This is a genomic window from Corynebacterium sp. HMSC055G02 (assembly GCF_001809065.1).
Classification (GTDB): Bacteria; Actinomycetota; Actinomycetes; order Mycobacteriales; family Mycobacteriaceae; genus Corynebacterium; species Corynebacterium jeikeium_D.
On sequence record NZ_KV795653.1, the window covers coordinates 164,783 to 217,996 of the forward strand.

Sequence of the window (53,214 nt, forward strand, 5' to 3'; positions counted from 1 at the left end):
ACCGCTGAAATGCTCCGCGATGAACTGCGACCAAAGCTGCCAAAGTGGATGCTGCCGGAGTACTGGGCCTTCGTGGACTCAATCGATAAGACCTCAGTGGGCAAGTTCGACAAGAAAGACCTGCGCTCGCACTTGAGCGCAGGTCAGTACAGCATCGTGAAACTGAAGGGGCCGGGCGAAAAGTAGGTGGCAGGCTAAGCCACTGGCTCGGCACCTGGCCGCAGCGGCGGCTTAGCCGTCGACCACGACCTTAACCGGCTCACCGATTCCCAGCTCCATGACCTTGATGCCAGCCTCGCGGGCATCGTCCAAGATCTTCTCATCTACTGCAGTAGTTCCCAGAACCATACAGGTCGGGCCAGCACCCGAGAGGAATGCCGCGTAGCCGCGGTTGCGCAGGCGGTTGACCCACTCTGCGGTCACCGGCAGCACGTCGGAGCGGTACGGCTGGTGCAGGCGATCTCGCGTTCCCTCCCACAGCAGTTCCGGGTGGGACTGCAGCGCTGCGGTCATAACCGCAGTACGGGAGACATTGAAACGAGCGTCGACATGCGAAACATCGCTCGGCAGCACCTGACGGACTGCATTCGTGGAGGCGTGGAATGCCGGTACAAGTGCGGTCGCCTGAATGGACTCATGCACCGGAATGCTCACTGCTCGGTATTGAGGAGCGGTACGACCATCGACAGGCTTGTCAGTCCAGCTGACCACTGCCCCGCCGAGAACGGATGCGCCAGCGTTATCCGGGTGGCCCTCGAAGACCGAAGATTCTTGGATTACCTGGTCGTCGGTAAGCGGGAAGCCCGCCAGACCGTTAGCGGCAGCGACACCGGCGACGGCGGCGGCTGCGGAAGAGCCCAGACCGCGCGACTGCGGAATGGTGTTGTGGCAAATAACCTTCAGCCCCGGTGCCTCGACACCTGCGGCGCGAAGGCCCGCGCGAATCGCGCGCACAACCAGATTAGATTCGTTGCGCGGCAGGTCAACTTCGCCCTCGCCGTGAATCTCAACGACGACACCGGACTCGATGACCTCGACCTCGACGATGTCGTAGAGCGCAACTGCCAACCCCAGGGTGTCGAAGCCCGGGCCCAAGTTCGCTGACGAACCTGCAACCGTGACGGTGACCTTCTGACCCGGGAAAAGCTCCTGTGCCATTTAGATATCCATTCCTTCGATACGAATGACGTTGTTGACGGCCAAAACCGCGTCGTTGGCGCGCAATTCGTCAACCGTTGCTTCCAAATCCTTCTCCAGTGCCTTGTGGGTCACGATGACCAGGCGAGCGCCGTTGGCGCCCTCTTCCTGACGGACGGTGCGCAGGGAGATGTTGTGATCAGAGAAGGTACGAGCGACATCGGCAAGCACTCCGACACGATCGTCGACGTGCAGGTCGATGTGGTAGCGGGTGCGAACGTCACCGAAGTCGAGAATCGGCAGGTTAGCGTAGGTAGAATCTCCCGGTGCGCGACCACCGTGGACAATGTTGCGAGCAGCTGCAACAAGGTCACCGAGCACTGCGGAGGCGGTCGGATTACCACCAGCGCCGTTGCCGTAGAACATCAGGCGACCAGCGGCCTCGGCCTCAATGAAGACAGCGTTGAAAGACTCACGCACAGTTGCCAGCGGGTGACGACGTGGAATCAGCGCTGGGTACACGCGGGCGGAAATGGACTCCTTGCCATTTTCGTCCGTAACCCGCTCACAGGTAGCCAGCAGCTTAATGGTGCAGTCTGCGCTCTTGGCGGCTGCGATGTCGTCAGCGGTGATCTCGGTAATACCCTCGCAGTGAACATCATCAGCAGTCACGCGGGTGTGGAATGCCAGGCTGGCCAGAATAGCTGCCTTGGAAGCGGCATCGTGGCCCTCGACGTCTGCAGTCGGGTCGGCCTCGGCGTAACCCAGGCGGGTGGCCTCTGCCAGCATCTCGTCGTAGTCCGCACCAGTGGAGTCCATCGCATCAAGGATGAAGTTGGTAGTGCCGTTGACAATACCCATGACCGTATTGACAGTGTCACCGGCCAGCGAACGGCGCAGCGGGCCGACGACCGGAATAGCTGCAGCCACAGCAGCCTCAAAGAAAAGGTCGACGCCTGAGGAATCGGCAGCCTCAGAGAGCTCTTCGCCGTGAGCTGCGACAAGTGCCTTATTGGCGGTCACGACCGACTTGCCCGCACGCAGTGCCTCCAGCACAACGCGACGTGGGTAATCAATGCCACCGATGACCTCGACTACCAGGTCAACGTCATCGCGCTGGACCAGCGAAAAAGCATCGTCGGTAAGAAGATCCTGATCCACATTCGGACGCGGCTTGGTCTTGTCGCTCACAGCAATACCAACGACCTCGACCGGGCCGCCGATGCGGCGCTCGAAGTCCTCAGCCTTCTCGTTGAGCAGGCGGTAAACCTCAGTACCGACTGTGCCAAGACCTAAAATAGCGACACCAACCTTGTGGCCCTCGCCCTTTCCAGGATTATTCGTTGCGGCAGTCATCGTGGCGTTTCACACTCCAGGCTTAGTAAGTCTTGTACGGTTTCTCGTCTTAATATTTGGGTCACTTGACCATCGCATACCGACACTACTGGTGGTCGCGTCAGCATGTTGTAGCGGCTGGCCATTGCGTAACAGTATGCCCCAGTAGCAGCCAGCGCGAACAGATCACCCTCAACAATGTCGTCCGGGTAGTTCGCGTCATTAACCAGAATGTCTCCCGATTCACAGTGCTTTCCGACGACACGGGTGGGAATCCTGGAACCTGATACTTCGCGATTAACGACGCGACCATCATAGTTCGAGCCGTAAAGGGCCGGACGAATATTGTCGCTCATTCCACCATCGACCGACACATAACGACGGGTCATGCCTTCATCGATGGTCACATCCTTCAAAGTGCCCACTTCGTACACCGTGACCATGGACGGGCCAACGATGGCACGGCCTGGTTCAACAGCCACTGTCGGAGTTTCAATACCGATACGCTGCGCAAGCTTGTCCACAGCAGTGAGGATCTCGTCGGCAAGCGGAGCAACGTCGAGGGGCTGCTCGCCTGCGGTGTAGGCGATTCCGAAACCGCCACCGAGGTCGAGGGTGTTGAAGTGTTCCGAGATTTCAGTGCCGTGGCGTTCGACCAGCTTTTCCACCAGTGAGAACACGCGCTCGGCGGCGAGAATGAAACCGTCGGAATCGACAATCTGGGAGCCGATGTGGCAGTGCAGACCAACCAGGCGCAGATTGTCGTCCTCTTCTACGAGGTTGGCAGCTTCCAGCGCCGAACCGGACGCGAGGGAAAAGCCGAACTTCTGATCTTCATGCGCAGTAGCAATGAACTCGTGGGTGTGCGCTTCCACACCGGGCTTCACGCGAACGAGCACGTCCTGCACCACGCCTGCTTCAGCCGCCACCTGGGACAGGCGACGCAGCTCCGAACGGGAGTCAAGCACAATCTTGCCCACGCCAGCGGAGATAGCATCACGCAGCTCAGCGGTGGACTTGTTGTTGCCGTGGAAGGTCATGTCCTTGGCTGGGAAACCCGCCGCCAGAGCGATAGCCATCTCGTTGCCCGAGGCGACATCGAGATGCAGCCCCTCCTCCATTACCCAGCGGGCAATGGTCTTCGACAGGAAAGCCTTGGATGCGTAGTGGACATTCTCCGCGCCGCGGAAGGCCTTGGCCATCGAGCGGCAGCGAGAGCGGAAGTCCTGCTCATCGACGACAAAAACCGGAGTGCCAAATTCCTTGGCAATGTCGACCAGGCTCACGCCGCCAATTTCCACCGAGCCGGGGTTATCTTCGTCATCGCCCCGACGACGGGCGGTAGTTGGCCAGACATGCGCTGGTAGTTCATTAAATTGGGTGGAATCGGGTCGAGTGTAGCCACCCAGTTCGAAACCATTGCCGTCGATAGGCACGAAACAGCTCTCTTTCTCCGTTACCCGGGCGGAGCAACGGGGTGTAGTTTTACGGGCGCGTTCGACTACATGCGCTCAGGTGCGGTAACACCGAGCAGCTGCAGAGCATTGGCCAGCGTCTGGCGGGTAGCCTCAGCCAGGCCGAGACGAGCACGGTGTAGCTCGGATACCTCTTCGTCTGCCTTTGGCAGAATCTGGCAGGTGTCGTAGAAGCGGTGGAAGACACCGGCGAGCTGCTCAGAGTAACGGGCAATGCGGTGTGGTTCCCGCAGGTCAGCAGCAGACTTGATGATGGCCGGGAACTCACCGATAGTGCGGATGAGCTCACCTTCACGGTCCTCTACCAGCAGGGAGAAGTCAGCGCCTTCGCTGGTCACACCGGCCTCTTCGGCACGGCGGCCGATTGAGCACAGACGAGCGTGGCCGTACTGGACGTAGTAGACCGGGTTGTCGCTGGACTGCGAAGCCCACAGCCCCAGGTCGATATCCAGGCTGGAGTCGACAGAGGAACGGATTAGGGAGTAGCGAGCAGCATCGACGCCGATTGCCTCAACCAGGTCGTCCAAGGTGACCACTGTGCCCGCACGCTTCGACATCCGGACAGCCTTGCCGTCGCGAAGCAAGTTGACCATCTGACCGATGAGCACCTCGACGCCATCGGCGTTGTAGCCGAGCGCTGCAGCGGCCGCGCGCAGACGCGCGATGTAGCCGTGGTGATCGGCACCCAGCATATAGATGCACAGGTTGTGGCCGCGGTCGAACTTGTTCTTAACGTATGCGATGTCACCTGCGATGTAGGCTGCGTCGCCGTCGGACTTGATGACCACGCGGTCCTTGTCGTCACCGTAATCGGTGGACTTCAGCCACCATGCGCCGTCAGCTTCGTAGAGCTTGCCGTTTTCCTTCAGGGAATTGACAGCTGCTTCCACCTGACCGGACTCGAACAGCGAGTTTTCGTGGAAGTAAACGTCGAAATCGGTGCCGAACTCGTGCAGAGACTTCTTGATGTGCTCGAACATCATGTCCACGCCGATGGCGCGGAAGTGCTCCTGGACCTCTTCCTCAGAGCCCTCGAGTGCCTGCGGGTTCTTCTCCAGCACAGCAGCGGCGATGTCCTGGATGTACTCTCCGCCGTAGCCATCTTCCGGAGTCGGCTCGTTGCGAGCGGCTGCAACCAAGGAGTCGGAGAAGCGGTCAATCTGGCGACCGTGGTCATTGAAGTAGTACTCGCGGGTGACCTTGGCACCGGTGGCAGACAGGACACGACCGAGAGCGTCACCGACTGCTGCCCAGCGAGTACCACCCAGGTGAATCGGCCCGGTCGGATTTGCGGAGACAAACTCCAGGTTCACGTCGAGGTTGGAGTTGAAGTCGGCATGGCCCCACTTCTCCCCCGCTGCCAGGACGTCCTCGACGATCTTGCCCTGGGCATCGGAGGCCAGGCGGATGTTAATAAAGCCCGGGCCTGCGATGGTTGCTTCATCGATGCCCTCAGAAGCGCCGAGCGCTGTGGCAATTTCAGTTGCCAAGTCACGCGGCACCATGCCGACGCGCTTGCCCAGCTGCATGGCGATATTGGTTGCGTAGTCGCCGTGCTCAGGGTTACGCGGACGCTCGACGGTCGGGTTTTCCGGCACGATAGAGACATCGGCATCGTGGGCAGTCAAAACCTCGACGGTGACTTTTCGGACTAGTACAGCAAGATCAGCAGGATTCACGATTGCCTATCCTATTAGGTCAATCGCAGTCGTGGAAACATCAGCCACCAAAAGATTGATTTGAGGGGTATCTGCAGGCCACCGCCTCCGGCTGTCCTGCGCCCCTTTCACGATCCAGCCGAATTCAGGTTGAGAACAGATTTAATCCGGGGCTAGGCGTAGCATTCAGGTAGGAAATTATTGCCTTACCCCTCAACCCTTTTTGGAGCGACCGTGAAAGTAGCACTTTTCGCGACCTGCATCGGGGACATGATGTTTCCAGATGCAGTGAGTGCGACCGCCAGAGTTCTCACGCGCCTAGGATGCGATGTGGTCTTTCCACCACAACAAACCTGCTGCGGCCAAATGCACGTCAACACCGGGTACCAGAAGGAAGTCCTTCCTCAGCTGGACACCTACGCTGATGCTTTTGCAGATTCCTCGATTGATTACGTTGTCGCCCCGTCCGGTTCCTGCGCCGGCGCCGTTCGCCACCAGCATCCGATGATTGCGGGCCGCTACGGTACCCGTGCCCAAGTCCACGCGGCACAGGCCTGCGCGAACAAGACGCTGGATCTCTCCGAGTTCATCACCGATGTCGCTGGTGTGACTGACGTCGGTGCTTACTTCCCCCACTCAGTGACCTACCACTCCACCTGCCACAGCTTGCGGGTACTCAAGGTGGGCGACCGTCCGTGGCGGCTGCTCAGTGCAGTCGATGGAATCGATCTGCGCGAGCTGCCCGGCGCGGCGGAGTGCTGCGGTTTCGGCGGCACCTTCGCGGTGAAAAATGCGGAGACTTCCGCTGCAATGGTTGCCGACAAGACAGCCAATATCCGCGCTACGGAAGCGGAGTTCGTCACCGCTGGCGATGCTTCCTGCTTGCTCAATATCGGTGGCGCGCTGCGTCGCCAGGACTCTGGCGTGCACGCCATCCATATGGCCGAGATTCTGGCCTCCACCAAGGAGACCCCGTTTGATGTGCACAACCGCCAAGAAGCTTCCCTGCGAGGTGAACAGTAATGGTCGCAGTTAACGTCGGCATGCCAGCCCTTCCTCCCCGCGCGCCGCACAACGTCGGGCATCTGCGCGGTACGCGCGGGTTCACGGCCGCAGCGCACGAGGAGCTCAAGAACACTCGCATGCGCGAAAATGTCGGTCATGCCACGCGTTCGATTCGTCAGAAGCGCGCGCATGTCGTAGCCGAGAAGAATGACTGGGAGCAGCTGCGGCTCGCGGGCAGCCACATCAAGCGCGATGTTATGGCGCGTCTGCCGGAACTGCTGGAGCAGTTTGAAGAGTCAGTTACGAACGCCGGCGGTCACGTCCACTGGGCGCGCGATGCCGCCGAGGCAAACCGCATCATCACGGACTTGGTGAAAGAGACCGGCGAAGAAAAGGTCGTCAAGATTAAGTCGATGGCCACACAGGAAATCGGCTTGAACGAAGCGCTTGCCGACGCCGGCATCACCGCCCGCGAAACCGACCTGGCGGAACTCATCGTTCAGCTTGCCGACGACATGCCGAGCCACATCCTGGTTCCTGCTATCCACCGCAATCGCGAAGATATCCGCGAGATCTTCCTCAATGGAATCCCCGGAGTCGACCCGGACCTGAAAGCCAATCCGGCCGATCTCGCCGAGGCATCCCGCAAGTTCCTGCGCGAGCAGTTTATGGAGGCCAAGGTTGCGATTTCCGGCGCCAACTTCGGTGTGGCCGAAACCGGTACTGTGGCCGTCGTCGAGTCAGAGGGCAACGGCCGTATGTGTCTCACGCTGCCGGAAACACTGATTTCGGTGATGGGTATTGAGAAGCTGCTTCCCACCTTCCAGGATCTGGAAGTCTTCTTGCAGCTACTGCCACGGTCGTCGACAGGCGAGCGTATGAATCCCTACACCTCTCTGTGGACGGGAACGACCGACGGCGACGGCCCGAAGAATTTCCACATTGTGTTGCTGGACAATGGGCGCTCGGCCACTCTTGCAGATCCGATTGGGCGTGAAGCGCTGAAGTGCATTCGCTGCTCGGCATGCCTGAATATCTGCCCTGTTTATGAGCACGTGGGCGGGCACGCTTACGGTTCGGTCTACCCGGGCCCGATTGGTGCGATTTTGTCCCCGCAGCTCACTGGCATGGATTCCTACGATGATCCGAATGCTTCGCTGCCCTATGCGTCTTCGCTGTGCGGGGCTTGCTTTGAGGTCTGCCCGGTGCGAATTGACATCCCTGCGGCACTGCTGGAGCTGCGCCACCGTAAGGTCACGGAACACCGCCCGCCGGTGGAGGGCAAGCTGTTTGCCACGCTCGGGTTCATCATGGGCAATCAGAAGCTCTGGAATATGAGCGCAAAGATGGCCTCCCTCGCCCGCGTACTCGGTTTGAAGGACGGCGAGATTCACGCCCTGCCGCTCTTCCTCAGCGGGTGGTCGGATGCGCGTGATACCCCGGTTCCGCCGAAGAAGCCGTTCCGCTCACTGTGGGGTTCGAAGGATTTCTCGGCGCAGCTGACCCGCGAATCGGCCAATCAGGTTCCGACGAAGATTAATGGGCTATCGGGTTCTGATCAATCTGACTCGTCCGACACATCCGGCAAGCCTGACGCGACCAACAAGGAGGCCTAGCGATGTCCCACTCCTCAGCATCCGCAAACATTGCCAAGAGCGAAATCCTCGAGCGTATCCGCAATGCTCAGAAAATCGCCTTCGAAGGCCGTGACTTGGCCTCTGACGTGGGCATCATCCCTGGCGAGCCCGGCGCGCATTTCGACATCCCCCGCGACTACGAGCGCTCCTCCGACCTGACGGCCAAAGAGATCATTTCGCTTGCCGACGAACGCATCGCCGATTACAAAGCCGACGTGCGCCGCTGTGGCAGCTCGGCAACCGACATCAATGAGGCTGTGAAGAAGGCAATTGCTGATGTCGGGGCCTCGTTGATTGGTATTCCCGAAGGTCTAGACCGCGAGTGGGTTGCGGGGTTGGAGTCTGGTGGAGGTAAGGCCACCACCGAGATTCGCGTCGATACCGGTTTCACCGCCGAAGAGCTGGACGAGCTCGATGCGATTGTCACCAGCTCTGCTGTCACCTGCGCCGAGACCGGCACCATTTTCCTGGACGGTTCGGCCACTTCTGGCCGCCGCGCGCTGACCTTGGTGCCGGATATTCACATCTGCGTTGTGCCCGCTTCCACGGTCGTCTACGGCATTCCGGAGGCATTTTCCCGTCTACGCGAGAGTGATCCCACCGCTCCGATCACTATGATTTCGGGGCCTTCTGCAACCTCGGACATCGAGCTCACCCGAGTCGAAGGTGTCCATGGTCCTCGCACGCTGATTGTGATTATTGCTGAGTAGAGACAGTCGGGTCGGTTCTTGGCTAGCATTTTGATTGACACGCCAACATTTTGTTGTGGATGATGAATTTAGCTAGCTAAAGGAGCCTTCCATGAGCGCAATCATTCAAAAGTTCTCAGTAGCCGACAACCCACAGCTCCCCGGCATGGATCCCTTCCTGTTCGCGGTCCACCATTACGACCTATACCCGCAGGCCAAGGGCACAACCATGACACCAGATGCCTCGCTGCTCGGCCGTAATATCGGCATGGACTTTTCCGGCAAGGACGGCTGGTCCATGTACCACGGCACAACCGTCCCCGGCTTCCCCTCCCACCCACACCGCGGCTTTGAAACTATCTCGATTGTCGAGGAAGGTTACGTCGACCACACCGACTCCGAAGGTGCACAGGCTCGTTACGGCGACGGCGACACTCAGTGGCTGACCACCGGCGCAGGCACTGCGCATGCTGAAATGTTCCCGCTTCTGCATAACGACGGCCCCAATCCTCACCACATGTTTCAGATTTGGCTGAACCTGCCGCCCGAAGGCAAGGAGGCAAAGCCGCACTTCCAGATGTTCTGGGCAGAAGACACTCCGCATGTCACCGGCACTGATGACAATGGCCACGGCTACGACATAAAGGTCATCGCGGGCGCATTCGGCGATACTCAGCCGCTTGCTCCACCACCGGAATCCTGGGCCGCTGCACCAGATTCCGATGTAGCCGTGTGGGTGCTGCGTTTGCAGCCGAACGCACAGCTAACGTTGCCACCAACCAAACATGCCGAGACAATTCGGACTCTCTACTCTCTACGCGGCAGCCTCACTATCGAGGGCGAAACGCTGGTGCAAGAGGGCGCAGTGCTGCGCTCAACCGAGGCACTGGACATTTCTGCAGGTGACGAGGGGGCCTTCGCGCTCATGCTCCAAGGCCGACCAATTGGCGCTCCCGTGTATCAGCATGGCCCGTTTGTCGCGAATAGCCGCGAAGAGCTCGTTGAGGCATTCGATGCCTACCAGCGTGGCGAGTTCGGCGCATGGCGGTTTGATTCCAACGATCCGGTTGCACCCTTTGAAGAGGGGCGCTTTGCCCGCTATCCGGACGGTACGGTTCGTCGCCCGGTCAATTAACCGGGATCCCCCGACGGGCTGCACATGTGAAACTGTGTGAGTTTATGACACTTTCAGGCCATTTTTTTGGGTCATTTTTGTCATAAACGCAGTCAGTAACTCGGATTGGGCCGCTTCCGCCAGGTACACCCGAAACAAAAATCCCTCAAGCAACCAGGCGAATCTAATCGAACCTAACCGCTTAAGGGATAAGACGTGCCCCCGAGAGGAGTCGAACCTCCGACCTTCGGTACCGGAAACCGGCGCTCTATCCACTGAGCTACGGGGGCGTGTGGCACAAGTACAACAAGTACAACAAGTGCAACGAGAAGATATGTTACCACTTGGCTGGGGCGATTAGCGAAATGCCCCGCACCCCAGCCAAATCCGCACTATGCGGCCTCAGAAACCTGGTCTTCCTCAATAGGACACACCACAGGAACGCCTCCATCATTAAGCACGCGGGCTCGAATTCCATAGACGCGGGCCAAAAGATCCGGTGTGAGAACGTCAGCAGGACTCCCCTGGGCAACCACGTGGCCGTCGTGAAGCATGACAAGCTCATCGCAGTAGCGGGCTGCGAGATTGAGATCGTGGATTGCCACGAGCGCCAAGGAGCTCCGTGAGGCGACTTCCGCGCGGACGAGCTGTAGGAGTTCCACCTGGTGGCGCAGGTCGAGGGCGGAGGTGGGTTCGTCGAGAAGCATGACCTCGGGATCGCGGACAAACATCTGCGCGACGGCGACGAGCTGACGCTGACCGCCGGAGAGCTCGCCGACGAAGCGGTCGGCAAGGTGCTCAATACCAACCTTCCGGAGAACCGCCGCAGTGTGCTCAATCTCGGAGCCGCGCACGCGCAGACGCCCGGCGCGCCGGCCAGAGACCAGTACCGATTCGAATGCGGTCAGCGAGGCACTTGCTGGCAAATCCTGGGGCACGTAGCCGACGACATCGCGCAGTTCGGAGCCGACGACCCGCTCATTGTCACGGGTCAGTGCAATCTCCCCGGCCATTGGCTTTCGAATCCCCGCCAGGGTGGTCATCAGTGTGGACTTACCCGCAGCGTTTGGCCCGAGCAAACCCGTCACCGTACCCGGCTTCAGCCTGCGCATTGACGCCCCGCGCAGCACCTTCCGCTTGCCATAGCCTGCAGCTACGTCATTGACATCGAGAAACACGCCCATTAGTTCCACACCGTCCTCTTACGCAGGAAAACCAAACCGACAAAGAATGGGACACCGACGATTGCGGTAATGATGCCAATCGGCACTGCCACACCCGGCACCACCGTGATGGATACCGCATGAGCTGCCGCAAGCAGCGCCGCGCCTGCCGCCATCGATGCCGGGGCAAAGAAGCGCTGTTCTTCACCGACCAGCATGCGCGCAATGTGTGGACCGACCAGTCCGATGAAGCCGATGATGCCGGCAAAGGCCACTGCGGTTGCCGCCAGCAGCGAGGCTACAATCAGCGTCGCAATGCGCAGCCTATCCACATTGATGCCCACGGCTTTTGCGCGGGCATCGCCAAGCCGCAACACCGTCAGCGCCCACGCATAGCGAATGGTGAACGGAATGGCGATCAGCAGCGCCGCCGCAATAATGCCGTTGGCCACCCAGTTCGCGCGCTGTAGCGAGCCCATCGTCCAGAACACAATCTGCTGGAGCGCCTCGGTAGTCGCGCGGTATTGCAACAGCGCCAACAGCGCTTGGAATAGAAACACCAGACCAATACCCAGCAGAATCATCGATTCCTTACCCGAGCCGCGCCATACCGACGCCGCCGCCACAATCGCCACCGCGATGACGGATGATACCCAGGCCACGGCCGCCAGGTTGAACTGCGCATGCGGAATAATCACCCAGCCCAGCACAATCGATGCCGCCCCACCGAACGCCGCTGCAGCCGAAATACCGAGGGTAAACGGCTCCGCCAGTGGGTTGTCGAGGATTGTCTGCATCTGTGCACCGGCAAGCGACAGCGCTGCACCAATCAGCACTGCCATCACTGATGCAGGAAGGCGCAGCTTCCACAGCACCGTACGAGTGGTTTCATCAACGTCATTCGGGCTCACGATACCCCGCACGACATCCCCCACACTCAGTGACATCGGCCCCACGATCGTCGCTACTACAAACGCGCACACGGCCAGCCCCACCAGCACCGCAATAACGGCAATCTTCCGGGCGGAGCGTCGTCGGTACTGTCGCGCAGAGTCGTAGGTCGTGCTTGACGACGGACACTCGTGCTGTTCGGTGGCGGGCTGCGACTCTTGACCGCCACTGTCGTTGGTGGAGGTGGGCTCGCGGGGTTCGTCGTCAAGCCCTGACGCGGGAGCGTGCAGATTGGTGTAAGTCATCGGATTCCTTCTTCGATGGTGGAAGATGGGTTACTTGGTCGGCTCCAGCGCGGCGAAGAAGGTGCCGCTGAGTTCGAAGGGTAGGTAGTCCTTGTGGAACTTGGCGAAGTCAGCGACTGGGTCGAGGTCAGCGAACTCTTCGGGGTGAATCCACTTGGCGAATTGCTCGAGGGCGAAGACGTTGTACGGCGAGTCGTAGAACTGGTGGAAGGCGGCGTACAGGTCCCCCTTCTTCGGCGCGGTCAGGGTGTCAAAACCCGGAGTCTTCAGCAGGCCTTCCAGAGTGCGCTGTGCGGTCTCTGGAGTGGCGGTGTAACCGAGTTCGACGTGTGGCAGGACTTCCGGCTTCTTCGGGTCGAGTGCCCAGGAACCGCCTGTGGCGATAATCTTCTCCGGCTGGACGGACAGGACCTTCTCTGCGGTCACGTTGCCCGATTCGGTGTCGATGAGGCTGTCTCCGAGGTTCTCACCGCCGGCTGCTGTGACGAGGTCACCGAGGTTGGACTTGTTGACGGTCGAGCAGCAATCCTTGAGGCCGGCTGCTCGCCAGACCAGGGTCTTTGGCTTGTCTTCGAGCTTGGCGGCGCGTTCGGTGATCTCGTTGACGCGCTTAGTGTAGAAGTCGGTGAACTTCTTGGCATTGTCCTGCTCGTCGACGATCTGGCCGAGGAGCTCGACGGACTTGGCGGTGTTTTCCAGGGGCTTCTGACGGAAGTCGGTGAATACGTACTTCAGACCTGCCTGATCGAGCTTGGTGAGGAAGCCGGACTCCTCCGCGGCCTTCTTGTGGTCAAGGGTCATGACGACCACATCTGGGTCGTGGGAGATGAGGTTTTCAACTGTGACATCGCCCTTGGCAATATTGCCGATGGTCGGCATGTCCTTCAGCTCTGGATTCGTCTCGAAAAGCTTGGCTTCAAACGATGGTGCGCCCGAATGCAGATCGCTGCCCATGGCGACAACATGGTCACCCGGGTTTTCTTGGTCAAGCATCGCGGTGACAAACATGGCGCGACCTTCACCGAGCACGACTCGTTCTGGCTGCTTGTCGAAGGTCACAGTGCGACCTGCGACATCAGTGACAGTGAGTTCTCCCTTGTTGTCGGCAGCCGTGTTCGACTCTGCGTCCGCACCGCATGCTGTAGCGACGAAGCTCAGCGCTGCACACCCGATTGCGGCCAGAGTTTTGGTCTTTGGCGCGGTTTTAGCCTTGGCGAAAATATTGACTCTCATGCGTTCTTGTTTCTGCCTTATTTATCTCTGCGTAGTTTTTTGGTGTTTAGGGCGCACAAAGAGAAGTGAATACTCATCCCTTTGCATTAGGCACGCCTTACCTTACAGATTGAAGCGGAGAGAAAAAAGCGCCCTGCTAGTGGTGGTTTTACTAGCAGGGCGTAGGAGGCTTATTTCCTTTCGAGAACCGACTGGAAGCACCTCAGCATCACTTCGCGGTCTTCATCAGCAAGTGGTGAAATAACTCCCTGGCGAACAGTGTCTACATAATCCGGCGCCGCCTCGGCAAACACGTGCCGACCAACGCCTGTTAAGACGACGACATAATCCGAGTCCGGGTCTTCGCCGTGGTCTTCGGTGTGAATAAATCCGCGCTTTTCCAACCTGTTGGTATGCAGCAGCGCGCGGGGATGGTTCCACTTCAGTCGATCACAAATCTTGTCAACGTGCAGAATCCCATCCTCTACCTCATGCAGAGCGATGAGCAGGGTAAAGTCCGCGAACGTCAGCCCGGTTCGAGTGCGTAGGCTTCGCTCGATATTGCGCTCTACCTCGCGAAAAGCAGCTACCATCGACTGCCAAAAGAGCTGTTCATCATCACTCAGCCATTCAAATGAGTTCATACTGCTCTAGGCTAATGGTGAGAGCCTCGTAGCGGAGACAAATGAGAAAACACTCACAAAAAACTTCTGGCTACTCTGCTTTTCCATCGACTGAATCGGTAACCGTAGCATTGGCGGTCTCTGCAATCTTATCGAGCACAGCGGAAATCCCCTGATAGTCGATATTTTCACCGAGCACATCAAACAAAACATGGCGCACAAGCTTCACATGGTTCGGCGCCGCCTTCTCAATCACGGTTCGACCGTGTTCAGTAAGCGTGACATCAATACCACGGTTATCGCAGGCGCAGCGTTCCTTAGTTACTAGCCCGCGTCGCTCCATGCGAGTAATTTGATGCGACATTCGGCTGCGGTCCCATTCCAGGGATTCGCACAGGGTGCGCATGCGCACTACATTGTCTTCAGCCTCGGAGAGAACAACCAGAACCGAAAAATCTGCAGTGGAAATATCGAGAGAATCTTGCAGCTGAAGGTCGATTGACCTGTCAACGGCCCGTTTAGCGTTCAGAATTGAGCGCCATAACCGCTGCTCTTCATCACTTAACCACGGAACATCTTGCATATGTACAGAGCCTACTATCTTGAAACCAAATCCTGAATTTTCATAAACTCCGCTCCCGTCACACGATCAAACCGGGCTTCATCGCACGTCAGGACTAATACCTGCATATCGCGCCCCGCTTTGGCAAGAGCATTATTCATCCGCCGCAAACGGTGTTCGTCTGAATAACCTAATGCATCATCAATAATCACCGGAGCGCCTTGCCCGCCCTCCATGACACCGGCAACGGCCAAGCGCAGCAGAATGTCCAGCTGCTCCTGCGCTCCACCAGATAGCTCATCGACATCGAACTTGCCATCGGCATTGGACCGTGACTCAATCCGCAAGTCCTCATTCATCGTGAACTGAGTTCCCGCACCGAACACACCGCCACCGTACTCTTCGAGCTTGCGGAGCAAGGGGTCAGCCAACGCATTCCGCGATGCCGCGCGTGCCTGTGTCATTACCTCCATGAGAGTCTTGGCGGCAGCTGCACGTCGACGCATTGAATTCCGATCTCGCTGTGTTCGCTCCACTACTCCCTCAGCAGCTGCCAGCTTCTCATTCGCACTGTCGAAATAGTCCAAGTGCACCCGAATCTCTTGCCGACGCTTTTCCAGCTCAGCCAGGCGATTCTCAACTGCATCCCGTCGCTGCTTAGCGCCCGCGAGCGATGCTTCCACGTCGTCGGCATCCCGCTGCGCCAGTTCCTTCTGAGCCGCAGCCAGTTGCTCTTCTGCCGCCTCATAGTCCTTGCCTCGGTTTTCCACCGCAGCAAAGATCTCGGCATCCGAGGCTTTTTCTCGCGTCGCCGTGAGCGAATCTTCGCGGACCTTCAGGACGGACCAAGCCCCTTCAAGCTCGCTGCTGGCCTTCGTATAGTTGGCGTGTGCAGGACGCTTCTCCAGCTTCGACAAGCGCATATCAGCACTGTCGCGCTCCGACTCGGCATCCCTACGCCCCACTGCAGCTTCTTCCAGCCGGGACTTTGCCGATACCAAGTCAATCTCCGTCGGCGCTTCCTCGCCCGCAAGTTCCCGATACCGCTCGCCGTGTACTCGTGCTTCTTCCTTCGCATCATCCAACTCTGCGGTCAACTGGTGATACTCCACACCGTCGGACACCGCAGTTATGGATGTCTCCACCTGGAATTTTGCTTTTTCCGCTTCACGACGTCGTGCGTATGCCTTTTGTGCTTCCGCGACAGAATCAGCGCCTGCCGCCTCAAGCTGTTCCTTGAGCGATATCTCTGCTTTTTCTAGCTTGCGCTGCTGCGAATCTGAGCCGTCTCCGGGCTGGATAGCAACCGTGACGTCGCCAACTTCGATGGCCAACGGCTTAGTAACCGCACGTTGAACTGTCTCAGCCTCCGGAGCTAGCCCCACTTTCTCGCCGTCGACTGTGACCTCCTGCGCACTACTAGCCGAGAGCTGCACACTCGGGCTCGACGCCTCCAGCACAGCGGTGGCTGTTGCAACTTCGCGTTCGCAGGTCAACAGTTTTTCCATTACCTCCTCGGTAACGGAATTCCGAGCAATTACCTCCTTTTGCTCTGCCAATTGCGCGCGGAGCGCATCGAGCTTCTCCACTCGATTCGACAAGGCTTCAACCAAGCCGCGCTTCTCCCCCAATGCGACTTCAGCTGCAGCCAGCTCTTCTGCTTTTCGAACTTCGCGGTACGCGGTCACAACCGCATCGCGATCTTCCTGTGCCTTCTTTAAAGCTGCGACCTCCTTATCGAACGCTTCCTTAAGTTCAGCAACTTTCTTCTCTGTGGCGGAATGCTGATCCCTGGCATCTTGTGCCTGCTGAATGAAGGTTTCGCGCTCTTGCTGAGCCTGTTTAGCTAAGTCGAGCTGCTGCTTCGCCGCTGCAGAGACCTCCTGTGCCTGGGACACGGCAACCCTGAACTTTTCGAGTTCTTCGAGCGCCTGCGCCCAATGCTCGACTTCGTTTTTGGCTTCTGGCAACGATGCCCGCTGCGTGTGTTGGCTTTCTTCATTACGAGCAGCTTCCTCATTGAGCGCTTCGAATTCCCGGACCTTTTTCGCCGCTTCGTCGCGCACCCGCTGGGCTTCCGCCAGCTCCTTGTCTACGTCGGTAAGCTGCTTGCGCTCTTTGCCATTTTTTTGGAAATAGTTGCCGTATTCAGCTTCAACGGCTTCAAACAGACCTACCTCTTCTGCGGTTTCCGCGCGCTGCCCCGATGCCGACTGCAGTGCGCTTGTGACCTGCGCATACCCGCCCAAGGAGAGTGTCTTTTGCGCTTGTCCCTGTTCAGCAACGAAAACCTGCCACAGGTTCTTGGTGTCCGCATTGTGCATTCGGGCGGCCAGCCACTCTTCCGCCTGGTCATCTTTAAGAACCTCGGCTGTCGGAGAGTGGACGGTGACGATTGTGCCGGTGTCCTTGGTGCTACCAAAGACCTTGTCCAGCGTAAATTCGTAGCCGTCAAGCTCCAGCCGGAGCTTAACCTGCGGCTTTTCCTGGCTGGAGTGACTGTTCAGACTAAGCGCTTCGCTTGACCTGGACTTCCATTTTGTCGTCAGCGCAACGTGAATAGCTTTGGCAATTGTCGTCTTACCTGACTCGTTTTCACCGGAAATCACTACCACGCCACGCTCGGCGAGCCCTGTGATTGAGAGTGAATCAATCGCACGTACATTGTGTAATTCGATGTCGTGAAAACGCATGATTTATTCCTTCTCTCCGGCCAGGCGCGCCAGCAAGCGAAGCGCATCGGCTGCTGCGGTGGTTTCAGATTCTGATAGGGGGCTGCCGCTCTCGGTTCGCCCTTTGCTCAAGACCGTTAGTTTTTCTGCAGCTATGAGCGGATAACCGGTGAGATTGAGATTAGAGATATCCCCCTCGGACGGAACCACCGTCAAATCGGAGCCACTTTCCCGGCGATAAAGTGCAGCGAAAAGCTGTTGGTACTGCTCAAGTCGGTTTTCAAAGGTCGTCGACTCTGACAGTGTCACGGTTCCTCGCAATGAATACTTCACCGCTGTGTCTGTCTTCGTCTCTATACCGTCCAGTTCAGCAAAGAACTCATCGAGGTCTTCCGCGCCAGTGATATCCATGTCGATGGCATGAAAAGCCCACCGCCCCACTCGGTGGGAGGCTACGGTAACTGAGCCCTTTTCGGAGTCGTCCTCTGCGATGTCGACGACTAGCGCATTGCCGGAATCCCGTTCTTTGTCGTCATACGCTGTGGTTTCGTGTGCGCCGGAGAAATAAACTCTGCCAGCATGGTCAAGTTGGCTCGTGGAGTGGGAATCCCCCAGCGCCACATAGTGCAACGCCCCACGGTCAATAGCCTGTTCCAAGCTGGTCAAATCAATGGTGGCTCCCGCATCAGCACCAAAGCCTTCTACTTGGCCATGTGCGACCATCACTCGGATTCCATCGGCCGGCTCAAGCTCCGTGGCTATTTCCGCCACGATGTCGTCTGCCGAATACTTGCCGCGTACTGGCACACCGATGAGTTCCACCCCGTCACGGATGGAAATGGGCTGGCTGTCGCGAATTACGTAAACTCCTCGGTCTTCCAAAGATTCGAAAGCACTACGTCGATAAATGGAAGAAGCATCAAGCGCATCATGGTTGCCGGGCAGGAGATACACCGGCACGGGTAGCTTGGCTATTCGCTCAAGAGCCCGCAAGAACACCTTGTCCGGCAATGTGTTGGAATCGAACACGTCTCCAGCGACGACGATGAACTCAGCGCCTTCGCTAGTCGCCAACTCACCGATGCGGTCGATGGCGTTGAGGCGACTTTCGTGGAACCTAGCTTGGGCTTCACCGCCATCGAGCTCTAGGAACCACCGAGTCATTCCCAGTTGCCAATCTGAGGTGTGAATGAATTTCATGACTAGCGCTCCTTTTGTCCCAGGCTCAGCGATTCCTGCAGATGTTGCCAACAATCTTCCAAATCGGCGACTGCACGAATGGTCTCTCTCGAAATTACGCAGGTTGGCTGCAATGCTTCATGCAGCAAACTACGGTCGGTAACTGTTAGTGGGGCAATAACCTCGAGCGAAGGAACACTGACTCGTTCCAAATCATTGCCCCAGTAGTCGGCTTCGACCGCGAAAAGCTCGGCAACCTTTTTCTGCTCGTTGTCACCGCCATCATTTCCACCAGCGCCATCCGCCTTCTGGGCGATTTTATTGGGATCCTCCCGAACCGCGCCGCCAAGCCCGAGGCGCTTTGGCGCAGTCCGGTTTCGCAGCTGTGTTAGTTCCTGAAGTCGGCGTTGCAATTCGCGCTGCGGATAATCGCGCAGCTGCATTAGCGACAGCGGATCACGGTCAATATCAGCGACAAGTTGAGCGGCGACTGCAACGGTGTGCTTACACACAGGTGCCGGGTCCGGGCAGGTGCATTCGCTATAAATGTGCTCTTCACCATCGCACAACAGCATTTCCATCTGCTCATACGGCAACTCGCCGTGCTCAAACTCTGTGAAGGCCGACGGATTGTTCACCAACCACCGCAGTACGTCGTCAGTTTGTTTCTGCTCCCGCCGTGGGAACCGAATAAAGACTGAGAATGGTTCCGGCTGGCTACCCTGCACTTCCCCGATGATGTAACCATCCGCGATTCGAAGCCCGAGCACATTGCCGTCGAACCTGTACTTCTCGCCTCTGTGAATACGACCCGAATCGGCACCACGGATGATGAACTCCCACACCCACCGGGCAAAAGTAGTACGTGGCTCGACCGCCACACGCGCTGAGGTTCCACGTCGCTGCTGCCCGGTAAATGCACCAGCCCAGTCCTGGGTGGCCAGGAGCTTTTCAATCGTCGAGCTGGTTGCTGGTGCGCTTCGCGCCGTAGTCCTTTTACGACCGCGCTTTCCAGAGGGGCCCTTGCCAAACTCGGCAAAGATGACATTGTCGCCCCATGTCACGTCTCCGTCACCGGCCATTAGTACCACCTCTTCTGGACTCTAAACGGTGTCACATTGTTGGGAATCGAATCGTCATCCGAGGTTGCGGAATCCAATGCCGTGGCCTCCGGGGTCACCCCATCGGTCACCGTCCCACCGGACTTTGACTCCGCTGCGTCCATCGATTCACGCAGTGACTGAATCTTGTCCTTGTCCAATTGCCACAGAGACCGCAAACGGTGAAAGTCCATCTCCGTCAGCTTGGTTTCACCAGCGCGCACAACCGCATCCGCCAATTCTGCCTTCTCGAAAATCAGCTCGTCGATACGCTCTTCAAGCGTTCCCACACTGACCAGCTTGTGCACGTGTACGTCTTTACGCTGACCGATGCGGTAAGAGCGGTCCGTGGCCTGGTTTTCAACTGCTGGATTCCACCACCTGTCAATGTGAATGACGTGGTTGGCGGCAACCAGGTTGATGCCAACACCTGCCGCGAGAGTAGACAGCAAAATGATTGGTGGGCCGTCCGGGGCATTAAACTCTGCCACTACTTTCTCGCGCTGTGCCGGAGTCATTGCCCCTTGGATAAACGGAATGTCCACGCCCAGGCGCTTGCTGAAATGAGGGGCGAGCATCTTGCCGAACTCCACGAACTGCGTGAACACAAGCGCGCGTTCACCGTTTTGGACAATCTCATCGACGAGCTCTTCCAGCCGTGCAACCTTGCCCGAGCGATGCTGCCCATGATTAAGCAGCCCTGAGCCGTCGTGCTGGTAGTGCGCTGGGTGGTTGCAAATCTGCTTCAACTTCATGATGCCGCCGAGGATGATGCTCTTTCGCCCGAAGTTGCCAGAGCGATTCCGCTTCGAGCGCTTGAGCTTGTCCTCGATGTCCTTCACAGCTTCCTGATACAAGAAAGCCTGCTCCGTCGTGAGAGGAACCATCTCCACCTGCTCATTCTTCTTGGGCAGGTCCGGCGCAATAGCTGGATCCGACTTGAGTCGGCGCAGAATAAAAGGTGCTGTAATCGACTGCAATTGCAGTAGCATTTCCGCATTCCCATCACGCTCGATGGGAATCGCAAACTTGTTGCGAAATGCATTCGCCGACCCCAGCATGCCTGGATTACAGAAATCCATGATGGTGCGCAGCTCGCCCAAGTCGTTTTCCACCGGAGTACCAGTCATGGCGATGTTGTGCCGCGAGCCCAGGCTCCGCAGCGCTCTGGATACCTGGGCGTTGGGGTTCTTAATTGCCTGTGCTTCGTCAGCAATCACATGATCCCACTGCACTTGGGCGAGTTCGTTCACATCGCGGGTAGCAACACCATAGGTCGTCACAACAACATCGTGTTTTCCGATAAATTCTTGTAGTTCCCCACCATGAGGGCGGTTTGAACCATGCAGCAGCCCAACCTTAAGCTCTGGAGTGAACTTTGCCGCTTCTGCTGCCCAGTTGCGCAACACACCTGTCGGAACCACCAGCAGCGAAGTCTTGTGCCCTTGAGCCGTAGCATCTGCTTTCCGACGGCAGCGCTCATACTCCAACAGCGCCAGAATTTGCACAGTCTTACCGAGCCCCATGTCATCCGCGAGAATGACACCAAAGCCGCGGTTGGACATATCCGCCAGCCACTCCACACCGCGCTGTTGATACTCCCGCAGCTCACCGACAAAACTCGGTGGCACCTCGACCGACTCTGCGAGGGCCGTGGAACCGTCTGAGTACTTCGACACCAACGCCTTGAGCCAAGAGGGGTCCCTGGGGGCGACTGGCACTGCTGCTGGAGCTTGCGACTCTAAGCCACCGTCGAAGACCAGCTCTTTCAGGGTGGCTTGCCCCTTACCGGTTTCCTCCCCGGCCTTGGTCTGCTCCACCAAAAACTTCAGGGCTTCCCTAGCTACCTCTGGGTTCGCGTGCACCCAATGGTCTCGCAGATGCACTAGCCCCGTACTCGATGCAGCGAGCTCACGCATTTCCGCTTCCGTCAGTACGGCATCCCCCACGGCCAGCTTCCACTCGTAATCAACCAGTTGGTCAAATCCGAGTTTCGGTTCCGAACGGCGCCCAGCAGGCCCCGTCGGATCTAACTGGACGACTTCAGTGTGCAACTGCAGGGTGGTCTCCACTGACTTCCAGTTCGGCGGCAGCATCACATCGATATCAACCTTTGCCAGCTGCGAGATGCCATCAGTCATAAGCTCTATCAGCTGCTCTGAGGTCAGCAGCAGATCCAAGCCCGGGTGTCCCGCTGCTTTCGCATATTTGAGCGTTGGGAATGCCTCCTGTGCCGCCAATAGCTGCGGGCGAAGCAGCGACAGCACGGACCGGCGACACATTTCTGGATTCAGGCGCTCCGGAGCTGCGACGCCGATGCGGTAGTACATCCGCAATGGCCATAGAGTCTCATGTTCCACCGCAGCTGAACGAGGATTGAAGCGAGTTACTGAGCCGCCTTCTTCATCCGCTCGATTCCGCAACTCCAACAGCTGCGGAAGATCCACATCCGGCAAGTCTTCCAGCTGGCCTTCAAAACCAACAGGTTCCTGCACCATTAGCTGCAGACGAACATCCTCACCATCGGCCGACAGCCTCCACTTTGCCAGTGACTGCGCCACCCCCGGCGTCGCACGCCCCAGGGACTGAGACTGCAACAACGACCGCACGAAACTCTGCCGCTGTTCTGCCGGTTCATCCAGATCGGCCAGAAGCGCGTTGGTGACCCAATGAAACATCCGATTGATGAAATCCTCAGCCACCGTGGCGCCTCCGTTATCAATCAATACCGGTGGTGTACGAGAAATGACCTGACTCTGCCAAGCAATCTCACTCAGCCCCTCCGACATCCGCCACGTCGGCCACCACTCATTGTCTTCCCACGTCAGCGCCACCAATGCCCGCCCAGAGCGTGCGAAAGCATCCAATCCCTGTACAACATCCACAAAGAACCGAAGATCCGGTGCCATCGCCGCCGAGGAAACTTCCTCCTGCAATTGCACCAGTGCCGTCACCGCAGCCCATGGCGGGAACACCCATGTGGGTACCGCTTTCTCTACTGCCCGCCCCTTCGGTGTGCGCAGTTTTAGCGTCAGTTGCGCTCGACTCCCCTGGTCCAGCACTGCAAAAAGCCGACGCTGATGCGCCGGGACTTCCAGCAAATCCACGTCCGCAATAATCCGGTGCCCCTCTGGCCGCTCCACCCATAGGTGAAGACCCGAATCATCTTTCCAGACCGCGTGCAGCAGCAACGGCACCGCTGACTTAGCAACTTGGTCCATTACTTCCTCCCCACTGCTTGCTCAGTCATCACCGTCTAATCACCCGGCGACTTCGCCACCAGATATTTGTTCAATGAAGATTCTGCCACGCACCCCGGATCAGCTTTTCCACCACACCACAACATTAGCACGCATGTTCGAATTATGTATCTTGCAAAAATTACTCCTCCTCTACCCAAATACCCCTTTTCCCAGGTAATTTGTCGCACTTAACCGATTTTTAAAAGCTTTTTCAACGCTTCTTATCTTGCAATGCAGCGCATCACATGAAAACGTCGTATAGGCCACAAGAATTAAAAATGTGTGACTCGTGCAATAGTTCTGCCATGGTTCGCATGTGCCAGTAGGCTCCGCTGACTGTCGAAGATAGTCCGGAAGCTGAAGCTGTGCTGAATCGCGAACCGCAGGTTCCACCGTGGACGTCGGCCACTTTTTGGCTCGATGCTGCCGCGGCGCTGTGAACGTCGTCAAGCAGACTTGATTAAGCGAAACTGAGTTGTGCGCCGAAAATGCTTTTTGGTGCGCTAGGTAGTGCGCGAGTCCGACTGTACGACTAATAAATAATGAGGAGTTGCCCTGTGGACCAACACACATGGTTCATCATCGCACTAGTCATTTATCTGCTGTTGATGGTCTACATCGGTTGGACCGGATGGAAAAAGACTGCAGAGTATGACGAATACATGATTGGCGGCCGCGGCCTACATCCGTTCGTCGCGGCACTGTCAGCGGGTGCATCGGACATGTCCGGCTGGCTGCTGATGGGTCTGCCCGGCGCGATTTACCTTTCGGGTCTGAACCAGACCTGGATTGCAATCGGCCTGGTCGCAGGCGCATGGCTGAACTGGAAGTTCACCGCACCACGCCTGCGTAGTTACACCAAGATTGCTCGTAACTCGATTACCGTGCCGTCGTTCCTGGAGAATCGTCTGCACGATACGTCGAAGGTGCTGCGCGTTGCCGCAGGCCTGATTATTTTGCTGTTCTTCACCTTCTACGTCTCCTCGGGCATGGTGGCAGGTGGCCGTTACTGGGAGTCGACGTTCGGTGGCAACTACCTCGTCGGCATGCTGTTGGTAGCGGCTATCACTGTCGCGTACACCCTGTTCGGTGGCTTCCTGGCGGTGTCTTACACAGACACGGTGCAGGGCATCATTATGTTCATCGCACTGCTGGCGGTTCCGACTGTCGGCATCATCTACCTAATCAACAATGGCAACTCCGCCTCGGACATCTTCAGCTTTGCTGCTAACAACCCCTACCCGGGCAGCGAGGGACAGCCGGTTGAGGCCTTCTTCGATCCGTTCGCTGGCATTCCGCTAATCACGATTATCGGTCTGCTCGGCTGGGGTCTGGGCTACTTCGGCCAGCCGCACATTATCGTTCGCTTCATGGCTCTGCGTAGTGCAAAGGACGCAACCGAGGGCCGCCGCTGGGGCGTTGGCTGGCAGGCACTGTGCATGCTCGGCTCCGTCCTCGTGGCGCTGACCGCAACTGTTTTCTTCGCTACGAACCCAGATGCTTCGGTCACTGATGCGTCTTCCTACGAGACCATCTTCCTGGACATGACCCGCATCCTGTTCCACCCGCTGATTGCAGGCCTGATTCTGACTGCAGTACTGGCAGCAATCATGTCCACCATTTCCTCGCAGCTGCTGGTGTCTTCCTCCGCGCTAATCGAGGACCTGTTCAAGGCAACGGTCAACAAGTCCCTGCGTCCGAAGACCTACATGGCTCTCTCCCGCGTCGCCGTCGCGCTGATCGCCATCATCGCCGCAATCATCGCTGCTAACCCGAACAGCTCCATTCTGGATCTGGTTGGCTTCGCGTGGGCTGGCTTCGGCTCGGCATTCGGCCCGGTGCTGCTGGCCGCCCTCTACTGGTCGCGCCTGAACACGCCAGGTGCTGCTGCCGGCATGATCACCGGTGCGGTTGTCTCCTTCGCATGGGGCATGAGCTCGCTCAGCGACACTCTCTACGAGATCGTCCCGGGCTTCGCCGCTGCAACTGTCGTGATGATCATTGTCACGCTGCTTACCAAGGAGCCGAACGAGAAAATCAAGGAAGAGTTCGACCACGCAGCAAAGCAGGCTCTGGTCTAACGCTTTGATCTAGGCTTGGCCTCCGCTAGCCCCGCAGGCTAGCCCCGGCGCATACCTACAAGGGAACCGAAAAAGTATTTTTCGCGCCCAACTAGGTATGCGCCCTTTTTTATTTGCCATCCTGGCCGCCTCCCTGACTGCCGCCTTTGTCTCATCCTTTGCGCTTACGCGAGTTCTCGTCACCTCCTCCCCCGCGGGCTCGGAGACGGAAGCCGTCGTCAAGCAACTGCGCACCGTACGCGTCGTCGCCGACCGCCCCACCGTCACCGGATACAAGCGCGAGCGCTTCGACGTCTGGGCAGGTTCTGCCGATTGCAATACACGCCATAAAGTGTTGGCGGCGTGGTTCGGGGGCTCTGCGTGTTCGCTTGACGACGGCTCCCCGCGCGAAATCCCTGACCCTTACACGGGTGACCCGGTTGGTGCGCATGAGGTCGATATCGACCACATTTATCCGTTGGCAGCGGCGTGGGATTTCGGAGCCTACGCCTGGGATCCCGAGAGGCGTCGGCAATTTGCCAACGATATCGAGACCAACCTCGTGCCCACGCGAAGCGCGGTCAACCGGGATAAAGGAGATGCCAGCCCGGCGGAATGGCTTCCCGAGGATGCGAAGGCGTGTGACTACTCGCATCGTTACTTAGCGGTGGCCATTAAATGGGACCTGCCCGTATCGTCGGCAGACTGGAAGGCGATGGCCACTGCGTGTGGAATCCGCGCGAGGAAAGGCACGAAATAGAGAAAATAGTGCGAGCACGTTAAGTTAAGGACTGGTCTTAATAAAGAAATATCCAGGCCACTCCTCGCTTGAACGCGAGGCCTACATTCAGTCGTGGAAAGGTAATACGTGCAAAACGTAGTTCTTATGGTTCACGTCCTGGCGGCAATTCTGCTGCTTGGACCGGTGACTGTCGCAATTTCGATGTTCCCGAAGCTCGCGCTTGCAGCCCGCGGCGGAGAGGCTGGAACGGTCGGCGCCGCGCGCACCATGCACGCCATTTCGCGCACCTACGGCATGTGGTCGCTGCTCGTGCCGCTGCTCGGCTTCGGTGTCATGTTCACCGATGTGTCGACCTACATGAAGTCCGGGGCAATGCACGCCGCAATTCTGCTGGCTATCATCGCCTGGGCACTGTTGTTCTTCCTGGTCATTCCGCGTCAGCGTCTGATGATGGCCGGCCTCGGCATCGCTGACGAAGACGAGGATGCTGACGATCCGGAGTTCATCGAGCGTCGCAAGAAGGCTGAAGAGCTCGACTGGGACAAGCAGAAGGGCCAGCTGGCTATGTTCTCCGGCATCTTCTCCCTGCTGTGGGTTGTCGCCGGCATCCTGATGTTCTTCATCTAGAGCTCACGCTCAGACACAATAAAACTGCCGGTGCGCCTGTACGTTTCGGCCCGACTTTTAGGGCTTGGAAGTACATGCGCACCGGCAGTTTTTTTATTTTCTAGGTCAGCGCCAAGGGCGGTCGTCGGTTGTCGCCTGACGACGCTCCCCCCCCCCAGCTCACCTCACCTAGCAGGTTTAGCGGCGTCCGCCTCGGTAACCACCGCGACGGTCATCACGGCCACCACGGTAGCCACCGCGACCGCGACCGCCACCACGACGGTCATCGCGACCGCGACCACGGCCACCGAAATCGTCACCGTCATCGAAGTTTCCACGGTAGCCACCACGGCCACGGCCACCACCACGACGGTCATCGCGACCGCGACCACCACGGTATCCTCCGCGACCGCGGCCGCCATCACGACGATCGCCACGGTAGCCACCACGGCCACCGCGGTAGTCATCGCTGTCGTCGACCGAGGTGCCGTCGTCAAGCTTCAGCCCAATGAGCTGGCCGGAGATGCGAGTATCGGAGAGGTTGTTGATGACTTCTTGCGGCAGGTTGGCCGGCAGTTCGACCAGTGTGTGGTCGCCACGGATGTCGATGTGTCCGAAGTCCTTGGAGGACAGGCCACCCTCGTTGGCGATGGCGCCGACGATGGCACCCGGGCGGACGTGCTGGCGACGACCGACGCTGATGCGGTAGGTTGCGGTGCCCTCGCGGTCGAATTCGACCATGTCAGCGCGCTTGCCCTGACCGCGCTCACCGCGGGAGCGACCATCGCGGCCACGGTTGCGGTCGCGGTCGAAACGATCACGGTCACGGTCGTTACGACGGCCACGCGGCGGTTCCTTCATTAGGAAGTCGCCCGACTGTGCCTGCGCAGCGATAGCGGCGGCGATATCAACCAGTGGGGTGTCGTGCTCTTCTGCGTACTCCTCGATGAGCTCACGGAAGACCGGAACCTGCGAATCAGCAAGCGCCTCGGTCAAGTCATCAGCGAACTTCTGCTTGCGAGAGTCGTTGACCTCATCGACGGTCGGCAGCTTCATCTCGTGCAGCTGCGACTTGGTTGCACGCTCAATCGAGCGCAGCAGGCGTCCCTCACGCGGGGTGACAAAGAGCAGCGCCTCGCCGGAGCGGCCAGCGCGGCCGGTACGACCGATGCGGTGGACGTAGGACTCGGTGTCGTGCGGAATGTCGTAGTTGACCACGTGGGAAATGCGGTCAACGTCCAGGCCACGAGCAGCCACATCGGTTGCCACCAGGATGTCCAGGCGGCCGTCCTTGAGCTGATCAATCGTGCGCTCACGGAGAGTCTGCGGGATGTCGCCGTTGATGGCAGCAGCGGAGAATCCGCGGGCACGCAGCTTCTCGGCGAGCTCCTCGGTCTCGTGCTTGGTGCGCACGAACATGATCATCGCTTCGAATTCCTCGACTTCGAGGATGCGGGTCAGCGCGTCCAGCTTGTTGCGGTGGCTGACCATCAGGAAGCGCTGGCGAATGTTGTCCGCAGTGCGAGTCTGGGACTTGACGGTAATCTCTTCCGGCTCCGTCAGGTACTGCTTGGACAGGCGACGAATCGCAGCCGGCATGGTAGCCGAGAACAGCGCGACCTGCTTGTCATCCGGGGTGTCGGCAAGAATGCGCTCGACATCCTCCTGGAAGCCCATCTGCAGCATCTCATCGGCCTCGTCCAGCACCAGGAAACGCAGGTCGGAAATGTCCAGCGAGCCCTTCTCCAGGTGGTCGATGACACGACCAGGCGTGCCGACGATAATCTGCGCACCTCGGCGCAGACCCGACAGCTGCACTCCATAGGACTGACCACCGTAGATTGGCAGGACCTGAATCTTGCCCAGGTGATCAGCAAACGACTGGAAGGAGTCCGCAACCTGCAGCGCCAGCTCACGGGTCGGAGCAAGCACCAGAGCCTGAGGTGCGCGGACGGAGCGATCAATGCGAGCCAGAATCGGCAGCGCAAACGCCGCGGTCTTACCGGTACCAGTCTGAGCCAGGCCGACGACGTCGCGGCCGCTCATCAGAGTCGGGATAGTAGCAGCCTGAATTGGGGACGGAGTCTCAAACCCAACCTTGCGAACTGCATTGACAATGTCATCCGGCAGCTCAAGCTCATCGAAGCCGACGGTGTCGTCGTTGTCGTCTTTGTTCTTTTCGGCCTTCTTCTCGGCCTTTTCCTTGACCTCAGCCTTTTCGGTCTTTTCCTCAGCGGCCTTCTCTTCGACCACCGGTGCTTCCTCGGCCACTACATCCTCGGCCTTCACAATTGCGTCCTCGCGGTTTTCGCGCTGATCCTCGCGGTTTTCCTCGACGCTGCCATTCATTTCATTATTAGCCATTTGGGGCTCTTCCTGGGCCTTTTCGCCCGCACACTCAATATTCAACAGTTGATTACTCACAGTTGGGTCGCACATACATGACCCGCCCAATTTACGTTCTTGTTTTTCAGTGCTCTCACGTCGGAATTGCGATGACATCGCTTCTCTTGCACATACTTCGAAAAATTGCGCCCAAACCCAATTCAGCTTTTACTTCCGAGGAGGGGCGCCCATCATGCACTATGCACTTTCAAGCGTTTCACCAGCGAATTTATACCGCTGCCAGATTCTCTGCGACATTGTCGTCAGGATTTCACACCGACTGCCCAGACTACGCCACCGTCGGTCAAAAAACCATTTCCTGTCCGCAAGGTCACAACACTAGGCGGTCGATTTCTTGGATGAGGCCCCGGCGCTGGGGCCGTCGTTAAGCGAGCGCATTTCACCCACTTCGGGGTGCCTATTTTGTAATTTCCTGGGGTGAGGTGGCTAACATTTTCCCTACAAGTTTGTACACATATCAGCTATTTTCCGCCGTGGAACACCCACCGTTCGGCGGACTTTTGCAACTACACAACGTATAAACCCAAGGTCGCTCGAAAATGCCCAGCAATAGTAATTCATCTGAACCGCAGCCGTCATCGCCCCGGCAGTCCCCGCTAAAACCACATTATCCCGAGGAGATTTCTGGGAATGGCGGGCAGCCGGATACACAGCCGTCGAAGCTCTCGGCAATGATTGAAGTTCTCGGGTTTCCGGGCTTTATTTTGGCGGGTTCGGCGCTGGCATTCTTCTTCCCCGCCCCGTTTACTCCGCTGACGGATTACATCACGTACTTCCTGATGATCATCATGTTCGCGATGGGCCTCACCCTGACCATCCCAGACTTTAAGCAGGTCGCTAAGCGCCCGTTGGCGATTCTCTTCGGTGTCATTGCGCAGTTTGTCATCATGCCGCTGCTAGCGATTGCCGTGGCGAAAGCCCTCGGGCTCAACCCGGCACTCGCCGTCGGCCTGCTGATGCTGGGATCCGTCCCCGGCGGCACCTCGTCGAACGTCATCGCTTACCTGGCACGCGGTGACGTCGCGCTGTCCGTCGCTATGACCAGCGTGTCGACGCTAGTTTCGCCAATCATGACGCCATTTCTCATGCTCGTGCTTGCCGACGCGCACACGCAGGTCGACGGCCTCGGGATGGCGTGGAGCCTCTGCCAGACAGTCCTCCTGCCTGTGGTTGGTGGCCTGGTTATTCGCGTTGTGGCCGACTCGTTTATTAATAAGATCCTGCCGATTCTGCCGTGGATTTCCATTCTCGGTATCGGTGGCGTGGTCTTCGGTGCCGTGGCCAAGAACGCTGAGAGCCTGGCGAACATTGGCCTGATTGTGTTTGTGGCTGTGATCATCCACAACGTCCTGGGCTACGTGCTCGGCTTCTTTGCAGGCCAGCTGGTGGGGATGCCGACTGCGGGCAAGCGCACGGTGGCCGTGGAGGTCGGTACACAGTCCGCTGGCCTGTCCTCCGGTATGGCAGCGAAGTTCTTTACCCCGGAGGCAGCGCTTCCAGGCGCGGTGGCCGCTGTGGTGCATAACATTACTGGCGCTATCTACGTGGCTATTTGCCGAAAGCTCGATGAAGGCAAGGAAACTAGCAAATCCGCTTCTGCTTAAGCTGTTTTCGCTTCGGCTTCTTTGGCTCCGCTGTTCGACGAGTGGGCTGGTAGAGTCTCGCGCCCGAAGATCCAGCCCACCATTGCGACCAGCGAAATGACACCGCAAACAAAGAAACCGGCCTTGAACCCTGCGGCATCCACGATTGCGCCGACAATCAGCGGGCCGGAAATCGCTCCGAAGTCCTGAGCCATCTGGAAATTGGCCAGCACCTTTCCACCTTGGCGGTTGGCACCGATGACGTCGGCAAGCACAGCCTGCTGCGATGGATTGATCATGCCAGCGCCGAAACCCGCGAGGACGGAGAGAATCAGTAGCGGAATGGCGCCGCTGCTAAATCCGATAGCGCCAGTGAATACGCCGTTGATAAACAGCCCTGTGATGAGCAGTGGGCGACGGCCAATGCGGTCGGAGAGACGGCCGGAAAACTGCAGTGCCGTGACATTGCCGAGCGCGAAGGCCGTCAGCGCGAAACCAGCTGTGGCAGTGGCGGCTACTGCCCCATCGCTGCCCGGTTCTGGGGCGCCAACATGGGAAAACGTTGCCGCGGCGAACAGCGGGACAATCGCGACACGCACGCCGAAGTTCGACCAACCGTTGGCGAAGGCTCCGACTAGTGCGCTTCGATATGCCGAGTCGCGGATTGCCTCGGAGAACCTCAGCACCGGGGTTGTGCGCTTGGGCACTACGTGGCGAAGATGCTCCGCACTAAGCGACATGCCGACCACAATCGTTGCCACAATCAGCGCGCCACCGTAGATGAAGAACGGTACTCGCATGCCCCATGCGCCCATCGCAGCACCAATGATTGGGCCAAAGACATTTCCCAACAGGAAGGCTGTGCCGTAGGCGGCCGAGCTCTTACCGCGGATCTCCGGCGGTGATATCCGCACAATCAGCCCCATTGCCGAGACCGTAAACATCGTCGAACCGATGCCTCCGAGCGCACGAAACGCCAGCAGTTGCCAATATGTCTGCGCAACACCGACAAGCAAAGTGGAGAATGCGACGATACTAATGCCGGTTAGGTACGTGCGTCGATATCCGAGCTTCTCTACCAGTGAACCCGATGCCGGCGCGAAGATCAGCCGGAAAATAGAGAACGAACTGACCACGAAGCTGGCCGCGAACACCCCCACATCGAAGCTTCGCGCGTACTGCGGCAAGATCGGTGCAATCAGACCGAAGCCCAGCGCAATGATGAACGCAGCGCTGACCAGAATCCAAATCTCTCGCGGAATCGGCTGTTTAGTCCCGTCTAATTCACCCTGCCAAGAATCCCGACCTTGTGGTTTGCTTCCCACCTCCGATGCGATATCCGGCTGAGATTCGCACTTTGCTTTACGACGAAGCAGGTCGCGCGAACGGGAAGCTGACAAGGTAACGGTCCTTTCTAAAACCTCTAGTCAGAGTCGCCCATTTCACTTTCAATTCGCCGGGCCAACTCTTTGCCAATCAAATGAGGAATTCCAACTACTAGTGCATTACCCATGCAAAAGGCACGATGGCCGTCGGTCATTCCTGTGTCCGTCCATCCCTTAGGGAATCCTTGCAGAGCATCCAGTTCATCTGGAACTAGACGACGCAGTCTTCCATCCACCTTAACCACATGCTTGAAACGGGAGGCCGATTTTCCGCCTTCACCAGTCAAAATCGTTCGGGAGGGCTTTTCCGTCGAGTCCGGGAAGGACATACTCCCCTCACTGTACAAATACGTAAAACCAGTCTTTTTATTGACTCGTTCTTCGCGCTTTGAACCCTTCAGATACTCCCACTTATGAACTTCATCCGCGTGAATAACGAAAGAATCTGGAACAGCAGACTCATCAACAAGGACATCCCCAAGAACTTGTCGAGGCCCATCATAGGACTCAACCACAGAAAATGTCAGCGCCTTGAAGTTCTGCATTATGCCTCCAGTTTCGAATGGAGACTTCTTGGCACCTAGTGAAAACGTCTTTGTTGCTTCATATGGATCCTCTGGAATCACAACTTCTGTGAAATGCAGAGGTTCCTCAATTGGTAAAGCCGCGGCCATGATGCCATCCTTAGCGCGCTGCTCTAATTCCCAGGTGCCGGGATTCTTAACTGCATAGATGTAGACCCGCTTACGTCGCTGCGGAAAACCATACTCAGCACTATTAATCACCCTCCACTCGACGGAGTAGCCGAGGTCACCGAAGCACGACAACATAATTGCAAAGTCGCGACCTCGCTGAGTAGCAGGGCTCTTCAGCAATCGATCAACGTTTTCCAACAAGACATACTTGGGGCTCTTTAGCTTAAGGAACCTGTAGATATCCCACCAGAGGACACCTTTTTTCCCTTCAATCCCACCTGCTTGCGATAGCGGTTTGGCAACTGAGTAGTCCTGGCACGGAAACCCTCCCACAACCATGTCTACATCGGGAATTTCGAACAGCCCGGCTTCCGCATTGTCGAGAACAACGTTGATGTCTTCATTCACACAGCTGTTCTCCCCGAACCTGTTTACATAACAGCGCCATGCAAACTGGCGAGCTGGAGTTCCTGGTGGTTCCCACTGGTTAGCCCACACGGTCTCAAATGGTCCTGCCGCCGGAAGAGATGCTATACCGTCGCTTTGATCCTGATAGCCGTCTAAGCCGAGGCGAAAGCCACCTACTCCCGCGAACAATTCGGCTACGCGAATGGTTTTATCAGACACGTTTCTCCAATCGCTACTGTGTTCTGATACGTCAGAGTGATTCTAACCATGACACAGAGGCCGGATCAAACTGGCCGATAGTTAACCAAAACCGCCGCCTTATTCGAACACTATTTCTAAATCTCTAGGAATTTAGAACCCGACTGATCTCATCACCCACGTACCCCGCGTTCAACCAAAAGGACTTTTTGACCACAGTTTCACCTCGCGGAGTAACAGCTGTATCTGCCTTGTTTCGAGCCTTCGGCCGAACGTGACAGCAACGGTTCTCCGTACTCTTAACCGACTCGCTAGCGCGCCCGTCGATTACACGCTCCCGCATCAGGTCGTAACATGCACGTGCCTCTACCAAGTCAGAGTCAGGCATCTGCCAAAACAGTACGTCCGCTAGTCGAAACTCTCCAAGATTCGACTCATCTTCGCAGAAGACAACAAAAAGGTACTTCTGCGCCAACTGCTCACTGAACTCGCTTTGCTCGAAATCTTGCTCCACCAAATCACGGTAGGAAAACCTTGGAAAAGATAGGGATTCCTTGGGCTTTCCATTTCTCTTCAAACGGATAACCTTAGGGACGATCCCAGCTTTTACAAACTCAGCAATTTCAGATTCCTTGTCCACACCGAGAATACTCTTAACAATAAGACTGCCAATATGCTTAGGAAGGCGGGTGTTACTGTAACCCAAGCCTTCAGCCAAGCTAGTAAGGGTACGATTCATATACGGCGCGAATCGCTTCTTTACCAGCCCAAGCAAATCCATATCTGCTTCTGATTGCTTTCGTTCAATCTCTTGAGCATTAAGCATGCCGTTGAGAATGACATCAATATAACTCCGCTTAAAGGCCCATGCCCGAGGCTTCGCCGGCTCATCCGAGAATGGCTGCTTCCGCGTAATCGTGCTATTCGCTGCCTTAGTACAGGCTTCCAGGTACATCGTGTCACCAGATGAAATGGTGTGCGCTTGTCCTCGTCGGACCTTCTCCTGAATCAATTCCCAGTCACTGCGAAGCTGGACAATGTCATCCTGCGACAGTTCCCAAAGCTTCGCGAGAAGAACCTGGTAATCGACAGGATTCTTATCCTTTTCAAAAAGGTATGCCACTAATAGCATGCGGCTAATCTTGGCCAGCAGATGCGACTCAACCCACTGTTCCTCAGGGAGTGAAAAGTAGTCAATCATCGAAAGGACAAGACGTTCCTTTGCGGAATAATCACCTTTTTTAGTCAATTTCATCGGCGTACTTTTTAGTTCGACGCCTATTTTTGTAAAGTCTGCTTCTGCATTACTGTTAGCCGGAATCTTGAAATAGAGTGTCTCTAACGCGGAACCGAATGCCCCTCGCTTTACCCTCGGATCATCCAAATCCTCGACACCAAGTGCCTCTCGAAGAGATTTTCCGACTATCTTTTCGGCGTAGTTTACAACTGACTCCACATCAGAATCGTCATAGCCTAGCTCAGTCGAAAAGCTCTTCATAGCAAAAAATGTCCCATCACTCGATTCCTGCATATCTCTTTTCGTATGCTGGTGCGTTTAGCTTATATAATTTTGCGACCAAAATACGAAAGCCAAACCCCTACCCCGCCACTGTGGCGGAATAGGGGGTTGAACGGAGCGTCGTAAAGCGAACGCCCTATCTACGAGACTGCGGTGACCTGATTAGAACAGGCTCGGCAGGTTCGCCTGCGAGGAAATGTTGCTGACAGACTGCGTTGCCTGAGCGGTCGCACCCGACAGCTCCGGAATCGGCAGCTCCGGGAGAGACGGGCTCTCCGAGATGATGTCGGCAATCTCCGGCGGGACCTCGACGCCCTCTGGGAGCAGCTCGCCAATCGGGCCCAGCTCCGGCTCTTCCTGTGGGACGTGCTGCTTGGTGTACTGGGAGTCCTCGTCAATCGTGCGGAACTCGGACTGCGGTTCAGTGGAGGTCTCTACCTTGAAGCGCTCGTTGACCTGGCCGTCCGGGATGTCGTACTGCTCTTCAAGAGCAACGTCAATCGGCTGGAAGCGACTCAGCGGGCCGATGCCCATGGAGTTAACGCCAATGGCCTCGCGAGTCTCCGGGTTGAAAGCGTTTCCGCCCGAATCGCCGTGGTCAATCGGAGCGATAGCCCAGACACCATTGCGGACTCGGAAGACCTGGAAGCCGCAGCCACGGCCGGTACGGGAACCGTCGGTGCACACGGGCTCACCGAGGTTGTCGAAGGAAATCTCCATCGGCTCGAGAGTGCGCTTGTCCTCGATACCGACGATCTGAACCGGCTCGCCGTGGACGTTGCCGAACTCATCAACAGAGTGGGACATAGAGGTGGTCTTGATGTCGTCCTGAACCTCAATGATGCCGTAGTCACCGCTATTGAAGAGGTCGTTGAAGAACTCCGGCATAGTGGTGTTTTCGTCGAAGTCACCCTCTTCCGGCATGACATCGGTGCCCATGTAGTCCTTGTTGACCAGCTTGTCGCCATCCTTGGTTGGGATGAAGAACTGGCCGGTGACCTCTTCGCCGGTTTCAGTATCCTTCGCCACAACACAGTGGCCGGCAGTCATGATGACACGATGCGAAACGCCATTCTGATCCACAACGGTGCCAGGAACTCCCAGAGAGCACATCGGGGACTGAACATGACGTCCATCGATGTTCTTGCTGCTCGGGAACGGCATTCGCAACGGCGAGCCCGGGCCGATGACAACATCCGAGTTTGCCGGTGCAGCCTCAGCTACCGCGATTCCGGGCACAAAGCCACCTGCAGCTACCGACAGTGCAGCCGTAAGTGTGGCGACCTTCTTCGAACTGACCATAGTGTGCGCTACTCCATTTCTGTACAGAAAACTTGTCCCTCTCAGTGTATTAGGGACACCTTTACAAAGCTCTCCAAAAATGGAACCTAGGGTGAAATTCTCAGTCGAGGAACCGTTCAATCGCCTTCACGGCACGCGCATTACGCATCAAAAAGTTTGTTCAACAGCAATGCAAGAGCCAGAACCATCCGCCTTGGATGATTCTGGCTCTCTTAACGGTTCGGGGGTGATTTTTGTCAGATTCTCAGACTGGTGCTAGCCCTCAAAGCTTGGAAGCTGAATTTCTGCCAACTGAGGCAGCTCAAACGGCTGTGACGATTGTGGCAATTGGGGCGATTGTGGCAGCTCAGGCAGTTGCGGCGACTGCGGCAACTGGTCCACAAGATCAGTTAACTGCGGTACAGAACCTTCCTGAGAACCCTGCGAATTCTGCGTCCGGGCGTACTCCTGATCCGCCGCCATATCCTCGTTGAGGGTGCGATAGGTGGAGTCGCGCTGAGCCGTGGAATCCGATACCTCGAAGTGGTCGTTTACTTGACCGTCGGGAATGCCGTAGGCCTCCTGGATGGCAATATCCGCGGGCATCACACGCGAGACCGGACCGAAGGTCATCGAATTCACGCCAATAACTTCATTTGTGGTCGGATCGTAGGCATTTCCGCCCGAGTCACCGTGGTCAACGCCGATACCAACCGTCCAAATGCCGTTTCGAGCCCGGAATACCTGATAGCCACAGGCACGTCCGGTACGCATGCCGTCCTTACAGATAGGTTTGCCAAAATTATCGAAGGAGACCTCGCCACGCGGCAGATCTTCATTGTCTTGAATGCCAGTCATCGCTACAGGCTCCCCGTAGCTCTGACCATTTTCATCGATGGAGTAACTTGCGCCGGTAGTTTCTACGTCTGGATCAAGGTTGATTACTCCATAGTCTGCACCATTAAAGGCCGCCGGCAACGACTCCAGTCCGGCATCTTCCTGCGGCACTTCCCAACGGTGAGCACCTGTCGTACCAATGCGCTTATCGCCTTCGGTGGTTGGCACATACACCTCACCGGTAACGATTGGCAGCCCCACATCCGGAGCATCATTCACACAGTGCCCTGCGGTCAACATGACCCGATGCTTTTCCCCATTGCGGTCCGTCACCGCTCCCGGAACACCCGCCGAACACATCGGCGAGTTGACATTTCGGTGCCCATCCCACGGGCTTCCCTCCATGGGAGTTCGAATCGGGTCACCCGGACCAACCACGACAGCATGTGCCGCGACCGGGGCTGCTAAGGACAAAAGTGCTGCGAAAGCCGATACCGCCATTCGACTTCTTGCGTGCTTCATTGAGACGAATCTTTCAAATTTTTAGTTTTCCTTTAGGACCATCCCCCACACTAATCCACCACCCCACCCCCAGAAATAGCGTTTTCTCAGACTCTTGGACTTTTACAAAAGTCGTTATCGAATCGTTTCCACAACCCCACATGTCCCTGCAATAACACCAGGCACCTAGCCAATTGACTACCCCCACTTGGGTAGCCAATTGATGCTAAACATATCTCGAACATTAGTTCTATATGTTCGAAAATGCGAGTCCGGGGTGTTCGATAACTTGTGAGCCATGAACACAGCAGACGAGTTTCCCATTCATCGCCGCCTAGCTCTTCCCCCACTATCCGCTACCTACCGTGCAGAATGTTTCGAAGACCTCGACCTCATCCGCACAATCCTCTGCCACCCCACCATCGCCCGTAGGCATTCGCCCGGCGCGCTAGATCACACCTTTTCGCTTCCCGACGGGCCTGTGGTCACCGTCCGCGCGTCGCGGATAGCGCTTCCTCGCGCACTGGTCTCTCAGCTTGCCGACGTGCACGCGGAATACTTCATCCTGAAGGATGAGCCCATGTTCATGTACTCCGTTTCCGTCAAGGTGGCATCCTCATCGGAGGTAGTCCTCCGCGGAATTGGCGGTTCGAATCGGACGCGGGAAGAAAACCGCCGACGTACTCGGGCTGTGGCTGAGGCTCTCCATCGTGCGCAGGACTGCAGCAAGATACACGAAAACGGCACTGACCTCGCACTCCCCGGGCGCCGTTATAGCTGGATTGGCACCAGGGGCGCGCGGCCACTGCCGTGTCCTAACGAGCTCTTTTCTTCTCGCCCATCAGCGGCTTAGCACTGGTCACAGTGCTGCCACAGTACGGCTACTCGCTGTCGTCGCCTTCTTCGTCGTCCTCGTCGTCATAGTCGCCATCGTCATAGAGGTCATCATCGTCGTCATCCCCGTCCAAGGAGGCAACGTGATCAGAGTAGATATACTCCGCGTACCCGTCATCGACGGGTGCCAGCTGATCTTCCCATTCCTCTGCGCGGTCTACCACGAGCGCAAGGACATCCATCAGCTTGTCAAAGTCCTTGAAGGTGCCCAGCGTCAGAACCTCATTGCGCAAGGTCTGGATGTCAGAGTAGAGGTCAGCGAACATCTTGCGACGGTCATCATCGGTGAGAACCGTTTCGGTGTCCGAGTCCCAGAACTCTGCGATGGCCTGGTCGACAATGTCGTCCAAGTTCGCGTCCTGGGAGATGAAGCGGACGTGTGCGCTGGGCTCGTTGTTGTGGGCAGTTACCAAAACCTGGACCAACGAGGAGGTACCAACTTCGGAGGTGACCAAGGTTGCCTCTTCGGGGTCCTGTTCAAACTCCAGGTCAGCAATGCGGTCATCATCACCATCGAGCAGAGTGCGCAGCAGGCCAACAACCTGGTCAGTAGCTACATGGTGGGCGACTGCCGCGACGGCGTCTTCGACGGAGAATACAGCGGAGACCAGAACAGCTTCGAACTCGTCGTCCTCATCATCCACATCGGCAGCGGCTACGTAAACTTCGGCAGCCGGGATGTCCTCATCAATGGTGACGAACTGAACCTCCAGGTCAGAGGTAATGGGAACGAAGAGGGTGTCATCGTTGACACGGCTTTCAATGCCCTCGCGGTCCAGTGCCGCAGCAATCTGCTCGAAAAAGCTCATGGGTGGAATCCTCCCTTGAAAGATAATTGGCCTCTACCCGCAGCCAATCGTAGCGACAAACGCGCAATCATGGGGTGGCTCATGCCCCCGGCAATTGCTGCGAAAGATCGCGCCGGCAGCGTGCGTGCTGCTGCAAAGCCGCCAACGCGGTCGGTTGAGGAGCAGGCCGCCAGCTGTCGATTCTCGAAAACAGAGCGCTCAGTAGCGTGCCCAGAGTTGATGGCGTTCCTCACGAGAACGTTTTGGACAGGAGACACACAGATCGGCATCTGGGCTGTGATAAATCATGCAGCAAGTAGCCCTCTCCAGGTGAGTAACTACATCGAAGTCCGGTTCTTCTCCCGATTCAGCAGCGGCTTCATCCCAGGGGCGCACCTCGCCTCCGCAGGAATCCATGAAACGAGGAAGAGGGACCCGATGTACTCGCTGTATTCCCTCAACGACATGTTTGCCAATAAGCGCTCCACGCCAGGGCTCCATCAGCTCATTACCGGCGGATATTGCGGCGTTAGCTACGGCATCGGCAGCCACGGCCCAAAGAGGGGCAGGCTTGATTTCCCCGACTTCTCCAACAACCTGAGCCAACGGCTCCAAGAAATGAGCCAGTGCTTCGCCGGAATCCTTCAGCTCATCCGCATCCTCAGCGGAAATGCTTTCAAACTGTTGAGCTTGGAACCCAACCCAATAGTCATCTCGAAGAAATGTGAGCCAAGAAGACCACTGCCACACTGGAACTCGATCGGACACCAACACGCATGCCAGCGATGGCCCTACCAATGCTCCGCACATGGACCACCACCACAACTGGGCCTGGAAACGGGTATCCACCTCAACCTCGGGCATGGGAAACAGCTTTCTCCCAGCCTCAATTCCGGCGGCTACAGCTTCGGTAGAAAGGTGCCACTCCGCAGCGCCGTCGTGAGGCGTGACATCTGCGGAAAACCGAGGAAAGTCCGCCAAAAGCTGGGAGTACTCGGGAGGCAATGCGGCACCCCGCGTGACATCGTTCACCAGTCTCATCCTTCTATCGACTGTGTTAATCGCCGTACACCTGTCTATTTTTCCACCGACTACGGAATTTCCCCACAGCTCAGTAGTGTTTATATGGGCATATGGCTCTCAACGGACCCGTTTAGGAGGTCTACTACTTTGTTCCAAAAGACGAAGAAGGATTCAACTCGCACAGTAACTGATGCGGTGAACTCAACCCCCGAAGCGATCGAACGTGATGCCGGAAAACTGGGAACCCTTCTTATCCAAACCCTGGATAAGACCATGAGCTGGCAGTCGTCTGCCATCACCGGGTACGTCAGTTCCCTGCACAAGCGCAAAAAAGATGAAACTCCGGCGCAGGTACAAGAACGTATTGATTCCCACTACCTCAACCTGGTCACCGGCACCGGTGGTGCCGCCGGCGGCAGTGCGGTTCTTCCCGGCGTCGGCATGATTACGGGCTTGGCTGCGGTTACCGGTGAATCGCTGCTGTTCCTGGAAGCATCAGCCTGGTACACACTGGCCTCAGCAACCCTGCGCAATATTGACATCACCGATCCGCAACGCCGTCGCACGCTGATTCTTGCGGCCATGAGCGGCTCTGAGGGGACAGCTATTATGGCCTCTCTGCTTGGCGAGGAATCGCTGCGGAAGCAGACCAAAACTTCCGTAAATTCTCTACTGCCACGGCTTGGCGTTCCGCAGCTGGGTGCAGCAAACCGCCTGCTGATTCGCGAGGCACGCAAGCGCTTGATGAAGAACGCTCGCCTGGCCATCATCGGTAAGATTTTGCCATTTGGAATTGGCGCCGTGGTTGGGGCCTCCGCCAACCGCAAGCTCGGTGGCATTCTTATCAGCTCCACTCGCGCATCTCTGGGCCCGCTTCCCCAGGATTGGTCGGACTTTGAACGAAAGCTACCGGCTAAATCCAACACCTCGGAGGACTCGAAGAAGGACTCAAAGTCATCGAGGTTCTCTATTCCCTCGGCGCTGAAGTGGCCGAAGAAAAAGAAGAATAAGTAGTTCCTCTTACCCCGATTACCCTTCAGCGACGTTTTTCAATGGAAGAGCGGTACCCACCATGGCCCAGAGCAAACCCCTCAGAACCTCTCCCATGAAGTTCTTGTGGAAACAGTCTCTTCACAGGCCACTACCGCTCTATGGTGTCATTGTTGCAGCGCTAATCGTTGTCGGGCTGGAGTCCGTACTTCCGCTTCTCACTAGAGATGCCATTGATGTGGCAACGGGCTCTTCCGATGGCGGTGTCCCCGCGCGCCTACTGCCTTCCCTAACTCCCCTGCAGGCAGTCATTTCCGTCTTTCTGGCCATCGCGTTAGTACGCTTCGTCGCCCAGGTGGGGCGCAGATTCTTCTCCGGCAAACTCTCCATTGATGTTCAGCACGACCTGCGACTAAAGATCCTTCGCTCCCTACAAAACCTCGATGGTCCAGCACAAGACCGAGTCAACACCGGCCAGGTCGTGTCACGGTCAATTTCCGACCTCCAGGCAGTGTCCGGACTACTGGCGATGTTGCCGTTGACACTGGGATCCGTCGTCAAGCTGTTCATCACTATCGGCATCATGCTCGCCCTCTCGCTGCCCCTGACACTGGTCGGCCTCGCCGTCGTGCCAGCGATTGTCTACATTGCGGTGAATTCGCGTGACAAACTCCATGCCGCAACCTGGGCTGCCCAACAGCAAGCAGGCGAGATCGCCGGACAAGTCGAGGAAACCGTTTCCGGCATCCGCGTTGTCAAGGCGTTTGCGCAGGGTGACAACGAAGTTGCGAAGATGGAGCGTAACTCGTCGCTGCTCTTTTCCCTACGCCTGCGAGCGGCAAAACTCAGCGCTCGATTCCAACCGGCGCTGCAGTCGTTGCCGCAACTGTCCCTCGTCGGAAATATCGCGGTCGGTGGCTGGCTCGCGATTAACGGACACATCACCCTAGGCACATTCGTGGCTTTTGCCACGTATCTCACCAGCCTGACTGCCCTGTCGCGTCTGGTCTCCAACATGGTCATCTCGATACAGCTGACGTCGGCAAGCATCGACCGCATTTCCGATGTCATCGACGCCCGACCAGACAACCCCGAACCCACCGACGCGCTCCCCCTCCCCGACGGCCCCGTTGGCATCAGCTTCAACCGCGTCACCCACAGCCGTGGCGGACGCACGCTTATCGACGATGTCTCATTCTCCGTCGCACCAGGGGCGACCTTAGCGTTGATTGGCCCACCGGGGTCCGGAAAGACTATCGCCACGGAGTTGCTCGGCCGTCACTATCTGCCGGATTCGGGAACTATCACTATCGATGCGCCCAGCCACGGCACATCCACAGATACCGCGCGCATTCTCTCCAGCGACGTATATGACGCTATTACTGTCGTTCCGGACACTCCTTATCTATTTGCGGGCACATTGCGTGAGAACATCGCATTCGCCAATCCCGCGGCGTCCCAGGAAGAGATTGTCGCCGCAGCGACCGCCGCCCAGGTCAACTTCGTCGACGACCTGCCTCAGGGGTGGGACACAGCCATCGGCGAGCGCGGGCATAATCTCTCCGGCGGACAAGCTCAACGCGTCGCGTTAGCACGGGCATTCCTCGCCCGTCCTCGAGTTTTGGTTCTCGACGACGCGACCTCAGCAATCGATGCTGCAACAGAGTTAGAAATCTTCAACGCGCTGACCTCGCAGCTGGCGGAAACGACTATCGTCATCGTGGCGCATCGATCTTCCACTCTCGAGCAGGCGGACCACATCGCCATTTTCGAAGACGGTGCCATCACCGGCATTGGCACCAAGGCCGAACTGATTACTTCTCATCCGCGCTTCACCGAGCTGATGGACATCGACCAGAGCGCCTACCCCGAAATCGAAAACCTTGTTCTCGACCCCATCGACAGCGAAGACCCCAGCCCCGAGGAACTCTGGCCCGACGAATCCGCGCCAACCTCCGACAACTCCACGCCAGACACCGCTGCGCGGCTTCCCGGAGGTGCCACTTCTCAAATGAGCCGCGGGGTTGGCCGAGCCGGAGGAGGTCCAGGCGGTCCAGGTGGACCCGGTGGCCCAGGTGGCCGCGGCGGCGGTCGTGGTGGCATGGGGGCGGCTCTCGCCAATGCTCCTGCGACGCCTGAGCTTCTCGAGCGTGTGCGAAACCTCCCACCCGCTACCGAAAAACCGCGTGTGCCCGCTGCGGCACTCGACAACTCCGAGCTTTTTTCTCTACGCCGGCTGCTCTCCTATGTCCGCGGCCTATTTATAAGTGTCATCGCGCTGCTCGCCCTCATTGCCGTTGCCGATTTGGCGTTCCCCATGCTCGTGCGCTACGCCATTGACCACGGCATCAGTGAGCACAATGAGGCCGTGCTGTGGGCCTGCGCCGCAGGTGGCTTGGCGACGGTCCTCATCAGTTGGATTGCCGTAGCCACAAATGCTGTTATTACTGCGCGCACTGGTGAGCGGCTGCTCTATGCCCTGCGTGTGCGCTGCTACCGTCACCTGCAGTCGCTTGGCATTAACTACTTCGAGGCCAATCGCTCGGGCGCCATCATGACGAGGATGACAACCGACATCGATGCGCTCTCCTCTTTCCTGCAAACGGGACTGGCAGAAGGGGCAATCGCCGCGTTTACTCTGCTCGGTGTCACAGCGCTGTTGCTTGCCACACAGGTGTCACTCGCCGCGGTGGCGTTGGCATCGCTTCCCATCATTGTGGTGGCCACCCTGATATTCCGCCGAATCTCCTCGCGCCTATACAAGTCTGCACGCGAGCAGCTCTCCTTGGTCAACGCTGATTTTCAGGAGACCATTGGTGGGCTTCGCGAGATTCAGATGTACCACCGCGTCGCCGATATCGAATCTTCCTTTGCCGAGGAATCCAACAAGTACCGCGCAATCCGTCAGCGAGCGCAGCTGGCCGTGGCTCTATTCTTCCCCGGCATCAACTTCGTCTCTGAGTTGGCAACAGCCGCGGTATTGGCTTTCGGTGCCCAACAGGTTGCTTCAGGAACCACGACACCCGGCGTACTCGTCGCCTTCACGCTGTACCTGGGAATGCTCTTTGGCCCGATTCAGCAGCTGTCCCATGTTTTCGACGGCTACCAGCAGGCGAAGGTCGGCCTCAATCGCATTGATGACCTCCTACAGACCGTCCCCATGCCAGATCACGGCACTACTGACGGCGCGTCCCGCGCAGCTGCTGGCGACCTGCGCTTAGACAAGGTAGCTTTCTCCTACCCCGCCGCCGACTCTGAGCACGAACGCCCGCAGGTTCTCGATGCTCTCGATTTGCAGATTCCTGCCGGAGAAACAGTCGCAATTGTCGGATCCACCGGCGCCGGAAAATCAACAATCATTAAGTTGTTTGCCCGTTTCTACGACCCAGTTGGCGGCGTGGTGCGAGCCTCCGAAACTGACATCCGCGAGTTCCCTCTTAACGATTGGCGACGCACCCTCGGCTATGTCCCCCAAGAATCACACCTGTTTTCGGGGACAGTAGCAACAAATATTTCCTACGGTCTACCGGAGAGCAGTCATGCTGAAATTCAGCAGGCCGCGAAAAACGTCGGTGCCCTCAGCACCATTGCCAGCCTGCCCGGTGGCTTCCACCACCCCGTCGGCCCAGATGGCCGAGGGCTCTCCTCCGGACAGCGTCAGCTCATCGCACTCGCTCGTGCCGAAATGATGCGTCCTGAACTGCTGCTTCTCGACGAAGCCACCGCGACACTCGACCCTGCAACAGAGTCGGCAATCCTTGAAGCCACTGACCGTGCGTCGCGTCAACGCTCGGCAATTATTGTGGCCCACCGCCTGGCTACGGCGGCTCGGGCCAACCGGATTTTGGTACTTGACCACGGGCGTATTGTCGAAGACGGCTCCCATGATGAACTTCTAGCGGCGGGTGGCCAATACGCAGAGCTCTGGAGCAAGTACCATATGGGGAGCGCGACGGTGTAGTAATTCAGAATTTTCGTTATCCTTGAATGACACTTTGACGCTTGCGCTAATTAGAATAAACGTGAGTTAGTAAAACTAAGACGAAAAGAGGCGAGTACCTGCCGTGAGCAGCGACATGAGCTTCGGCCAGAACGAATGGCTGGTCGACGAGATGTACCAGCAATTCCAGAAGGATCCACAGTCTGTGGGTCAGGAATGGCGCGAATTCTTCGCAACCCACACCCCGTCCCAAAAGGGCGAGGACCTTTCCAATATGGCAAAGCCAGCAGCAGCCACGAAGGAGGAAGCTAAGGCAACCGGACGTCGTGAATCCAAGGGGGTCGAACCCACTAAGACCCCGAACAAGCCGGCGTCCCCGAAGCCAAAGAAGTCCCCAATGGATGCAGCAGCCAAGGTTTCGGCTGTTGAATCCGGCGAGGAGCCTCTGAAGGGCGTCGCACGAGCTATCGCTAAGAACATGGATGTCTCCCTGGAGATGCCGACCGCTACGTCGGTTCGCGATATGCCGGCACGTCTGATGTTTGAAAACCGCACCTTGGTTAACAATCATCTGGCACGCGCTCGCGGCGGCAAGATCTCCTTCACCCACATCATTGGTTACGCCATGGTGAAGGCTGTCATGCTCCACCCGGACATGAACAACAACTACAAGGTGGTTGACGGCAAGCCAGTTCTGGTTACCCCGGAGCACATTAACCTCGGCCTGGCCATTGATATGCCAGCTAAGGACGGCTCTCGTTCGCTCGTAGTTGCTGCTATCCGCGAGTGTGAAACCCTGACCTTCAAGCAGTTCGTCGACGCCTACGAGGACATCGTCGTTCGTGCTCGCCACGGCAAGCTGACCGGTAAGGACTTCCAGGGCGTCACCATTTCCCTGACCAACCCGGGCGGTATCGGTACTCGCCACTCCGTCCCGCGCCTTACCAAGGGGCAGGGCGCGATTATCGGTGTCGGCTCCATGGATTACCCGGCTGAGTTCGCCGGTGCTTCCGCGGACCGTCTGGCAGAGATGGGCATCGGCAAGCTGGTGACCATCACCTCTACTTACGATCACCGCATCATCCAGGGTGCAGAGTCCGGTGAGTTCCTGCGCACGATGAGCAATCTGCTTGTCGACGACAAGTTCTGGGACCACATTTTCCAGACCATGCATGTTCCTTACACCCCAATCCGTTGGGCGCAGGATCTGCCGAACACGGGTATTGACAAGAACACCCGCGTCATGCGTCTGATTGAGGCCTACCGTTCCCGCGGTCACTTGCTGGCTGACATTGACCCGCTGCGTTCTGACCAGCCAAATACTTCTGCTCCGAACCACGCTGACCTCGATATTGAGGAACACGGTCTGACCCTGTGGGATCTGGACCGTACCTTCAACGTCGGTGGTTTCGGCGGCAAGGAGACGATGACGCTGCGCGAGGTTCTCTCTCGCCTTCGCAACGCATACTGCCTCAAGGTCGGTTCCGAGTACGCTCACATTCTCGACCGCGAAGAGCGCGAGTGGCTGGAAGAGCGCATTGAGGGCGGCCAGCCAAAGCCGTCCCACGCTGAGCAGAAGTACATCCTGCAGAAGCTAAACGCCGCAGAGGCATTCGAGAACTTCCTGCAGACCAAGTACGTCGGTCAGAAGCGCTTCTCCCTTGAGGGCGCAGAGTCGCTGATTCCGCTGATGGACTCCGCCATCGACACCGCTGCTGGTGCTGGTCTGGATGAGGTCGTCATCGGTATGCCACACCGCGGTCGACTGAATGTGCTCGCAAACATCGTCGGCAAGCCACTGCGCCAGATCTTCACCGAGTTCGAAGGCAACATCGACCCGGCACAGGTCGGCGGTTCTGGTGACGTCAAGTACCACCTGGGTACTACTGGCCGTCACATCCAGATGTTCGGCGAGGGCGAGATTGACGTCACCCTGACTGCGAACCCGTCCCACCTCGAGGCCGTCAACCCGGTCGTTGAGGGTCTTGCTCGTGCACGCCAGGACAAGATCAACAAGGGCGAAGAGGGCTACTCCGTCATGCCGCTGCTGCTGCACGGTGACGCATCCTTCGCCGGCCTGGGCATTGTCCAGGAGACCCTGAACCTCATGTCCCTGCGTGGTTACAAGGTCGGCGGTACCGTCCACATCGTGGTGAACAATCAGATTGGCTTCACCACTTCGCCGGACTCCGGTCGTTCCTCCTACTACGCAACCGACATCGCCAAGGCATACGGCTGCCCGGTCTTCCACGTCAACGGTGACGACCCGGAGGCTGTCGTCTGGGTCGGCCAGCTGGCTGTTGAGTACCGTAACCGCTACGGCAAGGACGTCTTCATCGACCTGGTCTGCTACCGCAAGCGCGGCCACAACGAGGCCGATGACCCGTCCATGACTCAGCCGCTGATGTACAAGATCATCGACGAGAAGGAAAGCGTTCGTGCTCAGTACACCGAGGACCTCATCGGTCGCGGTGACATTTCCGAGGAAGAGTACGAAGCAGTACGCCGAGACTTCCATGACCAGATGGAAGCGGTCTTCAACGAGGTTCGCGCAGCTCAGGACGCAAAGCCGGGCGAGCAGACCGGTATCGCCGGTTCTCAGCCGCTGCCGCACGGTCTCAAGACCGGCATCGACAAGGCTGAAATCGTCGAGATTGGTCAGTCTTACGTCAACCTCCCTGAGGGCTTCAAGATTCACCCGCGTGTTGCGCCGGTCGCTAAGAAGCGCGCGGAGATGACTCAGGAAGGTGGCATCGACTGGGGTATGGCCGAGCTGCTGGCAATCGGCTCCTTCACCGGTGCTGGCATCGACGTCCGCTTCGCAGGTGAGGATGTCCGCCGCGGTACCTTTACCTCTCGCCACGCAGTTCTGATTGACTCCGAGGACGGTTCGGAATACAACCCGATCGACGCCTACGGTAAGTCCAAGAACGGTGGTCGCTTCATGATTTACAACTCGGCTCTGACCGAGTACGCAGGCATGGGCTTCGAGTACGGCTACACCCTGGGTAACCCGGACGCAGCAGTGTTCTGGGAAGCACAGTTCGGTGACTTCGCCAACGGCGCTCAGACCACCATTGACCAGTACGTTTCCTCCGGCGAGGCCAAGTGGGGTCAGACCTCCAAGCTGATCCTGCTGCTGCCGCACGGCTACGAGGGCATGGGCCCGGACCACTCTTCGGCACGTATCGAGCGCTTCCTGCAGCTCGCAGCCGAGGGCTCCTACACCGTTGCTCAGCCGTCCGAGCCGGCTAACTACTTCCACCTGCTGCGTCGCCACGTCCTGTCCGACCTGCACCGTCCGCTGGTTGTGTTCTCGCCGAAGTCAATGCTGCGCAACAAGATGGCAGCGTCTGCTGTCGAGGACTTCACCAACCCGAACAAGTTCCGCTCGGTCATCGATGACCCGAACTTCGAGTCCAAGGACAAGTCCGGCATCAAGACCCTGCTGCTCTGCTCCGGCAAGATCTACTGGGAGCTGGAGAAGAAGCGCAAGAAGGACAAGCGCGACGATCTTGCAATCGCTCGCCTGGAGATGCTGCACCCGCTGCCGCACAACCGCCTCCGCGACATCTTCGAGTCCTACCCGGATCTTGAGGAAGTCCGCTGGGTTCAGGATGAGCCGGCTAACCAGGGTCCATGGCCGTTCCTGGCACTGAACCTCCCAGAGGTTCTGCCGGATATGCCGAAGCTGACCCGCGTTTCCCGCCGTGCACAGTCCTCCACCGCAACTGGTGTGGCTAAGGTACACCAGATTGAGGAGAAGGCTCTGCTGGAAGAGGCTCTCAAGTAGGTCTCATTGACTGGTCTTCACCAGTTAGCGTGTGAACGCTAAGGGGCTCCAACCGTTCGGTTGGAGCCCCTTTCCTGTTGCTTGGGCGATCGTTGCCAGGCATCAAGGGCGAATAGTCAAAAAGCGTGTCCGGTCGGCGTGCCACCGGGTCGGCACCATTTACTACTTAGTCCTCAATGCGAGTTACTGACTACGTTTATGACAAAAATGTCCCGAAAAATGGCATGAAAGTGTCATAAACTCGCACAGTTTCACATTTGCAGCCCGCATTCATGGGTTAATCAACAAACTTGGCGGCAGCCAACAGCAGATACACGTCCGATACCGCCACAACTAGCCCCCGCCACGCCGACTACGCCTTATCCAACCACTCCTGAGCGACCAACTCAGGGCTGGCGCCACCAGCCACAGCCCGGGTCATCAGCTTTAAGTCCTCAGTGCTCAGCGAACCCGCAATTTCATTGAGCACGCGGACTCGATCATCTCGGTCCAGCGCTGGCTTGACGTAGAAAGGCACAAGCCATTGCGGCAAGTCAGCCCCAGCATTGTCAGCTGACACATCTGCGCAGCCCTGTGCCATGCCCGCGTCGGTGGCCATTACTTCGCCCGGCAGCGACCGCGAAAATGCGTCGTACACGCGGTCGCGCCACTCTCCGCTGAACTGCTTGTCCGGGGTGGAGTCGTCGGCGTATTCCTCCGCCAGTGAAGCCGCCGACGCAGGGTCGCTCAGGCCGAGTAGCTCACCTGTGCATCCGAAGGAGACCAGGACCGCTTCATTGCGTACGGCCCGCAACCGGTCGTCAGCATTGCGAATGCCGACGACCTCCGCTTGCCGCCCTATTCTCTCGAAGCTTTGCGCATACACGTACGCAAGAGCTGCTTGCTCAGGGTTGCGTAGGTCTGCCCCGACAGTCACTACCGCCTCCTGCTCGGGAGGAACGGGCATCTGCGGATCCAAATCAGAACATGCGGCAAGACCGAACCCCGTCGCCCCAGTGACCAATGCCAGGGCGGTAAAAGTGCACGCAGTAGCCGTGGAGCTACCCTTGCACCCCATTGAGCGGATGCGAAAGTGGAACCCGGCGTTCGCACGTCTAAAATCAATCATCGACACCAGCGTAACCTACGAACGGATTGTGAGGTCACCCAGAATGGGCGAAGAGAAAAGCCGCAACATCAGCGCTTCGGCGAAGGCTCGCAATCCGCGAACTAGCTCGGCCAGTCAAAGCCAAAAACCGTCGGCCACAGCAAAACCCGGTAAAACCGCTCGGGCGACGAATGCGGCTAAATCCGCAGCGAAGTCGGCTGTCTCGAAGGTGACGCGCACCAACGGCTCGTCGGCAAGCACAGGAACAGGACAGTCGAGGGCGGTGCGCGATGCCCTGCGCGATTGCGGCGTCTACATCGGTGGCAAGCGTTTGCCCGGCACCTACGACCACTTCTCCGGGCTGTCCGAAGTACGGAATTTTGGTGAGGGCTTCACGTGGCTGTCATTGTCGCGCCCCAACGCGACACAGATGGACGCCATCGCCGAGCTTTACGGACTGGATGAGCTGACGGTGGAGGACGCACTGACTAACCGCCAGCGCCCCAAGATTGAGATCCACGATGATCACGTGGTTTTTGTAATTCGCTCGATTCACTACTCCCCGGAAGGTCTCGCGGATGACGAAAATGAGATCATTCGCTCTGGCCAGCTGATGATTGTCATCGGCCCGGAGTACGTCATCACCATTCGCATGGGCATGCCGAGCTCGGATATGCAGCGCATTAGCGCACGCGTGGAGAACACCACCGACGCCATCGACTACGGCCCCGCGGGCGTGCTGTGGGCGCTGACGGACAACCTCGTCGACGCGTACCTGCGCATCGCGATGCAGCTGGAAGATCGCGTGGAGATCATGGAAGACGAAGTCTTCGAGCCGAACTTGGATTCGGATATTGAGGACATTTACATCCTCAAACGAGAGATCCTGGAGATGCGCCACGCGATCGATCCGCTGACACCGGCGCTGCGCTCCCTGATGAATCTGCGGGAAGACATCATGCCTAAGGACGTCAGCCGTTACCTTTCCGATGTGCTCGACCACCAGCTCGCCGCCGCGGACCTCGTCTCCGGACTCGACGAACGACTCTCCGCCCTCATCGACGCCGCCGCCGTGAAAATCCAGCTGCAGCAGAACCAGGATATGCGTACTATCTCGGCGTATGCGGCTATTCTCGCCGTCCCGACCGCCCTGGCTGGCATCTACGGCATGAACTTTGACCACATGCCCGAGCTGCACTGGGAGTACGGCTACTTCATCGTCCTCGCCATCATGTTTGCCATCGTGGCGTTTTTGGTGTGGGTCCTGCGCCGCAACAAGTGGCTGTAGGTACTGCTTCTGGCAGGCATCGCTTTACGACGGATACAGCAACCTACCCGCGATTCCCACCGAGCGCCCGCTGCGCCAACAGGTCACGGGCCCGCTCGGCATTGCGGGGATTGCACAGGACGTCGTAGCGACGGGCAACAATCTCCGTTGTGCTCGAGAAATCCCGCTTGCCGTTTTGCATTGCGTACGGAACTGCGGCCAGCACGATGCCGAAGATGGCGCCCATACCGAGGCCAACAATCAGCGGACTAACCCAATCCTCCTGGAAAAGCCCCAGAATCAGGCCGAAGAACAGGCCCATCCACAGCCCGTACAGCGCGCCGCCGCCGAGCACCTTCGGCCAGGTCAGCCTGCCGACCACGCGCTCCACCTGCATCAGGTCAACACCGACGATGGTGAGGTCGGAAACCGGGAACTCATCGCGATCACTGAGCGAATCCACCGCCGCCTGCGCGTCGGAGTAGTTGGTGAAACTGCCCACCGGCCACCCCTCGGGCACCTGGCGCTGAGGCAACCGGGACTTCATACTCTGTTCCCGGCCGCTCCCCCAACCGCTGCCCGCTTCCCCATTTGCCATCGGTACTCTCACCGTTCCCTTGCAGTTGTTGTCACAGTAAAAGGTGACTCAGTTGCTAAAAATATTGCTAAAACTATCGCCAAAAGGCGTTCTATCAAGGACAACGTCAGACGATTGGCAATTGTTCCACCGACTGGTCCGCCGCCCATTCCACCGCCACCGCTCTTGCCGGAAGGGTTGGTCGCTGTGACCGTCGTAAAGCGGCAAACTACTGATTTTGTCAGTAGTTCTTTGTCTTGCGGGGTCTCACGATAAGATTCACTACATAATGTCTACGATTACTGAAGCTGAAGTTCGCACCGCCCTGGCGCAGGTCGAAGATCCTGAGGTACGTCGCCCGATTACCGAGATTGGCATGGTCAAGTCCATCTCGGTGGCGGACAACAATGACGTGGCCGTGGAGATTTACCTCACCATTGCCGGTTGCCCCATGAAAAACACCATCATCGAGCGCACCGAAGAGGCGCTGAACGGTATCGAGGGCGTTGGCAACGTCACCGTCACCACCGATGTGATGAATGACGAGCAGCGCCGCGAGTTCCGCAACGCCGTCCGCGGCACCGCCTCCGAGCCGGTGATCCCATTCGCCCAGCCGGACTCCCGCACCCGCGTGTTCGCCGTCGCCTCCGGTAAGGGTGGCGTCGGTAAGTCCTCCGTGACCGTGAACCTCGCCGCCGCGCTGGCCGCGAAGGGTCTGTCTGTCGGTGTCCTCGATGCCGACGTCTACGGACACTCCATCCCACACATGATGGGCTCCGAGGAAAAGCCACACCAGGTCGACGACATGATCATGCCTCCGCAAGCGCACGGCGTGTCACTGATTTCTATCGGACACTTCGTCGACGACAACGCACCGGTTGTCTGGCGTGGGCCAATGCTGCACCGCGCTATCCAGCAGTTCCTCGCGGACGTGTTCTGGGGCGACCTGGACGTCCTGCTTTTCGACTTGCCCCCGGGAACCGGCGACATCGCCATCTCCGTGGCGCAGCTCGTGCCGAACGCTGAGCTGCTGATTGTTACTACCCCGCAGATGGCCGCCGCCGAGGTCGCAGAGCGCGCCGGCACCATTTCGCTGCAGACCCGCCAGCGCATCGCCGGTGTCATCGAGAACATGAGCTGGATGGAGATGCCGGACGGCTCCAAGATGGAGGTCTTCGGCGCAGGTGGCGGCGAGACCGTTGCCCGTCGTCTTACCCAGATCACCGGCGGAAAGGTCGAGCTGCTCGGCCAGGTGCCGCTGGACACAGAGCTACGCGAAGGCGGCGACAAGGGCACCCCGATTGTCCTGTCCAAGCCGGATTCGGGCGCGGGCGAGGCCCTGAACGCTATCGCTGACAAGCTGGTTGTTCGTCGCGAGTCGCTCGCAGGCAAGTCGCTCGGCTTGGGCGTAACTCCGAAGTAGGCCTTCGCTTTACGACGATCACAGCGACGCCCCCTCCCCGGTATTTTCGGTGCCGGGAAGGGGGCGTCTGCTTTTGCGGCTGCGGTGTCTGGGGCGTATGTGTTGTGGGCGCTTTCGGTGGTGCATCCATCAAAGCGGCTGCGTGCACTTACTGACTAGGTTTATGACACTTTCGTGGGGTAGGGTCAGGCGGTCATTGCATCATGGATAAC

Annotated in this window: 38 protein-coding genes and 1 tRNA gene (1 of these 39 running past the window's edge); 15 read left to right on the top strand and 24 right to left on the bottom strand. The window is 57.9% G+C overall.

Going from position 1 to position 53,214, the window contains the following annotated elements; all coding sequences use genetic code 11:
• Window positions 1-186 carry the final stretch of a long-chain fatty-acid--CoA ligase gene (locus HMPREF2547_RS05845; RefSeq protein WP_049172045.1) on the top strand. The gene continues 1,533 nt to the left of window position 1, outside the view, so 186 of the gene's 1,719 nt are visible here — the last part of the coding sequence; the start codon falls outside the window, past its left edge; the stop codon is at window positions 184-186.
• Between the two features lie 45 nt (window positions 187-231).
• Here HMPREF2547_RS05845 and thrB read toward each other — a convergent pair whose 3' ends face one another.
• The 4 genes from thrB to argS form a co-directional block, all read right to left on the bottom strand.
• Entirely contained in the window at window positions 232-1,158 is a 927-nt protein-coding gene (gene thrB / locus HMPREF2547_RS05850; RefSeq protein WP_005509404.1) for a homoserine kinase, read from the bottom strand.
• Complete coding sequence (locus HMPREF2547_RS05855; RefSeq protein WP_070605086.1) at window positions 1,159-2,493, bottom strand: homoserine dehydrogenase; 1,335 nt, start codon at window positions 2,491-2,493, stop codon at window positions 1,159-1,161.
• A complete protein-coding gene (gene lysA, locus HMPREF2547_RS05860) occupies window positions 2,490-3,908 on the bottom strand; it encodes a diaminopimelate decarboxylase (RefSeq protein ID WP_070605089.1) in 1,419 nt (472 codons plus the stop codon). Before lysA ends, HMPREF2547_RS05855 begins: the two co-directional genes overlap by 4 nt.
• 65 nt (window positions 3,909-3,973) lie before the next feature.
• A complete protein-coding gene (gene argS / locus HMPREF2547_RS05865) occupies window positions 3,974-5,626 on the bottom strand; it encodes an arginine--tRNA ligase (protein WP_049172039.1) in 1,653 nt (550 codons plus the stop codon).
• Between the two features lie 213 nt (window positions 5,627-5,839).
• Here argS and HMPREF2547_RS05870 point away from each other — a divergent pair, with 213 nt between their 5' ends.
• The 4 genes from HMPREF2547_RS05870 (at window position 5,840) to HMPREF2547_RS05885 (ending at window position 10,071) form a co-directional block, all read left to right on the top strand.
• A complete protein-coding gene (locus tag HMPREF2547_RS05870) occupies window positions 5,840-6,628 on the top strand; it encodes a (Fe-S)-binding protein (RefSeq protein ID WP_070595721.1) in 789 nt (262 codons plus the stop codon).
• Window positions 6,628-8,226: a LutB/LldF family L-lactate oxidation iron-sulfur protein gene (locus tag HMPREF2547_RS05875; RefSeq protein WP_070605092.1), complete on the top strand. Its 1,599-nt coding sequence runs from the start codon at window positions 6,628-6,630 to the stop codon at window positions 8,224-8,226. The genes HMPREF2547_RS05870 and HMPREF2547_RS05875 overlap by 1 nt, the downstream gene beginning before the upstream one ends.
• 2 nt (window positions 8,227-8,228) lie before the next feature.
• Window positions 8,229-8,957, top strand: coding sequence for a LutC/YkgG family protein (locus HMPREF2547_RS05880; RefSeq protein ID WP_083296863.1), 729 nt, complete (start codon window positions 8,229-8,231; stop codon window positions 8,955-8,957).
• A gap of 91 nt (window positions 8,958-9,048) precedes the next feature.
• Complete coding sequence (locus HMPREF2547_RS05885; RefSeq protein WP_070605095.1) at window positions 9,049-10,071, top strand: pirin family protein; 1,023 nt, start codon at window positions 9,049-9,051, stop codon at window positions 10,069-10,071.
• A gap of 196 nt (window positions 10,072-10,267) precedes the next feature.
• On the opposite strand, the gene HMPREF2547_RS05890 is transcribed toward HMPREF2547_RS05885, so the two are convergent.
• From HMPREF2547_RS05890 to HMPREF2547_RS05935, 10 genes are all read right to left on the bottom strand, one after another.
• Window positions 10,268-10,340, bottom strand: a tRNA-Arg gene (locus tag HMPREF2547_RS05890).
• Window positions 10,341-10,442: 102 nt separating this feature from the next.
• Window positions 10,443-11,234 (bottom strand): ABC transporter ATP-binding protein, encoded by a 792-nt coding sequence (locus HMPREF2547_RS05895; protein WP_070605098.1) that lies wholly within the window; start codon window positions 11,232-11,234, stop codon window positions 10,443-10,445.
• Window positions 11,234-12,409 (bottom strand): FecCD family ABC transporter permease, encoded by a 1,176-nt coding sequence (locus HMPREF2547_RS05900; RefSeq protein WP_049194113.1) that lies wholly within the window; start codon window positions 12,407-12,409, stop codon window positions 11,234-11,236. Before HMPREF2547_RS05900 ends, HMPREF2547_RS05895 begins: the two co-directional genes overlap by 1 nt.
• 30 nt (window positions 12,410-12,439) lie before the next feature.
• Complete coding sequence (locus HMPREF2547_RS05905) at window positions 12,440-13,642, bottom strand: ABC transporter substrate-binding protein (protein ID WP_070605100.1); 1,203 nt, start codon at window positions 13,640-13,642, stop codon at window positions 12,440-12,442.
• 170 nt (window positions 13,643-13,812) lie between these two features.
• On the bottom strand, window positions 13,813-14,265 hold the full coding sequence (locus tag HMPREF2547_RS05910; protein WP_070605103.1) for a MarR family winged helix-turn-helix transcriptional regulator: 453 nt from the start codon (window positions 14,263-14,265) through the stop codon (window positions 13,813-13,815).
• Between the two features lie 70 nt (window positions 14,266-14,335).
• Entirely contained in the window at window positions 14,336-14,827 is a 492-nt protein-coding gene (locus tag HMPREF2547_RS05915) for a MarR family winged helix-turn-helix transcriptional regulator (RefSeq protein WP_070437900.1), read from the bottom strand.
• Window positions 14,828-14,841: 14 nt separating this feature from the next.
• On the bottom strand, window positions 14,842-17,499 hold the full coding sequence (locus HMPREF2547_RS05920; protein WP_070605105.1) for an ATP-binding protein: 2,658 nt from the start codon (window positions 17,497-17,499) through the stop codon (window positions 14,842-14,844).
• 3 nt (window positions 17,500-17,502) lie between these two features.
• Entirely contained in the window at window positions 17,503-18,678 is a 1,176-nt protein-coding gene (locus HMPREF2547_RS05925) for a metallophosphoesterase family protein (protein WP_069358834.1), read from the bottom strand.
• A gap of 2 nt (window positions 18,679-18,680) precedes the next feature.
• On the bottom strand, window positions 18,681-19,739 hold the full coding sequence (locus tag HMPREF2547_RS05930; RefSeq protein WP_049172019.1) for a hypothetical protein: 1,059 nt from the start codon (window positions 19,737-19,739) through the stop codon (window positions 18,681-18,683).
• A complete protein-coding gene (locus HMPREF2547_RS05935; protein WP_070605108.1) occupies window positions 19,739-22,978 on the bottom strand; it encodes a DEAD/DEAH box helicase in 3,240 nt (1,079 codons plus the stop codon). Before HMPREF2547_RS05935 ends, HMPREF2547_RS05930 begins: the two co-directional genes overlap by 1 nt.
• A 578-nt stretch (window positions 22,979-23,556) precedes the next feature.
• Here HMPREF2547_RS05935 and putP point away from each other — a divergent pair.
• The 3 genes from putP to HMPREF2547_RS05950 all read left to right on the top strand — a co-directional run bounded on the left by putP (window position 23,557) and on the right by HMPREF2547_RS05950 (window position 26,428).
• On the top strand, window positions 23,557-25,080 hold the full coding sequence (gene putP, locus HMPREF2547_RS05940) for a sodium/proline symporter PutP (RefSeq protein ID WP_070546799.1): 1,524 nt from the start codon (window positions 23,557-23,559) through the stop codon (window positions 25,078-25,080).
• 97 nt (window positions 25,081-25,177) lie between these two features.
• Window positions 25,178-25,819, top strand: coding sequence for an HNH endonuclease family protein (locus HMPREF2547_RS05945; RefSeq protein WP_049172013.1), 642 nt, complete (start codon window positions 25,178-25,180; stop codon window positions 25,817-25,819).
• 108 nt (window positions 25,820-25,927) lie between these two features.
• Window positions 25,928-26,428 (top strand): hypothetical protein, encoded by a 501-nt coding sequence (locus HMPREF2547_RS05950; protein WP_049172012.1) that lies wholly within the window; start codon window positions 25,928-25,930, stop codon window positions 26,426-26,428.
• Between the two features lie 177 nt (window positions 26,429-26,605).
• Here the strand turns inward: HMPREF2547_RS05950 and HMPREF2547_RS05955 are convergent, their stop codons facing one another.
• The gene (locus HMPREF2547_RS05955) at window positions 26,606-28,771 is read right to left on the bottom strand and encodes a DEAD/DEAH box helicase (protein WP_070605111.1); all 2,166 of its coding nucleotides are present in this window, start codon (window positions 28,769-28,771) and stop codon (window positions 26,606-26,608) included.
• Window positions 28,772-29,484: 713 nt separating this feature from the next.
• On the opposite strand from HMPREF2547_RS05955, the gene HMPREF2547_RS05960 reads away from it, so the two are divergent.
• Complete coding sequence (locus HMPREF2547_RS05960; protein ID WP_070605114.1) at window positions 29,485-30,417, top strand: bile acid:sodium symporter family protein; 933 nt, start codon at window positions 29,485-29,487, stop codon at window positions 30,415-30,417.
• Here HMPREF2547_RS05960 and HMPREF2547_RS05965 read toward each other — a convergent pair.
• The 5 genes from HMPREF2547_RS05965 to HMPREF2547_RS05985 form a co-directional block, all read right to left on the bottom strand.
• Window positions 30,414-31,796, bottom strand: a complete 1,383-nt coding sequence (locus HMPREF2547_RS05965; RefSeq protein ID WP_070549627.1) for an MFS transporter — start codon at window positions 31,794-31,796, stop codon at window positions 30,414-30,416. The two genes, HMPREF2547_RS05960 and HMPREF2547_RS05965, sit on opposite strands and share 4 nt — an antisense overlap.
• 23 nt (window positions 31,797-31,819) lie before the next feature.
• Window positions 31,820-33,103: a DNA (cytosine-5-)-methyltransferase gene (gene dcm / locus HMPREF2547_RS05970; protein WP_069358840.1), complete on the bottom strand. Its 1,284-nt coding sequence runs from the start codon at window positions 33,101-33,103 to the stop codon at window positions 31,820-31,822.
• A gap of 124 nt (window positions 33,104-33,227) precedes the next feature.
• The gene (locus HMPREF2547_RS05975; RefSeq protein ID WP_069358841.1) at window positions 33,228-34,613 is read right to left on the bottom strand and encodes a Sau3AI family type II restriction endonuclease; all 1,386 of its coding nucleotides are present in this window, start codon (window positions 34,611-34,613) and stop codon (window positions 33,228-33,230) included.
• Between the two features lie 150 nt (window positions 34,614-34,763).
• Complete coding sequence (locus HMPREF2547_RS05980) at window positions 34,764-35,903, bottom strand: trypsin-like serine protease (protein ID WP_242451381.1); 1,140 nt, start codon at window positions 35,901-35,903, stop codon at window positions 34,764-34,766.
• Between the two features lie 255 nt (window positions 35,904-36,158).
• Entirely contained in the window at window positions 36,159-37,220 is a 1,062-nt protein-coding gene (locus HMPREF2547_RS05985; RefSeq protein ID WP_070546812.1) for a chymotrypsin family serine protease, read from the bottom strand.
• Window positions 37,221-37,518: 298 nt separating this feature from the next.
• On the opposite strand from HMPREF2547_RS05985, the gene HMPREF2547_RS05990 reads away from it, so the two are divergent.
• Window positions 37,519-38,073, top strand: a complete 555-nt coding sequence (locus HMPREF2547_RS05990; RefSeq protein WP_070429349.1) for a hypothetical protein — start codon at window positions 37,519-37,521, stop codon at window positions 38,071-38,073.
• Between the two features lie 28 nt (window positions 38,074-38,101).
• On the opposite strand, the gene HMPREF2547_RS05995 is transcribed toward HMPREF2547_RS05990, so the two are convergent.
• Together HMPREF2547_RS05995 and HMPREF2547_RS06000 are read right to left on the bottom strand one after the other, a co-directional pair.
• Window positions 38,102-38,923, bottom strand: coding sequence for a hypothetical protein (locus tag HMPREF2547_RS05995; protein ID WP_070605117.1), 822 nt, complete (start codon window positions 38,921-38,923; stop codon window positions 38,102-38,104).
• A gap of 198 nt (window positions 38,924-39,121) precedes the next feature.
• A complete protein-coding gene (locus HMPREF2547_RS06000) occupies window positions 39,122-39,934 on the bottom strand; it encodes a (2Fe-2S)-binding protein (protein WP_049172126.1) in 813 nt (270 codons plus the stop codon).
• Between the two features lie 186 nt (window positions 39,935-40,120).
• Here HMPREF2547_RS06000 and HMPREF2547_RS06005 point away from each other — a divergent pair, with 186 nt between their 5' ends.
• The 3 genes from HMPREF2547_RS06005 (at window position 40,121) to HMPREF2547_RS06015 (ending at window position 48,648) form a co-directional block, all read left to right on the top strand.
• The gene (locus HMPREF2547_RS06005; RefSeq protein WP_224783718.1) at window positions 40,121-40,939 is read left to right on the top strand and encodes a hypothetical protein; all 819 of its coding nucleotides are present in this window, start codon (window positions 40,121-40,123) and stop codon (window positions 40,937-40,939) included.
• Between the two features lie 91 nt (window positions 40,940-41,030).
• The gene (locus tag HMPREF2547_RS06010) at window positions 41,031-44,876 is read left to right on the top strand and encodes an ABC transporter ATP-binding protein (protein ID WP_168161658.1); all 3,846 of its coding nucleotides are present in this window, start codon (window positions 41,031-41,033) and stop codon (window positions 44,874-44,876) included.
• A gap of 103 nt (window positions 44,877-44,979) precedes the next feature.
• Entirely contained in the window at window positions 44,980-48,648 is a 3,669-nt protein-coding gene (locus HMPREF2547_RS06015) for a multifunctional oxoglutarate decarboxylase/oxoglutarate dehydrogenase thiamine pyrophosphate-binding subunit/dihydrolipoyllysine-residue succinyltransferase subunit (protein WP_070605123.1), read from the top strand.
• A gap of 352 nt (window positions 48,649-49,000) precedes the next feature.
• On the opposite strand, the gene HMPREF2547_RS06020 is transcribed toward HMPREF2547_RS06015, so the two are convergent.
• Complete coding sequence (locus HMPREF2547_RS06020; protein ID WP_016422416.1) at window positions 49,001-49,756, bottom strand: type 2 periplasmic-binding domain-containing protein; 756 nt, start codon at window positions 49,754-49,756, stop codon at window positions 49,001-49,003.
• Window positions 49,757-49,799: 43 nt separating this feature from the next.
• On the opposite strand from HMPREF2547_RS06020, the gene HMPREF2547_RS06025 reads away from it, so the two are divergent.
• Window positions 49,800-51,023: a magnesium and cobalt transport protein CorA gene (locus HMPREF2547_RS06025; RefSeq protein WP_070605127.1), complete on the top strand. Its 1,224-nt coding sequence runs from the start codon at window positions 49,800-49,802 to the stop codon at window positions 51,021-51,023.
• 43 nt (window positions 51,024-51,066) lie between these two features.
• On the opposite strand, the gene HMPREF2547_RS06030 is transcribed toward HMPREF2547_RS06025, so the two are convergent.
• Window positions 51,067-51,549 carry a YflT domain-containing protein gene (locus HMPREF2547_RS06030; RefSeq protein WP_042388577.1) on the bottom strand — a complete coding sequence of 161 codons (483 nt, stop codon included), beginning with the start codon at window positions 51,547-51,549 and terminating at the stop codon, window positions 51,067-51,069.
• Window positions 51,550-51,868: 319 nt separating this feature from the next.
• Between HMPREF2547_RS06030 and HMPREF2547_RS06035 the strand changes: the two genes are divergently transcribed.
• On the top strand, window positions 51,869-53,002 hold the full coding sequence (locus HMPREF2547_RS06035) for an Mrp/NBP35 family ATP-binding protein (RefSeq protein ID WP_049193006.1): 1,134 nt from the start codon (window positions 51,869-51,871) through the stop codon (window positions 53,000-53,002).
• The last annotated feature ends 212 nt before the right edge of the window (window positions 53,003-53,214 follow it).

Coding starts and splice junctions, on each gene's coding strand:
- HMPREF2547_RS05895 (WP_070605098.1), bottom strand. CDS start 11,234: ATGGGCGTGTTTCTCGATGTCAATGACGTAGCTGCAGGCTATGGCAAG.
- HMPREF2547_RS05855 (WP_070605086.1), bottom strand. CDS start 2,493: ATGACTGCCGCAACGAATAATCCTGGAAAGGGCGAGGGCCACAAGGTT.
- HMPREF2547_RS05900 (WP_049194113.1), bottom strand. CDS start 12,409: ATGACTTACACCAATCTGCACGCTCCCGCGTCAGGGCTTGACGACGAA.
- HMPREF2547_RS05920 (WP_070605105.1), bottom strand. CDS start 17,499: ATGCGTTTTCACGACATCGAATTACACAATGTACGTGCGATTGATTCA.
- HMPREF2547_RS05945 (WP_049172013.1), top strand. CDS start 25,178: ATGCGCCCTTTTTTATTTGCCATCCTGGCCGCCTCCCTGACTGCCGCC.
- HMPREF2547_RS06035 (WP_049193006.1), top strand. CDS start 51,869: ATGTCTACGATTACTGAAGCTGAAGTTCGCACCGCCCTGGCGCAGGTC.
- HMPREF2547_RS05910 (WP_070605103.1), bottom strand. CDS start 14,265: ATGAACTCATTTGAATGGCTGAGTGATGATGAACAGCTCTTTTGGCAG.
- HMPREF2547_RS06025 (WP_070605127.1), top strand. CDS start 49,800: ATGGGCGAAGAGAAAAGCCGCAACATCAGCGCTTCGGCGAAGGCTCGC.
- HMPREF2547_RS05905 (WP_070605100.1), bottom strand. CDS start 13,642: ATGAGAGTCAATATTTTCGCCAAGGCTAAAACCGCGCCAAAGACCAAA.
- HMPREF2547_RS06010 (WP_168161658.1), top strand. CDS start 41,031: ATGAAGTTCTTGTGGAAACAGTCTCTTCACAGGCCACTACCGCTCTAT.
- HMPREF2547_RS05875 (WP_070605092.1), top strand. CDS start 6,628: ATGGTCGCAGTTAACGTCGGCATGCCAGCCCTTCCTCCCCGCGCGCCG.
- HMPREF2547_RS05960 (WP_070605114.1), top strand. CDS start 29,485: ATGATTGAAGTTCTCGGGTTTCCGGGCTTTATTTTGGCGGGTTCGGCG.
- HMPREF2547_RS05880 (WP_083296863.1), top strand. CDS start 8,229: ATGTCCCACTCCTCAGCATCCGCAAACATTGCCAAGAGCGAAATCCTC.
- thrB (WP_005509404.1), bottom strand. CDS start 1,158: ATGGCACAGGAGCTTTTCCCGGGTCAGAAGGTCACCGTCACGGTTGCA.
- HMPREF2547_RS05930 (WP_049172019.1), bottom strand. CDS start 19,739: ATGGCCGGTGACGGAGACGTGACATGGGGCGACAATGTCATCTTTGCC.
- HMPREF2547_RS05975 (WP_069358841.1), bottom strand. CDS start 34,613: ATGCAGGAATCGAGTGATGGGACATTTTTTGCTATGAAGAGCTTTTCG.
- HMPREF2547_RS05955 (WP_070605111.1), bottom strand. CDS start 28,771: ATGGCTAATAATGAAATGAATGGCAGCGTCGAGGAAAACCGCGAGGAT.
- HMPREF2547_RS05985 (WP_070546812.1), bottom strand. CDS start 37,220: ATGGCGGTATCGGCTTTCGCAGCACTTTTGTCCTTAGCAGCCCCGGTC.
- HMPREF2547_RS05935 (WP_070605108.1), bottom strand. CDS start 22,978: ATGGACCAAGTTGCTAAGTCAGCGGTGCCGTTGCTGCTGCACGCGGTC.
- HMPREF2547_RS05885 (WP_070605095.1), top strand. CDS start 9,049: ATGAGCGCAATCATTCAAAAGTTCTCAGTAGCCGACAACCCACAGCTC.
- HMPREF2547_RS05915 (WP_070437900.1), bottom strand. CDS start 14,827: ATGCAAGATGTTCCGTGGTTAAGTGATGAAGAGCAGCGGTTATGGCGC.
- HMPREF2547_RS06030 (WP_042388577.1), bottom strand. CDS start 51,549: ATGAAGTCCCGGTTGCCTCAGCGCCAGGTGCCCGAGGGGTGGCCGGTG.
- HMPREF2547_RS05995 (WP_070605117.1), bottom strand. CDS start 38,923: ATGAGCTTTTTCGAGCAGATTGCTGCGGCACTGGACCGCGAGGGCATT.
- HMPREF2547_RS06020 (WP_016422416.1), bottom strand. CDS start 49,756: ATGATTGATTTTAGACGTGCGAACGCCGGGTTCCACTTTCGCATCCGC.
- HMPREF2547_RS05980 (WP_242451381.1), bottom strand. CDS start 35,903: ATGGTCAGTTCGAAGAAGGTCGCCACACTTACGGCTGCACTGTCGGTA.
- HMPREF2547_RS05990 (WP_070429349.1), top strand. CDS start 37,519: ATGAACACAGCAGACGAGTTTCCCATTCATCGCCGCCTAGCTCTTCCC.
- HMPREF2547_RS05925 (WP_069358834.1), bottom strand. CDS start 18,678: ATGAAATTCATTCACACCTCAGATTGGCAACTGGGAATGACTCGGTGG.